Annotated in this window: 59 protein-coding genes and 1 tRNA gene (2 of these 60 running past the window's edge); 42 read left to right on the forward strand and 18 right to left on the reverse strand. The window is 56.1% G+C overall.

Annotation, left to right across the window (positions count from 1 at the left end; all coding sequences use genetic code 11):
* A protein-coding gene (locus tag Q0746_RS00280) for a hypothetical protein (protein ID WP_298256057.1) crosses the window boundary here: on the forward strand, positions 1-65 show its 3' end. Its footprint begins 133 nt before the window's first position; the window shows 65 of its 198 coding nt (coding positions 134-198); the start codon falls outside the window, past its left edge; it ends in the stop codon at positions 63-65.
* A gap of 176 nt (positions 66-241) precedes the next feature.
* On the opposite strand, the gene Q0746_RS00285 is transcribed toward Q0746_RS00280, so the two are convergent.
* The 4 genes from Q0746_RS00285 to Q0746_RS00300 form a co-directional block, all read right to left on the reverse strand.
* Entirely contained in the window at positions 242-1,450 is a 1,209-nt protein-coding gene (locus Q0746_RS00285) for an NADP-dependent isocitrate dehydrogenase (RefSeq protein WP_298256058.1), read from the reverse strand.
* 115 nt (positions 1,451-1,565) lie between these two features.
* A complete protein-coding gene (locus Q0746_RS00290; protein WP_298256059.1) occupies positions 1,566-2,144 on the reverse strand; it encodes an HD domain-containing protein in 579 nt (192 codons plus the stop codon).
* 28 nt (positions 2,145-2,172) lie between these two features.
* Positions 2,173-2,421: a hypothetical protein gene (locus tag Q0746_RS00295; RefSeq protein WP_298256061.1), complete on the reverse strand. Its 249-nt coding sequence runs from the start codon at positions 2,419-2,421 to the stop codon at positions 2,173-2,175.
* On the reverse strand, positions 2,421-3,077 hold the full coding sequence (locus tag Q0746_RS00300; protein ID WP_298256063.1) for an alpha/beta hydrolase: 657 nt from the start codon (positions 3,075-3,077) through the stop codon (positions 2,421-2,423). Before Q0746_RS00300 ends, Q0746_RS00295 begins: the two co-directional genes overlap by 1 nt.
* A 173-nt stretch (positions 3,078-3,250) precedes the next feature.
* Between Q0746_RS00300 and Q0746_RS00305 the strand changes: the two genes are divergently transcribed.
* From Q0746_RS00305 to Q0746_RS00365, 13 genes are all read left to right on the forward strand, one after another.
* Entirely contained in the window at positions 3,251-3,712 is a 462-nt protein-coding gene (locus tag Q0746_RS00305; protein WP_298256065.1) for an Rrf2 family transcriptional regulator, read from the forward strand.
* 3 nt (positions 3,713-3,715) lie between these two features.
* On the forward strand, positions 3,716-4,762 hold the full coding sequence (locus Q0746_RS00310) for a cysteine desulfurase family protein (RefSeq protein WP_298256067.1): 1,047 nt from the start codon (positions 3,716-3,718) through the stop codon (positions 4,760-4,762).
* A gap of 14 nt (positions 4,763-4,776) precedes the next feature.
* Positions 4,777-6,303, forward strand: a complete 1,527-nt coding sequence (gene sufB / locus Q0746_RS00315; protein ID WP_298256069.1) for a Fe-S cluster assembly protein SufB — start codon at positions 4,777-4,779, stop codon at positions 6,301-6,303.
* Complete coding sequence (locus Q0746_RS00320) at positions 6,304-6,657, forward strand: hypothetical protein (protein ID WP_298256071.1); 354 nt, start codon at positions 6,304-6,306, stop codon at positions 6,655-6,657.
* The gene (locus Q0746_RS00325; RefSeq protein ID WP_298256073.1) at positions 6,654-7,001 is read left to right on the forward strand and encodes a hypothetical protein; all 348 of its coding nucleotides are present in this window, start codon (positions 6,654-6,656) and stop codon (positions 6,999-7,001) included. Before Q0746_RS00320 ends, Q0746_RS00325 begins: the two co-directional genes overlap by 4 nt.
* A gap of 90 nt (positions 7,002-7,091) precedes the next feature.
* Entirely contained in the window at positions 7,092-7,688 is a 597-nt protein-coding gene (locus tag Q0746_RS00330; protein ID WP_298256075.1) for a hypothetical protein, read from the forward strand.
* A 79-nt stretch (positions 7,689-7,767) separates the two neighbouring features.
* Entirely contained in the window at positions 7,768-8,523 is a 756-nt protein-coding gene (gene sufC, locus Q0746_RS00335; protein WP_298256077.1) for a Fe-S cluster assembly ATPase SufC, read from the forward strand.
* Position 8,524: 1 nt separating this feature from the next.
* Positions 8,525-9,796, forward strand: a complete 1,272-nt coding sequence (gene sufD, locus Q0746_RS00340; RefSeq protein ID WP_298256079.1) for a Fe-S cluster assembly protein SufD — start codon at positions 8,525-8,527, stop codon at positions 9,794-9,796.
* A gap of 3 nt (positions 9,797-9,799) precedes the next feature.
* Positions 9,800-10,288 (forward strand): YIP1 family protein, encoded by a 489-nt coding sequence (locus tag Q0746_RS00345; protein ID WP_298256081.1) that lies wholly within the window; start codon positions 9,800-9,802, stop codon positions 10,286-10,288.
* The gene (locus Q0746_RS00350; protein WP_298256083.1) at positions 10,288-10,884 is read left to right on the forward strand and encodes a YIP1 family protein; all 597 of its coding nucleotides are present in this window, start codon (positions 10,288-10,290) and stop codon (positions 10,882-10,884) included. The genes Q0746_RS00345 and Q0746_RS00350 overlap by 1 nt, the downstream gene beginning before the upstream one ends.
* Positions 10,877-12,097 carry a cysteine desulfurase gene (locus Q0746_RS00355; RefSeq protein ID WP_298256086.1) on the forward strand — a complete coding sequence of 407 codons (1,221 nt, stop codon included), beginning with the start codon at positions 10,877-10,879 and terminating at the stop codon, positions 12,095-12,097. Before Q0746_RS00350 ends, Q0746_RS00355 begins: the two co-directional genes overlap by 8 nt.
* Positions 12,098-12,152: 55 nt before the next feature.
* Positions 12,153-12,229, forward strand: a tRNA-Arg gene (locus Q0746_RS00360).
* A 375-nt stretch (positions 12,230-12,604) separates the two neighbouring features.
* A complete protein-coding gene (locus Q0746_RS00365; RefSeq protein WP_298256088.1) occupies positions 12,605-13,720 on the forward strand; it encodes a hypothetical protein in 1,116 nt (371 codons plus the stop codon).
* 403 nt (positions 13,721-14,123) lie between these two features.
* Here Q0746_RS00365 and Q0746_RS00370 read toward each other — a convergent pair whose 3' ends face one another.
* A complete protein-coding gene (locus tag Q0746_RS00370) occupies positions 14,124-14,693 on the reverse strand; it encodes a DUF882 domain-containing protein (protein WP_298256090.1) in 570 nt (189 codons plus the stop codon).
* Between the two features lie 324 nt (positions 14,694-15,017).
* Between Q0746_RS00370 and Q0746_RS00375 the strand changes: the two genes are divergently transcribed.
* The 4 genes from Q0746_RS00375 (at position 15,018) to Q0746_RS00390 (ending at position 19,309) form a co-directional block, all read left to right on the forward strand.
* Complete coding sequence (locus tag Q0746_RS00375) at positions 15,018-16,628, forward strand: L,D-transpeptidase family protein (protein WP_298256092.1); 1,611 nt, start codon at positions 15,018-15,020, stop codon at positions 16,626-16,628.
* Between the two features lie 73 nt (positions 16,629-16,701).
* Positions 16,702-17,766, forward strand: a complete 1,065-nt coding sequence (lpxD, locus tag Q0746_RS00380; RefSeq protein WP_298256094.1) for a UDP-3-O-(3-hydroxymyristoyl)glucosamine N-acyltransferase — start codon at positions 16,702-16,704, stop codon at positions 17,764-17,766.
* A 67-nt stretch (positions 17,767-17,833) separates the two neighbouring features.
* Positions 17,834-18,097, forward strand: coding sequence for an acyl carrier protein (locus Q0746_RS00385; RefSeq protein ID WP_298256096.1), 264 nt, complete (start codon positions 17,834-17,836; stop codon positions 18,095-18,097).
* A 3-nt stretch (positions 18,098-18,100) separates the two neighbouring features.
* Positions 18,101-19,309, forward strand: coding sequence for a beta-ketoacyl-[acyl-carrier-protein] synthase family protein (locus tag Q0746_RS00390; protein ID WP_298256098.1), 1,209 nt, complete (start codon positions 18,101-18,103; stop codon positions 19,307-19,309).
* Here the strand turns inward: Q0746_RS00390 and Q0746_RS00395 are convergent.
* Together Q0746_RS00395 and Q0746_RS00400 are read right to left on the reverse strand one after the other, a co-directional pair.
* Positions 19,306-20,037 (reverse strand): hypothetical protein, encoded by a 732-nt coding sequence (locus tag Q0746_RS00395; protein ID WP_298256100.1) that lies wholly within the window; start codon positions 20,035-20,037, stop codon positions 19,306-19,308. The two genes, Q0746_RS00390 and Q0746_RS00395, sit on opposite strands and share 4 nt — an antisense overlap.
* Positions 20,034-20,504, reverse strand: a complete 471-nt coding sequence (locus Q0746_RS00400; RefSeq protein WP_298256102.1) for an RNA polymerase sigma factor — start codon at positions 20,502-20,504, stop codon at positions 20,034-20,036. The genes Q0746_RS00395 and Q0746_RS00400 overlap by 4 nt, the downstream gene beginning before the upstream one ends.
* 135 nt (positions 20,505-20,639) lie before the next feature.
* Between Q0746_RS00400 and Q0746_RS00405 the strand changes: the two genes are divergently transcribed.
* Positions 20,640-21,089, forward strand: coding sequence for a DUF4399 domain-containing protein (locus Q0746_RS00405; protein ID WP_298256104.1), 450 nt, complete (start codon positions 20,640-20,642; stop codon positions 21,087-21,089).
* A gap of 42 nt (positions 21,090-21,131) precedes the next feature.
* Here the strand turns inward: Q0746_RS00405 and Q0746_RS00410 are convergent, their stop codons facing one another.
* On the reverse strand, positions 21,132-22,142 hold the full coding sequence (locus Q0746_RS00410) for a GlxA family transcriptional regulator (RefSeq protein ID WP_298256106.1): 1,011 nt from the start codon (positions 22,140-22,142) through the stop codon (positions 21,132-21,134).
* Positions 22,143-22,313: 171 nt separating this feature from the next.
* Between Q0746_RS00410 and Q0746_RS00415 the strand changes: the two genes are divergently transcribed.
* The gene (locus Q0746_RS00415) at positions 22,314-23,684 is read left to right on the forward strand and encodes a class II 3-deoxy-7-phosphoheptulonate synthase (RefSeq protein ID WP_298256108.1); all 1,371 of its coding nucleotides are present in this window, start codon (positions 22,314-22,316) and stop codon (positions 23,682-23,684) included.
* Positions 23,685-23,735: 51 nt separating this feature from the next.
* On the opposite strand, the gene Q0746_RS00420 is transcribed toward Q0746_RS00415, so the two are convergent.
* Positions 23,736-24,443 (reverse strand): PAS domain-containing protein, encoded by a 708-nt coding sequence (locus Q0746_RS00420; RefSeq protein WP_298256110.1) that lies wholly within the window; start codon positions 24,441-24,443, stop codon positions 23,736-23,738.
* Between the two features lie 190 nt (positions 24,444-24,633).
* On the opposite strand from Q0746_RS00420, the gene Q0746_RS00425 reads away from it, so the two are divergent.
* The 3 genes from Q0746_RS00425 to Q0746_RS00435 are packed head-to-tail and all read left to right on the forward strand — an operon-like array spanning position 24,634 to position 26,686.
* The gene (locus tag Q0746_RS00425; RefSeq protein ID WP_298256112.1) at positions 24,634-25,518 is read left to right on the forward strand and encodes a YicC/YloC family endoribonuclease; all 885 of its coding nucleotides are present in this window, start codon (positions 24,634-24,636) and stop codon (positions 25,516-25,518) included.
* A gap of 2 nt (positions 25,519-25,520) precedes the next feature.
* A complete protein-coding gene (gmk, locus tag Q0746_RS00430) occupies positions 25,521-26,162 on the forward strand; it encodes a guanylate kinase (RefSeq protein WP_298256114.1) in 642 nt (213 codons plus the stop codon).
* A complete protein-coding gene (locus Q0746_RS00435; protein ID WP_298256116.1) occupies positions 26,159-26,686 on the forward strand; it encodes a gamma carbonic anhydrase family protein in 528 nt (175 codons plus the stop codon). Before gmk ends, Q0746_RS00435 begins: the two co-directional genes overlap by 4 nt.
* Here Q0746_RS00435 and Q0746_RS00440 read toward each other — a convergent pair.
* Entirely contained in the window at positions 26,683-27,333 is a 651-nt protein-coding gene (locus Q0746_RS00440) for a histidine phosphotransferase family protein (protein ID WP_298256117.1), read from the reverse strand. The genes Q0746_RS00435 and Q0746_RS00440 overlap by 4 nt on opposite strands.
* A 1-nt stretch (position 27,334) precedes the next feature.
* Between Q0746_RS00440 and Q0746_RS00445 the strand changes: the two genes are divergently transcribed.
* From Q0746_RS00445 to Q0746_RS00455, 3 genes are all read left to right on the forward strand, one after another.
* On the forward strand, positions 27,335-27,517 hold the full coding sequence (locus Q0746_RS00445) for a DUF3553 domain-containing protein (RefSeq protein ID WP_298257995.1): 183 nt from the start codon (positions 27,335-27,337) through the stop codon (positions 27,515-27,517).
* Between the two features lie 69 nt (positions 27,518-27,586).
* Positions 27,587-28,372, forward strand: coding sequence for a GNAT family N-acyltransferase (locus Q0746_RS00450; protein WP_298256119.1), 786 nt, complete (start codon positions 27,587-27,589; stop codon positions 28,370-28,372).
* Positions 28,369-29,223, forward strand: coding sequence for a lysophospholipid acyltransferase family protein (locus tag Q0746_RS00455; RefSeq protein WP_298256121.1), 855 nt, complete (start codon positions 28,369-28,371; stop codon positions 29,221-29,223). Before Q0746_RS00450 ends, Q0746_RS00455 begins: the two co-directional genes overlap by 4 nt.
* Here Q0746_RS00455 and Q0746_RS00460 read toward each other — a convergent pair.
* Positions 29,183-29,824, reverse strand: a complete 642-nt coding sequence (locus Q0746_RS00460; RefSeq protein ID WP_298256123.1) for a thiamine phosphate synthase — start codon at positions 29,822-29,824, stop codon at positions 29,183-29,185. The two genes, Q0746_RS00455 and Q0746_RS00460, sit on opposite strands and share 41 nt — an antisense overlap.
* Positions 29,825-29,941: 117 nt before the next feature.
* Here Q0746_RS00460 and Q0746_RS00465 point away from each other — a divergent pair, with 117 nt between their 5' ends.
* From Q0746_RS00465 to Q0746_RS00475, 3 genes are read left to right on the forward strand one after another with little or no spacing between them, the layout of a single operon-like run.
* Complete coding sequence (locus tag Q0746_RS00465; RefSeq protein ID WP_298256124.1) at positions 29,942-30,715, forward strand: RNA methyltransferase; 774 nt, start codon at positions 29,942-29,944, stop codon at positions 30,713-30,715.
* A 54-nt stretch (positions 30,716-30,769) separates the two neighbouring features.
* Positions 30,770-31,906 (forward strand): heme A synthase, encoded by a 1,137-nt coding sequence (gene ctaA, locus Q0746_RS00470; RefSeq protein ID WP_298256126.1) that lies wholly within the window; start codon positions 30,770-30,772, stop codon positions 31,904-31,906.
* Between the two features lie 5 nt (positions 31,907-31,911).
* Entirely contained in the window at positions 31,912-33,381 is a 1,470-nt protein-coding gene (locus tag Q0746_RS00475) for a carboxypeptidase M32 (RefSeq protein WP_298256128.1), read from the forward strand.
* A gap of 55 nt (positions 33,382-33,436) precedes the next feature.
* On the opposite strand, the gene Q0746_RS00480 is transcribed toward Q0746_RS00475, so the two are convergent.
* The 7 genes from Q0746_RS00480 to miaA all read right to left on the reverse strand — a co-directional run bounded on the left by Q0746_RS00480 (position 33,437) and on the right by miaA (position 42,564).
* Positions 33,437-34,093: an SMI1/KNR4 family protein gene (locus Q0746_RS00480; RefSeq protein WP_298256130.1), complete on the reverse strand. Its 657-nt coding sequence runs from the start codon at positions 34,091-34,093 to the stop codon at positions 33,437-33,439.
* A 33-nt stretch (positions 34,094-34,126) separates the two neighbouring features.
* Positions 34,127-36,220 (reverse strand): ABC transporter ATP-binding protein, encoded by a 2,094-nt coding sequence (locus Q0746_RS00485; protein WP_298257997.1) that lies wholly within the window; start codon positions 36,218-36,220, stop codon positions 34,127-34,129.
* Positions 36,216-37,670 carry an ABC transporter permease gene (locus tag Q0746_RS00490; protein WP_298256132.1) on the reverse strand — a complete coding sequence of 485 codons (1,455 nt, stop codon included), beginning with the start codon at positions 37,668-37,670 and terminating at the stop codon, positions 36,216-36,218. The genes Q0746_RS00485 and Q0746_RS00490 overlap by 5 nt, the downstream gene beginning before the upstream one ends.
* Entirely contained in the window at positions 37,670-38,719 is a 1,050-nt protein-coding gene (locus Q0746_RS00495; RefSeq protein WP_298256134.1) for an ABC transporter permease, read from the reverse strand. The genes Q0746_RS00490 and Q0746_RS00495 overlap by 1 nt, the downstream gene beginning before the upstream one ends.
* A 133-nt stretch (positions 38,720-38,852) precedes the next feature.
* Positions 38,853-40,526: an ABC transporter substrate-binding protein gene (locus Q0746_RS00500; RefSeq protein ID WP_298256136.1), complete on the reverse strand. Its 1,674-nt coding sequence runs from the start codon at positions 40,524-40,526 to the stop codon at positions 38,853-38,855.
* A gap of 272 nt (positions 40,527-40,798) precedes the next feature.
* Complete coding sequence (locus tag Q0746_RS00505) at positions 40,799-41,581, reverse strand: AraC family transcriptional regulator (RefSeq protein ID WP_298256138.1); 783 nt, start codon at positions 41,579-41,581, stop codon at positions 40,799-40,801.
* A gap of 104 nt (positions 41,582-41,685) precedes the next feature.
* Positions 41,686-42,564 (reverse strand): tRNA (adenosine(37)-N6)-dimethylallyltransferase MiaA, encoded by an 879-nt coding sequence (gene miaA, locus Q0746_RS00510; protein ID WP_298256140.1) that lies wholly within the window; start codon positions 42,562-42,564, stop codon positions 41,686-41,688.
* 134 nt (positions 42,565-42,698) lie between these two features.
* On the opposite strand from miaA, the gene pyrH reads away from it, so the two are divergent.
* The 13 genes from pyrH to Q0746_RS00575 all read left to right on the forward strand — a co-directional run.
* On the forward strand, positions 42,699-43,424 hold the full coding sequence (pyrH, locus tag Q0746_RS00515; RefSeq protein ID WP_298256142.1) for a UMP kinase: 726 nt from the start codon (positions 42,699-42,701) through the stop codon (positions 43,422-43,424).
* Between the two features lie 79 nt (positions 43,425-43,503).
* Positions 43,504-44,067, forward strand: coding sequence for a ribosome recycling factor (gene frr, locus Q0746_RS00520; protein ID WP_298256144.1), 564 nt, complete (start codon positions 43,504-43,506; stop codon positions 44,065-44,067).
* Between the two features lie 87 nt (positions 44,068-44,154).
* Positions 44,155-44,880 (forward strand): polyprenyl diphosphate synthase, encoded by a 726-nt coding sequence (uppS, locus tag Q0746_RS00525; RefSeq protein ID WP_298256147.1) that lies wholly within the window; start codon positions 44,155-44,157, stop codon positions 44,878-44,880.
* Between the two features lie 34 nt (positions 44,881-44,914).
* Positions 44,915-45,703 carry a phosphatidate cytidylyltransferase gene (locus tag Q0746_RS00530; RefSeq protein WP_298256149.1) on the forward strand — a complete coding sequence of 263 codons (789 nt, stop codon included), beginning with the start codon at positions 44,915-44,917 and terminating at the stop codon, positions 45,701-45,703.
* Positions 45,703-46,878: a 1-deoxy-D-xylulose-5-phosphate reductoisomerase gene (gene dxr / locus Q0746_RS00535; protein ID WP_298256151.1), complete on the forward strand. Its 1,176-nt coding sequence runs from the start codon at positions 45,703-45,705 to the stop codon at positions 46,876-46,878. Before Q0746_RS00530 ends, dxr begins: the two co-directional genes overlap by 1 nt.
* A gap of 32 nt (positions 46,879-46,910) precedes the next feature.
* Positions 46,911-48,245: an RIP metalloprotease RseP gene (gene rseP, locus Q0746_RS00540; RefSeq protein ID WP_298256152.1), complete on the forward strand. Its 1,335-nt coding sequence runs from the start codon at positions 46,911-46,913 to the stop codon at positions 48,243-48,245.
* A 329-nt stretch (positions 48,246-48,574) separates the two neighbouring features.
* The gene (gene bamA, locus Q0746_RS00545; protein WP_298256154.1) at positions 48,575-50,914 is read left to right on the forward strand and encodes an outer membrane protein assembly factor BamA; all 2,340 of its coding nucleotides are present in this window, start codon (positions 48,575-48,577) and stop codon (positions 50,912-50,914) included.
* A gap of 8 nt (positions 50,915-50,922) precedes the next feature.
* Complete coding sequence (locus tag Q0746_RS00550; protein ID WP_298256156.1) at positions 50,923-51,540, forward strand: OmpH family outer membrane protein; 618 nt, start codon at positions 50,923-50,925, stop codon at positions 51,538-51,540.
* Between the two features lie 67 nt (positions 51,541-51,607).
* Positions 51,608-52,063, forward strand: a complete 456-nt coding sequence (gene fabZ, locus Q0746_RS00555) for a 3-hydroxyacyl-ACP dehydratase FabZ (RefSeq protein ID WP_298256157.1) — start codon at positions 51,608-51,610, stop codon at positions 52,061-52,063.
* Positions 52,060-52,845, forward strand: a complete 786-nt coding sequence (lpxA, locus tag Q0746_RS00560) for an acyl-ACP--UDP-N-acetylglucosamine O-acyltransferase (RefSeq protein WP_298256159.1) — start codon at positions 52,060-52,062, stop codon at positions 52,843-52,845. The genes fabZ and lpxA overlap by 4 nt, the downstream gene beginning before the upstream one ends.
* A complete protein-coding gene (gene lpxI / locus Q0746_RS00565) occupies positions 52,845-53,708 on the forward strand; it encodes a UDP-2,3-diacylglucosamine diphosphatase LpxI (RefSeq protein WP_298256161.1) in 864 nt (287 codons plus the stop codon). Before lpxA ends, lpxI begins: the two co-directional genes overlap by 1 nt.
* Positions 53,705-54,880, forward strand: coding sequence for a lipid-A-disaccharide synthase (gene lpxB, locus Q0746_RS00570; RefSeq protein WP_298256163.1), 1,176 nt, complete (start codon positions 53,705-53,707; stop codon positions 54,878-54,880). Before lpxI ends, lpxB begins: the two co-directional genes overlap by 4 nt.
* 48 nt (positions 54,881-54,928) lie before the next feature.
* Positions 54,929-56,316, forward strand: the 5' portion of a protein-coding gene (locus Q0746_RS00575) for a glutamine-synthetase adenylyltransferase (RefSeq protein ID WP_298256165.1). Its footprint extends 1,387 nt past the window's final position; 1,388 of the gene's 2,775 nt are visible here — the first part of the coding sequence; it begins with the start codon at positions 54,929-54,931; its stop codon lies off the right edge, out of view.

Raw genomic sequence — 56,316 nt, forward strand, 5'->3', positions numbered from 1 at the left:
CGATTCCGGACGATCCGATTGTACCATTGGGATTTGCCGATGAGGTGCGCAATGTTGATCAATAAGCTGCGGGGAAGTGCTGCGACATCATCGACACGCAAAGCGACGCGCAGTACCTGTCTTTGGTACCACGCGACGCCGCTTCTATGTGCAACCTCGAAAGGAACAGTTCCTTGGGCTACATCAAAGGCAAAGCCTTCAAAACCTTGCGATCTGAAGACATGAGCCGTTTGACCTAGCCCTACATTGCTTTGTTCAGGTTCTCGTCGATTTTTTCCAAGAAGCCTTCGGTCGTAAGCCAGCTTTGATCTGGGCCAACCAGCAATGCGAGGTCTTTGGTCATGAAGCCGCTTTCAACGGTATCCACGATGACCTTCTCCAGCGTTTCAGCAAAGCCCATCAATTGTTCGTTGCTGTCCAATTTGGCGCGGTGCTTCAAGCCACCTGTCCACGCATAGATCGACGCGATGGAGTTGGTTGAGGTCGCTTCACCGGCTTGGTGCTGGCGGTAGTGGCGGGTGACGGTACCGTGGGCAGCTTCGGCCTCCACGATCTTGCCGTCTGGTGTCATCAACGCCGATGTCATCAAGCCCAAAGAGCCAAAGCCCTGCGCCACAGTGTCGGACTGCACGTCGCCGTCGTAGTTCTTGCAGGCCCAGACGAATTTGCCAGACCACTTCATCGCAGAGGCCACCATGTCGTCGATCAAGCGGTGCTCATACCACAAGCCTGCTTCTTCGAACTGGGCTTTGAACTCTTTGTCGTAGATCTCTTGGAACAAGTCTTTGAAACGGCCGTCATAGGCCTTCAAGATTGTGTTCTTGGTCGACAGATACACGGGCCAGCCAACGTTCAAACCATAGTTGAATGAGGCGCGGGCAAAGTCGATGATCGACGCGTCGAGGTTGTACATGCCCATCGCGACGCCAGCGGAAGGGGCGTCAAAGACCTCTTTCTCAATGGTTTTACCGTCTTCGCCTACGAATTTCATCGTCAGCTTGCCGGGGCCAGGCATCAAGAAGTCAGTGGCCTTGTATTGATCGCCGAACGCATGGCGGCCAATCACAATGGGATGGGTCCAGCCAGGAACAAGGCGCGGCACGTTTTTGCAAATAATTGGCGCACGGAAGACGACGCCGCCAAGGATGTTGCGGATTGTCCCATTCGGGGAACGCCACATCTGCTTGAGGCCAAACTCCTCAACGCGGCCTTCATCTGGGGTGATCGTCGCACATTTCACGCCAACGCCGTATTTTTTGATCGCTTCGGCAGCGTCGATGGTGATCTGGTCGTTCGTCTCGTCGCGGACCTCCATGCCAAGGTCGTAATACTTCAGATCAACATCCAGATAGGGAAGGATCAGTTTCTTCTTGATGAAATCCCACATGATGCGGGTCATTTCGTCACCGTCCAGCTCGACGACGGGGTTTTCTACCTTGATCTTTGACATGTGAGGCTCCGGTAAATGGGAAAAGTTTTGTTAGGGGTGATAGCTTAATTTGTGGTGTAGGGAAAGTTGGCACACGGTTGCATACCGCTTGTGTGCGGCGGGCTTAGACGGTCCCTCAAAGCGCCTTGAACCAGGCATCAATTTTGACTTTGAGATGCCCCCAAAGGGCGGGTGCACCGCGGATCACTTTGGACCCAACGCGCGTCTCAAGCTGATCTTGCGTGACATTATACGCGCGCCACGACCCGCCGTCGGTCTCAAGATTGCTGATGACCGGTTGCACGCGGTCAATGGATTTGGCGAAAATGGCGTCATCCGTTGCTGCCGCCTCAAACTCCTCCCAAAGGGCGCGAAACTCGGTGGCTTGATCGGTGGGGAGCAGCCCAAAGATACGGTCAGCGGCGGCTTTTTCACTAATTTCTATCGCGACCGGATCATGGTCGCCGTGAATGGGGGTGTCACCGGCATCTATCTCAACGAGATCATGCAAAAGCAGCATCTTGATCACACGATCCAGATTGACCGGTGTTTTGGAGTGCTCCGCCATGACAAGGGCATAGAGGGCGATATGCCAACTATGCTCGCCCGAATTTTCCCGACGCGAGCCATCATTTAGCGTCGTGCCGCGCACGACAGATTTGAGCTTATCCGCCTCGGTAAGAAAGGCGAATTGTTGGGAAAGCCTGTCGTTCATCTGATGCGTTTTCCCAACCTGAGCCGTGTTAGCCTTTGTCGCCGCTGGTGGGCAGCTTCTCGCCCTGTTTCCCTGACAACTTATCCTTGAGGAATTTGATCGCGCGTGCTTCTGCTTTGCGGACGCGCACAGCGGTCAAAAAGGCTTCTTGAGTGGTTTGGGACGACGCGCCGATCAATGTGGCCACATGCGGGATGACACTTTCGTCTTCCAACTCGTTTTCCACAGCGATTGCCTTTTTGGCAAGGCCGTCGGCGATATCTTCTGTGATGCCCATTAGCGGGTGTTCTCTGTCAGGCGTCGCTGAACATAGGTCTCGACCGAACCGGTGAGCGTGTCCATGTGATCATTCTCAAAGAAGTGGCCAGCGCCTTCGACTTCTTGGTGGGTGATTGTGATGCCCTTTTGCTCGTGCAGCTTGTTGACCAAGTTGACGGTGTCTTGTGGCGGGGCGACGCGGTCACCTAGCCCGTTGATCATCAAGCCGGATGCAGGGCAGGGCGCAAGGAACGAGAAGTCATACATATTGGCGGGTGGGGATACGGAAATGAAGCCCGTGATTTCTGGGCGGCGCATCAGCAACTGCATGCCGATCCAAGCGCCGAAACTGAAGCCTGCAACCCAGCAGTGCTTGGCGTTCTGGTTCATCGACTGCAGGTAATCCAGCGCGGATGCCGCGTCGGACAGCTCGCCGATGCCTTGATCGTATTCGCCTTGGCTTCGTCCAACGCCACGGAAGTTAAACCGCAATACGTTGAAGCCCATGTTATGGAACGTGTAGTGCATGTTGTAGACGACGCGGTTGTTCATCGTGCCGCCGAACTGCGGATGCGGATGCAGGATAATCGCGATAGGGGCGTCGCGTTTGCCTTTGTGAGGGTGGTAGCGGCCTTCAAGTCGGCCTTCTGGTCCGGGGAAAATCACTTCGGGCATATGCGTCTTTCCTTGCTTCTGGTTACCAGCGCCACCCTATTGTTGACAGTATCGCTCAGGTAACCTAGAACTATTCTAATTCGCCCAAGCGGATACGCCGAGCAGGTCAATTTGAGTTAAGGTCTGCGCCTTCCATCGTCAACGAAATTCGCCTGAATTTGAGGGATAACGCCATGAAACTTAGTACCAAAGGCCGTTATGCCATGGTTGCGTTGGCCGACTTGGCTCAAAGTGCGGATCAAGGCCTTGTCTCACTGGGTGAAATTTCCAAGCGGCAAGATGTATCCTTACCCTATCTGGAGCAGCTTTTCGTCAAGCTGCGTCGCGCAGAATTGGTGGAATCGGTGCGCGGCCCGGGTGGTGGGTACAGATTGGCGAAATCGCCTGATGCCATCCGCGTCTCCGAGATTTTGGAGGCGGTAGATGAAACCGTCAGCGCCATGCACACAGGGGCGGGCGCGTCTGGGGCGTCTAGCGGCTCTAAGGCGCAAAGCATGACCAACCGCTTGTGGGAAAGCCTGTCGGCGCATGTTTACGTTTTCTTGCATCAAACGCGCCTGTCAGATGTCATTGAGAACGAATTGAAACCCTGTCCGGCGGTTTCTACGATCTTCACCGTGGTGGATGAGGCTTAGGCAATGACCCGCGTCTACCTAGATTACAACGCCACAATGCCGTTGGGGCAGGCGGCGCGCGATGCGATGATTGCGGCCATGGATGTGGTGGGAAACCCCTCTTCGGTCCATGCCGAAGGTCGGGCGGCCAAAGCCATTGTGGAACGCGCCCGTGCGCAGGTGTCTGACGCGTTTGGCGCGTCGGGTGCGGATATCGTGTTCACCTCTTCGGCCACCGAAGCTGCTGCGCTGGCCTGTGCGGGCCGTGATTTGCAAAGCGCTGCGGTGGAGCATGACGCCGTTGGCGCTTGGACCTCCGGGGACATGCCTGTTGATCCGGCGGGCAAGGTGGCGGTGCAGGATCCGGCGAATAGCGTTGTGCAGCTTGCAAATTCTGAAACGGGCGTCATTCAGCAGCTTCCGGAAGGTTTGGCCTTGTCCGACATGACCCAAGCGTTCGGGAAAATTCCCGTGGCGTTTTCGTGGTCAGGGGCGCAGATGGCGTTGATCTCGGCTCATAAGCTCGCAGGGCCCAAAGGGATCGGGGCTTTGGTTCTTCAGCAAGGGCTTGATGTGGCCACGCAAATCAAGGGCGGGGGGCAAGAAATGGGCCGTCGCTCGGGGACAGAGAACGTCATTGGGATCGCTGGATTTGGGGCCGCTGCCGAGATGGCCGCGCGAAATTTGGCCAATGGGGAATGGGATCGGGTTGCAGAGCTTAGAAATATTCTAGAAAAGACCATTGAGACGCGAACAAAGAACACTATTTTCATCGGAAAAGAAGCGCAGAGGTTGCCTAATACCTCCTGCTTCGCGACGCCAGGTTGGAAGGGTGAGACGCAAGTGATGGCCATGGATTTGGCCGGATTTGCTGTATCCGCTGGCTCGGCGTGCTCCAGCGGCAAGGTGAAGGCCAGCCGGACGGTGCAAGCAATGGGATATGACGAGGCCACGGCGACAAGCACTTTGCGTGTTTCAGTAGGTCTCGACACAACCGAAGAACAGATCCTTCGCTTCGCAGATGCGTGGCTGAAGGCGGAACAAAAATTTCGTGCCAAATCGGCGCGATAAGCAGGGAGACAGACATGTCACTTGAGGATGTAGTCGATAACGTCAAAGACGGCGTAGATCAGGACACCGTAGATGCCGTGCGCGAAGTGGGCGGCAAGTATAAATACGGCTGGGAAACCGAGATCGAAATGGACTATGCGCCAAAAGGCCTGTCCGAAGACATCGTGCGCCTGATCTCCGAGAAAAACGACGAACCACGGTGGATGCTGGATTGGCGCCTTGAAGCCTACGCACGTTGGTTAAAGATGGAAGAGCCCGAGTGGGCGATGGTCAATTACCCCAAGATCGACTTCCAAGATCAGTATTACTATGCCTCGCCAAAATCCATGGCTGAGAAGCCAAAGTCCTTGGATGACGTCGACCCCAAGCTTTTGGAAACATACAAGAAGCTTGGCATCCCGCTGAAGGAGCAGATGATCCTCGCGGGTGTTGAAGGTGCCGAGGAGATGACCGACGAGCCGCGCAAAGTGGCCGTCGATGCGGTGTTCGATTCCGTCTCTGTTGGGACCACGTTCCAAGCGGAGCTGAAGAAGGCTGGCGTGATTTTCTGCTCCATCTCGGAGGCGATCAAAGATCACCCAGAGCTGGTGAAGCAATACCTCGGCTCCGTGGTTCCACAAACCGACAACTTTTATGCGACGCTGAACTCGGCCGTCTTCTCGGATGGGTCATTCGTCTACATCCCACCGGGTGTGCGTTGCCCGATGGAGCTGTCGACATATTTCCGCATCAATGCCGAAAACACCGGCCAGTTTGAGCGCACTTTGATCATCGCCGACAAAGAGTCCTACGTGTCCTACCTAGAGGGCTGTACCGCCCCTATGCGCGACACCAACCAGCTGCACGCGGCTGTGGTGGAACTGGTGCTGCTGGACGACGCGGAGATCAAATACTCCACCGTTCAGAACTGGTACCCGGGCGACGAAGAAGGCAAGGGCGGCATCTATAACTTCGTGACCAAACGGGCCGATTGCCGTGGCGATCGCTCCAAGGTGATGTGGACGCAGGTCGAAACCGGCTCTGCGGTGACGTGGAAATACCCGTCTTGCATCCTGCGCGGCAACGACAGCCAAGGCGAATTCTACTCCATCGCCATCGCCAACAATATGCAGCAGGCCGACACCGGCACCAAGATGATCCACCTTGGCAAGCGCACCAAGTCGCGCATTGTCTCTAAGGGGATTTCCGCCGGTAAGGCGCAAAACACCTACCGCGGCTTGGTGTCGATGCACCCCAAAGCCAAGGATTCACGTAACTACACGCAATGCGACAGCTTGCTGATCGGCGACAAATGCGGCGCGCATACGGTTCCCTACATCGAGGTAAAGAACAACTCATCGCGGGTAGAGCACGAGGCGACGACCTCCAAAGTGGACGACGATCAAGTCTTCTACTGCCGCCAGCGTGGCATGGACGAAGAAGAGGCTGTGGCCCTGATCGTCAACGGCTTCGCCAAGGAGGTGTTGCAAGCACTGCCGATGGAGTTCGCCATGGAGGCACAACAGCTGGTCGCGATCTCGCTGGAAGGGTCTGTTGGGTAAATGAGCGAAGACGGCGAGCGCAAAAAACACGTTGGTAAGGCCTTAGCAACCGTCTCGCGACGGCGTGCATTGGGTGGCGAACTGGCTTTTGTGTGTTCAGCAGGGTTCCTTGTTGGAGTTCTGATCGCCGGCTCTAAAGATGAATCTCTATTGTTTTTGACTGCTCCTCTCGTGGTCCCTATGTTGTTTGGCTTTGCCTATTTTCTTTTCTTTCGCTGGGAGAAGAATAGGGAAGCTGAATTGAACTGGGAAAGAGAAACCGAGCTGGATAAAATTCGCCAAGAGAAAACACAAGAAAGAATAGCGCAAGCTAAGGCACGTGGCGAATTCGACAAGTGGAACAAAAAGCCATGAATGATATAGATACACACAGCACGCTAAATGATGCGAAGTATCCGGTGACGGATCATTCGGCGCGTCTTGGTGTGCTGGCTTTTATTGTAGTTTTGATAGGTATTCCTGTATTATCCAACCATAGTGCCTTTTCCAATATTTCAGGGGCAGCAGTTGCGATTGTTGCTGTAGTCATGGCTATCGTAGTGGGATTGGGTCTTGCACGTATTATGAAGTCCTTCGCGCAACGTAGGCAGGCTACCTACGATGCTGAAATTCGTGCAATCGACGCGGAGGAGAAGAAGCGGAAATTATCCGAAGCCCGTAAATCTGGCGACCTAGACCGTTGGAATAAAACCCCATGATGGTCGCGCAAAATATCTCCAGTTTCTCGCCACATTCCGGCCAAACTGCCCGCCTAAATCTGTCCGTGAACACGGACGGAGGGGTTTCCCATGAGCATGGCAGACGCAAGTTTTCAAGCACGGCTGGAGCGGATCAATTCCGGCAAGGGCTTTGTGGCCGAAGGGCTGCTGGGAACGGGCGAGCTGAACCAAATTCGTGCACGCCAAACGAAGGGCAAAACCGCGAGCTTCAATCCGACTTTGGGTGTTCCAGAGGAAAAGAAAAAACTCGAGATCAAGCCAATCATCGTGGCCTTCGTGCTGGGGGTCGTGTCGTTTTTTGGCGGCAGTCTCAGCGTGTTTCACGCGACCCAAGGGCTGGCGACCGATTTCGACAATTTCCGACTGCTGGTCGAGGCCTTGGGCCCGCTTGGCATGTCCGCGCTGATCGCGTTTTTCCTGCTTTATGTATCGGGTCTGCGCTCGATCCTGTTGGTATGCGTTATCATTGCGGGCTTCTACATCACCCATTACGCAGAGCCGCATATGGCGCGCGCAGCACCGGGCATTTGGTCGCAAATCTACTCGCCGGAACACGCGGACGGCTTGAAGTTCCAAGCTATCGCGCAACTGGCAAATCTGGGCTTCGTACCACCTGCGGAATTGGCACCGGAACTCGCTCCGGCAGCCGAGGCTGCAACCGACTAACACATATACCGAATGCACTAACACGCACCTCGCATGGGCAATCCATGCGGGGTTGCTTCTGTTGAAAGAGAGAAAAACTATGTTGGAAATCAAAAACCTGCACGTGCAACTTGAAGACGAGGACAAGCAGATCCTCAAAGGTGTCGACCTGACCGTTGAGGCGGGCAAAGTGCATGCGATCATGGGGCCAAACGGGTCTGGTAAGTCCACGCTCTCTTATGTCCTGTCCGGCAAGGACGGCTATGAGGTCACGGACGGCGAGGCTGCTCTTGACGGTGTTGACCTGCTGGACCTCGACGCCGAAGAGCGCGCCGCGGCTGGCCTGTTTTTGGCGTTCCAATATCCGGTAGAAATTCCGGGGGTCGGCAACATGACTTTCTTGCGCACCGCAGTGAACGCGCAACGCAAAGCGCGCGGCGAAGAAGAGATGTCCGCCGGTGATTTCCTCAAGCTGGTCCGCGCGAAGGCCAAGAGCCTGAAAATTGACGCGGACATGCTGAAACGCCCCGTAAATGTTGGCTTCTCGGGGGGCGAGAAGAAGCGCAACGAGATCCTGCAAATGGCCATGCTAGAGCCAAAGATGTGCATTTTGGACGAGACAGATTCCGGTCTGGACGTCGATGCGATGAAATTGGTGGCCGAAGGCGTGAATGCGCTTCGCTCGGAAGGCCGGTCTTTCCTTGTGATCACGCACTACCAACGCTTGCTGGACCACATCAAGCCTGACGTCGTGCATATCATGGCGAATGGCCGCATCATCAAAACAGGTGGCCCAGAGTTGGCGTTGGAAGTTGAAAACAACGGCTACGCTGACCTGCTGGCAGAGGTGGCCTAAGATGGGCGCCGCTGAAAAACTGACAGTCGCTCCGCGCGCCTTGCCTGAGGGGCAGGGCGTATGGGCACAAACGGCCCGCGAAGACGCGGCCGCCCGCTTGAGCGCCATGGGCATGCCCGTGCGCCGTGACGAGTATTGGAAATACACCAACCCCTTGAGCTTGACCGAAGAGGTCGCACCTGCGGCTGAGGTATTCTCGTCTGACGAGGCGCCAATCTTTGACGATATCGACACGTTGAGCATCGTCTTCGTGGATGGTGTTTTTGACGCTGACGCATCGGATGACTTGGTGTTGGAAGGTCTGGAAATTTCGCGCCTAGCGGATGCGGCTCAGGCGGATATTCACTGGGCGAAGGATTTGTATGGGGTGTTGGAAAACAACGGCCAAAATCCGGTTCACCGCCCTTTGGCTGCTGCGAACACGGCCTTTGCAACTGACGGTGTTTTGATCCGCGCAACTGCCAAGGTCAGCAAGCCCGTACAAGTGACTTATCTTCACAAATCAGATACTTCTGATGCGATCTTGCACCACGTTGTGCGCGTGGATGATGGCGCGGAAATGACCTTGATCGAAAACGGTCCAGCTGCGGCACGCTTCAATCAAGTGCTTGAGGTCGACGTGGCCGATCGGGCAGCGTTCCACCATGTGCGTGCGCAGGGGCGTGATCATGCCCGCCGCGCCGTGACCCATATCTTCACGCGCCTTGGCACTGAAAGCACCTTCAAAAGCTTCACCTTGACTGCAAACGGTGTGCTGACGCGCAACGAATGCATCATGGAGCTGACCGGCGATGACGCCATCGCACATGTGGCCGGTGCTGCTGTTGGCGACGGAGACTTCCACCACGATGATACGGTCTTTATCACCCATGATGCCGAAAACTGCGAAAGCCGTCAGGTTTTCAAAAAGGTTCTGCGGAACGGGGCAACTGGTGTGTTCCAAGGCAAAATTCTGGTGAAAGAAGGCGCTCAGAAAACTGATGGCTACCAGATCAGCCAAGCTTTGCTTCTGGATGGGGACAGTCAGTTTCTGGCTAAGCCGGAGTTGGAAATCTACGCAGATGACGTGGCCTGTTCGCATGGGTCTACGTCGGGCGCGATCGACGAAGATGCGTTGTTCTATCTAAGGTCGCGGGGGGTGCCCGAAGCTCAGGCTCAAAATCTGTTGGTTCTGGCCTTTCTTGGTGAGGCTCTGGAAGAAATCGACAATGATGACCTCGCAGCTGAACTTTTGGGCCGCCTAGAGGCGTGGTTCGAGCGGCGTAGCAGCTAGGCTATGGCAACGGCGCAGATCATCTTTGAAAGCTACCGCGCGCCGCGCAAGGTCGCGCGCCGTTTCCGCGATGCAGGGGCGGATGAGGGCACGGGATTGGGCTGGCTGTTTGCTGCCTGCATCCTGTTTTTCATCGCCCGATTGCCCGGTCTCGCACGGACCTCGCATCTGTCTCAGGGCGAGGTGCCGTTGTTCGGTCTTGCCTTGGGCACCTTCTTTGGGACGCTCCTGCTGGCCCCGATCTTTTTCTATGTGGTGGCCAGCTTGAGCCATTTCGTTGCGAAAGCATTCGGGGCCAATGGAACTGTGACAGATGCACGCCTGGCGATGTTCTGGGGCTTGCTGGCCTCTGGACCCATTGTTTTGTTTCATGGTCTTGTGTCCGCAATGATCGGGCCGGGGTCGCAGTCTTCGATCGTGGCCTTTGTATCTTTCGCTGTTTTTCTATGGGTCTGGATCAACAGTTTGATAGAGTTGGAAAGCAACAGCTGATGTTGGATATTTTTGCACCTTTGGTTCTCCAGACACTTCGCCGTCCTCGCGAGGCCTGCGCAGAGGTCTTGAAGCTGGAGTTTGAGCGCGGCCATTTGTGGCTGATTTTGCTTCTGGTGTCGGTGGTCTCGGTTTTGGCCAGCGAGTTTACCATGCTCTTCGTGCCCTCGGACTTGATTGTGGATCAAGGCCCGCTGCCCAACAGCCCAATGTTCATGGCGGTGGTGATCTTGGCGCTTTTGGCTGCGACGGTATTCGCCACCCATTACATCGGGCGGGCCTTCGATGGGCAAGGGGCCTTTGACGACAGCCTTAAGGCGGTCATTTGGATGCAGTTTGTCATGCTGGCGTTGCAGGCGGTGCAGATCTTGTTCTTTATGATTTCGCCTGTGTTTGGCCTGCTCTTTGGCTGGTTTGGCGCACTCTATATGTTCGGCGTGTTCTTGGTTTTCGTGCAAATTTTGCACGGGTTTAAGTCACTGGGCGGGGTGCTTCTTGGAGCGATCGCAGGGTTTATCGGCATCATGCTGGCCATAGCGGTGCTCATCACCATTATCGCAGCTATTTTCGGGTTGGAGTTTGTCACAAATGTATGATGTCCAAAGCATACGGGCTGATTTTCCAATTCTCAGCCGAACCGTGAATGGCAAGCCGTTGGTGTATCTCGACAATGGGGCTTCCGCGCAAAAGCCGCAGGTGGTGATTGACGCGGTGACGCAAGCCTACGCCCATGAATACGCCAATGTGCACCGCGGGCTGCACTATCTGTCCAACCTCGCCACTGATAAATATGAGGCGGTACGGGGCAAGGTCGCCTCCTTCATCGGGGCCGCGTCAGAAGATGAAATCATCTTCAATTCCGGCACAACCGAAGGCATCAATATGGTCGCCTATGGGTGGGCTGCACCAAGGATGAAAGCCGGCGACGAGATCATCCTCAGCGTGATGGAGCACCATGCCAACATCGTGCCGTGGCATTTCTTGCGCGAACGATTGGGCGTGAAGCTGGTTTGGGTTGATGTCGATACGAATGGCGATCTGGATCCCCAAAAGGTCATCGACGCGATCACCCCTCGGACCAAGCTGATTGCCGTTACGCATATGTCCAATGTGCTGGGCACGGTGGTGGATGTGAAATCCATCTGCTTGGCGGCGCGTGACAAGGGCGTGCCAGTGCTGGTTGACGGCTCTCAGGCCTCGGTTCATATGCCGGTTGATGTGGTCGATCTGGGCTGCGACTTCTACCCGATTACCGGACATAAGCTTTATGGCCCCTCGGGGTCGGGGGCGATCTATGTGCGTGCGGATCGAATGGCTGAGATGCAGCCCTTCATTGGCGGCGGCGACATGATCCGCGACGTTCATAAGGATGAAGTGATCTACAATGATGCGCCGATGAAGTTTGAGGCCGGAACACCAGGCATTGTGCAAATGATCGGTTTGGGAGTGGCTCTGGATTACATGACCTCTGTCGGTATGCAGAATGTTGCGGACCATGAACGAGACCTTCGTGACTATGCTCAGACACGCCTCAATGGGCTAAACTGGCTGAACATTCAGGGGCAATCTGCGGGCAAGGGCGCGATCTTCTCCTTCACGTTGGATGGGGCGGCACATGCGCATGATATCTCCACAGTGCTGGATAAGAAGGGGGTGGCTGTGCGTGCAGGACAGCATTGCACCCAACCTTTGATGGAGCACTTCGGGCTAACGGCCACCTGTCGTGCATCCTTCGGAATGTACAACACAAGGGACGAAGTGGACGCCTTGGTCGACGCATTGGAGCTTTGTCACGAGTTGTTCGCCTGAGACGGGCAAGTTTGGCGTTGCGGCGTCATTGGCCCGCTTGTATAGCGATACTCAGGCACCCGTAGCTCAGCTGGATAGAGCGCTGCCCTCCGAAGGCAGAGGCCATAGGTTCGAATCCTATCGGGTGCACCATTCAAATATAAGAATCTGAAACTAAACAATAAAACTTTATCTAAACCATTTTTGGACAAAATCGGGCAGCATAAGTCATTGAAATATCAGGTTTTGACGAAACACGCCTAAATAGGCGTACTCAGCTGCGGTCCAGTTTGCCACGATCAATGGCCGCTCCCAGCCCAAAGCGGACACTGGGGTTTAACATTTTTGGGTGGGTGGCAATCGCTACCTATACCTTGAATAAACGAATGTAATGCGCGAAAATTTGTCAAAGCGGTGTCAGCAGACTTATCCCCTTCAGAGAGGCAAGTGGTTCAAAAATGCACCAAAAAAGTGGGCTCGTAGAGCTGCGATTGGCGTATAAGCCCAACAAACCGGAAAGGTAGCATCGTGGAAAAACCCACCGGCGACGAACGAATTGATGCCGAGTTGGTCTCTATTCAAGGCATTGATGTCGACGAGATTATCATTCTTACAGATGGGTTGAAGGCACGGTCGCGCGACGATGGGTGCGTTCAGTTTTACCCAATTTGGAGAGATGGAGAGCCCACGTGGGGTGGGGACATACTATGCGAAACATTCCGAAGCTTCATTGAGGATCGATGTATCGAGGTCATAGGAGTAAAGCAGATCACCAGAACCAATGATGGCACTCATTGGCGTTGGGCTCCAGCTAATGCATGCCATAACCCTCCCCACAATAATCCTAGCTACCGATGGTCGTTTATTTCTAGCGGGATACGTCAGTCTATCAAATCGGGAACCCGTCTCAACTTCATCGGCGAAAAATCAAGTGAACCCATTTCAGACGTTGATACAAGAAGGCTCGCCGACTTAGCAAAGCACATTGCAATTGACCTGCACCAGTTGAACCATGCCATCGCTATGATGGCTGAACATCTTCATACCGAACTTGTAAGCCAAGGACCCAGATGCAGCCGCTATTCGCATATCCGCAACCTCGACTTGTCAGCCCATGTGCACGGTTTTTTTCAAGCATTTAGTGCGGCACGAGATCATTACGCCCAGTTTCTCACCATACAAATTGGTCGGAAAAAGGTCAAAGGTCTTCCGATTGATAGTATGTCTAAGCTCCTGAATGCGGTTGAGCCGTCTCAACTTAGGCAACTTAATCTCATCAAACTTCTTGAACAGAGGAACCTTCTTGAGATTGGAGAAGGAGCGCATAACCACGCTGGCGAATGTCGGCTAGTTTATAAGTCAGATACTTGGCTGAAATATACGAACAAATTGCGAAATCGTTTCACTCACGGCTCTCCATACGGAACATCGCCGGATGAGGATATAACCGAAATTTACCAACCGGACTGTGACAGCACCATATATCTGGCAAAATCCTTCCTTGAGAAGGGCGAGGAAGGATTTCCTCTCAACATTCTAAGAACAACAAACCATTCATACCAAGCCATTTGTGGTTTGTTTCTTTTCGCGGCTGAAGCCACGGGATATGAGAGTAGTCCGCCCTTAGTCACAACAAATTTCTAATAGATCAAGCGCCCTCAGGAAGTGTCTGCCCGACTTTGCAAAGTCCGGTTTCTGCGCATAGCAGTCGATGACTTTGACTACAGCTCCCGCTCCCTAGGGCTCTAATAAGATGCTTGAGCGCCTCAGAAATTTTAGAAAATATGCATGCTAAGTTATTGAATGTTTTAAAATCGGGCATCCTCTCAGGTGCGCCAACAAAGCAAGGCGGCGCAAATTTTGACGCAACGCCCGTGATAAGAAACCCTACCTTCTACATCCGCAAGTCCTGCTTTCAGCTACTTTGAAGAACCGCCGGTCTCATAGGCCAGAGAGGGCAGGTTGATCAGAGCACTGGTTTGACACGAAAAAGCCGCCCCAGATCGCGGGCGGCTTAGAAGGAATTTCTGTGGAGTTTAGGACGGTCTTACCGGCCCCATGTGCGTACGGGGCCACAGTCCATATGCACGAAGTTGGAGCTGGAATAGCGACCAACGCCACCAGCCGAGCACGAGCTTGCAGCGCGCGATATTTGACCAACCGAACGGGACGACAAGCGCAAATCAGCAGCCTGACCCTTCATATGTAGCGAATTTTTGGCAACGCCACGTGACCGCGAGCGCAGCATGTTGTTCGTCTTCGGAGAACGATAGCCGGACAGCAGCATATAGGGCTCGGAAATACCCATCAAATTGTGGGAGGCGGACATAATGTCGATGGTCCGTGTGTCCATGTTGATCGAACTGTTCTGACGCCAGTCACGCATGAAGTAGTTGATCTCTTTAAGGGACTCTTTGATGTATTCGCCTTCAATCCAGTAGATCATATCGATCTTCTCGCCGGTGCGGCCCGAATACATCTTCAGGCGGCGAACGTCACCAGCTCCTTTCAGGAAGCCAAAAGCTTTGGAGTAGACTGGAGCTGCAGTCAAAGTTGTCGCTGCAAATGCGCCCAAAAGCGCACGCCGCGAAATCTTAGCGGAAGTCGAATTGCTCATGATCGTGCCTGTCCCGTATTGCCCTAACCGTTGCCACGGCGTCGTCTTTTTGGTCCCCAGATAGGAAACCTATGTCACATCCTTGCCTATTAACCAAGTACAGTCTTAAACAAAGGCGTTAATATGGTGATAATAGGCAAAAATCTGCGCAAACGTCTTTGAGCTAGATCAAGTCACCAAAGTATATCCAGCCGCTATATATGGTGACCAATCAGCAACGTGGCCAAAAAAAGGCGGCGCTTCCTTGGAATTGTGAATGGACTCTTTTGTGCCGGTGAAATGTAGTCCGCCGAAATTGTTCTTATCGTATTGAGGTACACTGCCATGACCCTTTCCCCAACCCGTCGCTCGACACTTAAACTTTTCGCCGCAGGCGCTGTGGGTGTTGTGCTGCCAAGTTTTGGGGCAGGGCGCGCGGAGGCTGCGGTCACCGCTTTGAAGCAATCTATCGCGGAATCTGCGGCACGCGATAAGGCTTTGTCTGCTTTCTACCGCGAGCGGAATTATAAACCGGTATTCGTCGGAAATGGCGATGGCCGCCGCCGAAGTGCACTTTTGAAAGCCTTGGCCTCGGCTGAGGACCACGGCCTTCCGGCTAAGGCTTATGATGTCGCTGGCCTGAAAGCTGCGATGAAAGCCGCCAAAAACCCGAGTGATCGGGGCCGTGTCGAAGTGCAGGCCGCATCCTTGATGCTTGATTACGCCGATCACCTGCGCTCGGGAGTTTTGAATCCGCGCAAAGTGGATAACCTGATCGTTATGGATGTGCCGCGCTACGATCGCGCCTCTACGATTGATGCGTTTGCAAAGTCCAACCCCGCCGCGTTTTTGAAGAAATTGGCCCCACGCAAGCCGGAGTACGTCCGCTTGCAAAAAGAAAAGCTGAAGCTGGAAAAGCTGATCGCCAAAGGCGGGTGGGGCGATAAGGTTCAGGCCAAGTCCCTTAAGCCAGGGGCATCGGGCGGGGCAGTGGTTCAGCTGCGTAACCGTCTGATTCGCATGGGGTATATGCGTAAATCAGCTACGCAAACCTATGACGCAAATATTCAATCAGCAGTGCAGAAATTCCAAGTGAACCACGGCTTGTCCCCTGATGGCGTGGCCGGTGGCTCTACAATTGCGCAGTTGAACAAAGGCGTGCAGGATCGGTTGCAGCAGGTTCTTGTTGCGATGGAGCGCCAGCGCTGGAACAGCCGACCGGTTGAGAAAAACCACGTCTGGGTCAACATTCCGGATTTCCACGTCGACTTGATGAAGAACGGCAAGTCGACCTTCCGGTCACGGGTCGTTGTGGGCAAGAATACATCCGACCGCCGTACGCCCGAGTTTTCGGATGTCATGGAATTCATGGTGATCAATCCTAGCTGGTATGTCCCGCGCTCGATCGTGACCAAAGAGTATCTGCCTTTGTTGAAACGCAACAAAGGGGCCGCCGGTCAGCTCCAGATCATCGGTCGCAACGGCAAACCGGTGAGCCGAAGCTCGATCAACTTCTCCCAGTACAATGAGAAGAACTTTCCCTATTCGATGAAGCAGCCGCCCTCCAAGGGCAACGCATTGGGCTTGGTGAAGTTCATTTTCCCGAACAAACACAACATCTACTTGCATGACACGCCCTCCAAATCCCTGTTTGGGCGCGAGTCACGCGCTTTCAGCCACGGCTGCATCCGTGTGCATAAGCCGTTCGACTTTGCCTATGCTTTGTTGGCCGCGCAGGAAAACGATCCCGAAGGGTTCTTCCAAGGCGTATTGCGGACTAAAAACGAGCGTCGTGTCGACCTGCGGACCCCGTTGCCGGTTCATCTTGTGTATTACACTGCTTGGGTGGATGCGAAGGGCAACGCGCATTACCGCAATGACGTTTACAACCGCGATACACAAATTTTCGCGGCGCTTAGTCGTGCTGGGGTTTCGCTGCGCTCTGTAGCCAGCTAAACATCTGCCTTAGGTCTTTCGGGCGCGCAGCGGGTGACCGCAGCGCGCCTTTCTTTATGCCGGAGCACACGCCATGACGGATTTCACCCTAACCCAAATCGCAACAGCATTGGGTGCCACGCTTGAGGGCAATGGTGCGTTAACGGTTTCCGGCGCCTCCGAGCCTGCCTCAGCAGGGACCGAACATTTGGCCTTGGCGATGGATCCGAAATATGCCGATGGATTGGCGCAAGGATCCGCGCAAGCCGCCATCTTGTGGCAGGGGGCGGATTGGCAGGCGTTGGGCTTACAAGCCGCGATTTTCGTGCCACGCCCGCGATTTGCCATGTCTGGACTGACCAAGCTGATGGACCCTGGGCCTGAGATCGAAGCAGGTATTCACCCGATGGCAGTTGTGCATCCGAGCGCCAAAATCGGTGATGGCGCAGCAATTGCTGCTTTTGTGATGATCGGGCGGGACGTCGAGATTGGCGAGGGCGCTCGGATTGCTTCTCATGTTTCGATCGCCGAAGGATCAACTATTGGCCGTAATACATTGATACTGAACGGTGTTCGCATCGGTGCACGGGTGAATATCGGCGACAGGTTTATTGCGCAGCCAGGATGTGTGATCGGGTCCGACGGGTTTTCCTTTGTGACGCCAGAGAAAAGCGGCGTCGAAAACGTGCGAAAATCATTGGGGGACCAAGGCGAGGCAGGGCCGCAGAGCTGGACGCGCATTCATTCGCTCGGGTCGGTTCGTATTGGCGATGACGTGGAGATCGGGGCGAATAGCGCCATTGATCGCGGCACAATTCGCGATACCTCGATTGGCAATGGCACCAAACTCGATAACCTCGTGCACATTGGACATAACGTTCAAATCGGGGACGATTGCCTGCTGTGCGGGCAGGTGGGGATTGCTGGCTCGTCTCGTATCGGGAACCGCGTGGTTATGGCGGGGCAATGCGGGGTGAACGACAATATTTTCGTAGGCGACGACGTTATCGCAGGCGGCGGAACAAAGATTTTCACCAATGCGCCCGCGGGGCGGGTTTTGCTGGGGTATCCGGCTGTGAAAATGGAGACGCATATCGAGATACAAAAGGCGATGCGCCGATTGCCGCGGTTTATGAAGTCTTTGAAACAAGACAAATAGATTGTAGCAATACCAGCCGCGAACCCTTAAATCTTGCGCAAGGTGAGTTGAAAGCGGGGGACGCTCTATGACCGATAGCGTGAAAGATCAGGTGATCTCCATCATTGCAGAGCAGGCCGTTTTGCAGGTGGAAGACATCAAATTAGAGGCAACGCTAGAAGATCTGGGGATCGACAGCCTCGGGTTGGTTGAAAGCATTTTCGCGATTGAAGAAGCCTTTGACATCTCGGTGCCCTTTAACGCCAATGATCCGGCAGCCAGCGACTTCGATATTTCTAATGTGACAAGCATTATCAAGGCCGTAGAGGGTCTGGTTGCGGAGCAAAAATAAGCAATGCATAGAGTCGTCATCACGGGGCAAGGCACAATTAACGCCCTCGGCGTGAATACCGCCCAAACGTTGGACGCATTTCAAGCGGGGCGTTGTGGCATTGGCGATCTGGATATTCGCGACGTGGACCGCCTGTCGATCAAAATCGGCGGGCAGGTTAAAAACTACGACCCGAACGCGGAGTTTAACCGGCAGCAGATCTCGCTCTATGATCGCTATACGCAGTTTTCCCTGATTGCCGGTCGCGAGGCGATTTCGCAATCCGGCCTGACGTTTTCGGGCGAACTGGCGGCGCAAGCAGGGGTGGTGTTGGGCACTGCGGGCGGGGGCATGAACACCCAAGATGAAAACTACCGTACGGTCTATGAAGAGGGCAAGAACCGCGTCCATCCCTTCGTTGTGCCCAAGTTGATGAACAACGCGGCCGCGGCGCATTTGTCGATGGAATACAACCTTAAGGGGCCGTCCTTCACTGTCGCCACCGCATGCGCGTCCTCCAACCACGCTATGGGACAAGCGTTCCAGTTCATTCGGTCTGGCATGACCAAAGCGATGGTGACCGGCGGGTCCGAATCCATGTTGTGTTTTGGCGGGGTGAAGGCGTGGGAAGGGCTGCGCGTGATGTCCAAAGACGCCTGCCGCCCGTTCTCGGCCAACCGCAACGGGATGGTACAAGGCGAGGGCGCGGCGATTTTCGTCTTTGAGGAATATGAGCACGCCAAAGCGCGGGGGGCGACTATTCTGGCTGAAGTCATCGGCTTCGCCATGTCATCGGATGCCGCGGATATCGTCATGCCGTCCAAACAGGGGGCGGCGCGCGCAATTTCCGGCGCTTTGAAGGATGCAAAGCTGAACCCCTCTGATGTGGGCTACATCAACGCCCATGGCACGGGCACGGCGGCAAACGACAAAACCGAATGCGCGGCGGTGGCAGACGTGTTTGGGGCACATGCGGATAAGCTCATGATGTCCTCGACGAAATCCATGCATGGCCATGTGATTGGCGGAACAGGGGCGATTGAGCTCTTGGCCTGCATCATGGCGCTGCGCGACGGGGTCGTGGCCCCGACGATCGGCTATGAAGAGCCCGATCCTGAATGCGCGCTGGACATTGTTCCCAACACGGCCCGCGACGCGGATGTCGAGGTGGCCATTTCCAACGCATTCGCCTTTGGCGGGATGAACGCGGTGCTGGCGCTTCGGCGGGCTTAAAGGTTGGCTTGCAGGTAGCTGGCGGCGATCTGGGTCTTGGCCGCGTCATCGCCACCAATGAGAAGATAGGCGTATTCCCCGTCGGACCAGCTCGCGGCCTCCATGCCCTCCAGTTGCATCTGGGTCAATGCGTTCGAGGTCGCAGACCGGATGATGCAAAGGGCCATCGGCGCGCCTGTCTCGCTTAGGTAAGCCATTTGAACCAATGCCTTACCGTTAAATCCCAACAGTTGCGCGCGCTTGTAATCTAGGCCGGGCACCGCTGTCGCACCGTTCAAGTCGCGCCCCAAGGTGGAGGCCACGCGCATCAACTGGGCTTGGGTCTCGGCCTCTGTCTGCTCCACCACAGCCAAAGTGTCTTGAACATAGAGGGCTTGGTAGGCGGCAACATAGTCGTGCCACCCACGCGTCACAGGTGCAGGCTTTGTCACGTAGGCGCCAAGCCCCATACCCGCTGCCAAAACGAAGGCCGCAGCGATTGCAGTGGGCCAGCGTCGCGCTGTTGGGGGCGTGGCGGATGGCACAGCCAGCGTGTCGGGCATATCGTCTAGCAATTGATCAAATGCTGGGCGTAACTCAGAGACTGGCGCATCCAATGCCTCTAGCCGCAGGGCCAAGGCGGCATCGCGCTCTATGGCCTCGGCGATTGCCGCGGTGTCGGCGTCGGTCAACTCCCCGTCAAGGAAGGCGGTGAGGTCCTCGTCGCTAAAGGTGCGGTCGTTACTCATGCGGTTTGGCTTTCTGCGCAGGGCAGTTTGATCTTTAGCGTCTTTCGGGCGGCGGCAAGGCGGCTCATCACTGTGCCAATCGGTATCTCAAGTATATCTGCGGCCTCGCGGTAGCTAAACCCCTCAACATAGACAAGCATCACGGCGCTTCTTTGGGCTTCGGGCAGGGCTCTTACTTGGAATAACACCTGACTTACGAAAATATTCGTCTCCGAGGGCAAATCTGCTGAATGAAGGTCTGCGTCATCGATGGGCACCAACCCACCGCCACGTCTGACTGTTTGGGACCGAAGGTCATTGAGCCAAATACGTTGGGCAATTCGAAACACCCAGCGGTCCAAATATGTGCCTTGCTCAAATTGGTCGGACTTTTCCAAGGCGCGCAAACAGGTGGTTTGCGTCAGATCATGTGCCACGTCTCGGTTGCCCGTAAGCGTCACACAGTAGCGCCACAGGCGGGGCAACACCTTTGGCAGCCCCTCGCGTATCTCGTCTTGAGACGTTTTTTTAGAAAAGAGGCGAATAAACTCAGGCTCCCGAGGGTTACTTCACTGCTGGGTCCAAGACGGATGCCCAGATCAATTTCAAAGGGAGTATCCTACATGAAGCAAAATTTTCTAGCCGCCATAGCCTTTGGTGCCGCAATCGTGAGTGGGTCGGCCTTCGCCGGCGACACTGCATCCGTAGAAGGGGCGCATACATATTTCATCAATCTTGCGGATGGGGACAGCGTTACATCCCCCGTGACCGTTCGCTTTGGTATTGCCGGAATGGGCGTGGCCCCAGCGGGCACCGAAAAAGAAGGCACCGGCCACCACCACTTGCTGCTTGATCGCGCGGCACTGGGGAAGGGGGAAGATGGCATGGAGGAATATGACTATGGCCTCGTGGGGTCCGAAAACCTGATCCACTATGGTGGCGGCCAAACCGAAACGACACTGGATCTGGCACCAGGTACACATACTTTACAGTTGGTATTCGGTGACCTGAACCATGTCCCCTTCGAGCCAAGCATCGAGACAGATGTGATCACGATCACGGTCATCGAGTAAAACGCGACGAAATGCTCAAATGCGCAAGGCTTGGGGAGGGGATTAGCTTCCCGCCTCAGGTACGCGCGCCGCCTGTGATCCGCGCTCGCGGTAGGGCGTCGTGTTGTAATGCGCACGATAGCACTTCGAGAAATGCGATGGTGACGCAAAGCCGCAAGCAAGGGCTACGTTGATAACGCTCATGTCTGTTTGCATCAGCAGGTTGCGCGCCTTTTGCAGGCGAATTTCCATGTAATACCGCTTGGGCGAACGGTTCAGGTAGCGGCGAAACAACCGCTCCAGCTGGCGCGTGGACATGCCGACATCCTTGGCCAGCAGGGAAGGGCTAATCGGTTCCTCAACATTGGCTTCCATAATCTGGATGACGCGGCTCAGCTTGGGATGGCGCACGCCGATACGTGTCGGGATCGAAAGCCGTTGCTGATCTTGGTCGGTGCGGATGGACGAATATATCTGCTGATCTGCCACCATATTGGCGACGTCTTCGCCCAAATCTGTAGCAATAATTTTGAGCATCAAGTCAATGGAGGACGTACCACCGGCGGTGGTCATGCGGTTGCCATCGACCACAAAGACAGATTTGGTCAGCTCGACGTCTTCGAACTCTTCTTGGAAGCTGTCTTGGTTTTCCCAATGGATCGTGGCGCGTTTTCCATCAAGCAAACCCGCACGCGCGACGGCGTAGGTTGCGGTGCAAAGTGCCGCGATTGTGATTCCGCGCCGCGCTTCGCGACGTATCCAGCTTAGCAATTTCTTTGTCGTGGCTTCCTGAACAAATGTGCCACCGCAAAGCACGACCGTGTCATCGCGCAGCACTTCCACAAGGTCCATGTCCAACTTGTAGCTGATTCCGGATGAACATGTGACTTCCTGACCGCCTTCGCCCGCCAGCACCCACTCATAGCTGTTCGGCACCATGCGATTGGCAATGCGCAACGCATCAACGGCACCAGCGAAACTCAGCATGGTGAAGTTGTCCATTAAAACAAAGACATAGCGACGCGACTTTGGGTCTGACGTTTTGGCCGAATGCGTGGGTGCGATGTGTGACAAGCAGTGGACCTCCCAATCCGAATGGCCAATTGAGTGAAGGATAGAACCTGCTCGGTGGGAGCAAACCTAAACTCAAGCCTTAGCTGAGTTTTCGACATTGGCAAGCCCTTGAGTGTAAGGTATCCACAGGGTCTAACAGTGATATCGCTATCATATATGGAGTATGAGACAATGGCACAGACTTGGAAGAAGTCGGACTGGCGCAACAAACCACGCGTGCAGATGCCCGACTATTTGGACGCAGACGCCCTAGCGGCAGTCGAAGGCCAACTTTCAAAGTATCCACCATTGGTTTTTGCCGGCGAAGTGCGCAAGCTGAAGTCTTCTTTGGCAGCCGTATCACGCGGCGAGGGCTTCTTGCTTCAAGGTGGTGACTGCGCCGAAAGTTTTTCTGAATTTTCCGCAGATGGCATTCGCGACACGTTCAAAGTGATGCTGCAAATGGCGATGGTTTTGACCTATGGCGCGAAAGTGCCGGTAGTGAAGGTTGGCCGCATGGCGGGCCAATTCGCCAAGCCACGGTCGGCACCGACCGAGGTCAAAGATGGCGTGGAGCTTCCAAGCTACCGCGGCGACATCATCAACGAGCTGGACTTCACCCCCGAGGCCCGCATTCCCAACCCCAACAAGATGTTGCAGGCCTACACGCAGTCGGCGGCCTCGCTGAACTTGCTGCGCGCGTTCTCTACGGGCGGCTATGCCGATGTCCATCAGGTGCACTCTTGGACCTTGGGCTTCACCGAAGGCGAGAAAGCCGCGCAATACCGCGAGTTGGCAAATAACATTTCTGATGCGCTAGACTTCATGAGTGCCGCTGGGGTCACACAGGAAACTGCGCATACATTGCAATCCGTTGATTTCTACGTGTCGCATGAATCGCTGCTGCTAGAGTATGAAGAGGCGCTTTGCCGGATCGACAGCACATCGGGTCTGCCGGTGGCCGGATCGGGTCATATGATCTGGATTGGCGACCGGACACGTCAACCTGACGGCGCCCACGTAGAGTTCGCACGCGGAGTGCAGAACCCGATCGGCTTGAAATGTGGGCCGACCACGACACCGGAAGACCTGAAGGTTCTGATGAACAAGCTGAATCCGGAGAACGAAGCGGGCCGCTTGACCCTGATCGCGCGCTTTGGTGCGGGCAATGTGGGGGAACACCTGCCACGCCTGATCAAAACTGTGAAGGAAGAAGGGGCCAATGTTGTTTGGACCTGTGATCCGATGCATGGCAACACGATCAAATCGTCGTCGGGCTACAAAACACGACCGTTTGAATCGGTGCTGCGCGAAGTTCGGGAGTTCTTCGAAATCCATTCCGCCGAGGACACTATTCCAGGTGGCGTGCATTTCGAGATGACCGGCCAGGATGTGACCGAATGCACCGGCGGTGTCCGTGCAGTCACAGACGAGGACCTGTCGGATAGGTACCACACAGCTTGCGATCCACGCCTGAACGCGTCTCAATCTTTGGAGCTGGCGTTCTTGGTGTCGGAAGAATTGTCAGCGCGCCGCAATGAAAAGAAGCGCGCTGCTGTTTAAACCAAGGTTTAATCTCTTGAAAAGCCGGGCCTCAGGGTCCGGCTTTTTTGATTAATCTGCCGGAGTATCCGTTACAACCAAACGCAACGCAGGGCGGCTTTCAGGGTTGAAACGCTCCTGCAACTCGGCAAATCCGGCGAGTTGTGGGCGTGGCTCTTGTGCGGCGGCGGGTGGCAGTTGCTCTGCGATCTCGCGGGTTTGTTCCCCGTTGCTCAAGCTTGTCACGCGCGTTTCTTTCAGGTGAAACCGCCGCAGGGACAAGCCAACGGTGCCTTCGGACACAAGGCAACCAATTGCACGGTTTACCTCGCCGCTGTCACTTTTGAGCGGCAGAACCAATAACCGCGCTCGAATTTGCCCGCCACTCGGATTGTCAGACCCCAGAATATACTCGTGAATTTCGGGCTGTGTGAAAACACGGTCAAGCATGGCCGAAAAACGGGCGCGGTCATCGGGCGCAATAAAAGAACGCAGTGGCATCCCGCGAACTTCCATCCCCATCAGGTCACTCAAATGCATCCCCGCCAAGCGGAAACGAACCGCACCGGGGCTGAGACGTTCCAGAACAAAGCCATACTCCAAAGCGCTTGATATCTCGCGCGGATCGACCTCCGAGCGCAGTGGGACCATGCGGCCGGAACGCAAACTCTCCCAATAGCTGCGAACTTCGCTCAGCGCGGAGGTGTCGCGTTTGGACTGGTGCTTCCAAAGGGAAACGATTTCGGCGCTTGGCGCATTGGCGCCCGTAGGATGTGTCATCTGTGTACCCCATATGTGGTAGACAGCTTGGCCCCCCGACCATTTACTGCCATTGTCTAATCAATTGCCCAGTGTCAAAAGACGTCGGGCGGGAATGTGCGGTGTGAAACCGTGAATACTTACTGTTGTCTTAATATGGCATGGAAGTTGCCCTAAGTGGGTTTCTAAAGTGTTAATAGGTTAATCTACTATGATCAGATCCATGACTGCCTTCGCCTCGGAAACGGGCCATGCTGAAACCTGTTCTTGGGCGCTAGAGATGCGCGGCGTTAATGCCAAAGGGCTCGATATCCGTTTGCGCCTGCCAGAGCGTTTGATGCCGCATGAACAGGCCATACGCGCCAAGATCAGCAAGGCGTTTTCGCGCGGCAACATCAGCGTGACCTTGCGTTTGGAAGGGGAGAGTGCGGCGGCAGCGATGCAATTGGATGAGGATGTGCTAGAGGCCTATATCCTGAGTGCCATTCGGGTCCGCACCATCGCCAAGAACAAAGGCCTGCGCTTGGCAGAGGCCACAGCACCGGATTATCTGGCATTGCGCGGCGTGATGCGCAGCGATGCCGAAGAGGTCTCGCTGCCAGAAGCGGACATCATGGCCAGCTTTGACGCCGCTATTGCCAGCTTTGGCGAGATGCGCGATTTCGAAGGTGCAGCACTTAACTTGGTGCTGCGGGACCACTTGGCCAAGATCGCGACCTTAACGGCGGAGGCCGCCAAACTGGCAGAGGCGCGCAAAGATCAGGTGGCGAGCCAGCTAAAAGCCAATCTTGCACGGGTCATGGACAATGTGGACGGCGCGGACGCAGACCGTGTTGCACAAGAACTGGCGTTGCTGGCTGTGAAGGCCGATGTGTCGGAAGAGATAGACCGGCTAACCGCCCATGTGGTCGCAACCGAAGTGCTGTTAGAGGCCCAAGGGCCGGTTGGGCGGAAGCTTGATTTCTTGATGCAGGAATTCAACCGTGAGGCAAATACGCTGTGCTCCAAGGCGGGCGCAGCTGACCTGACGCGGGTTGGTCTTGACCTCAAAGCCGTGATCGACCAGATGCGTGAGCAAGTTCAAAACGTGGAGTAACTATGACCGACCGTCGCGGTATATTGATCATTTTGTCGTCCCCATCGGGCGCAGGGAAATCGACCTTGGCCGGGCGGCTGATGAAATGGGACGATACGCTGTCTTTTTCCGTTTCCGCAACCACGCGGGCCCCGCGTGAAGGCGAGCAGGATGGCCGCGAATATTACTTCCGCAGCCACGAGGAATTTCGCCAGATGGTCGCCGAGGACGAAATGTTGGAGCATGCAGAAGTGTTCGACAACCTTTATGGCTCGCCCAAGGGGCCGGTGGAGGACGCAATCAGTGCAGGGCGCGACGTAATTTTCGACATTGACTGGCAAGGCGGGCAGCAGGTTCGAAACTCTGGGTTGGCTGAGGATGTGGTGTCGATTTTCATCCTGCCACCGTCAATTATTGAGTTGGAAAAGCGCCTGCGCTCGCGTGCGCAAGACAGCGATGAGGTGATCTCTGCACGAATGAAGAAAAGCCGCGATGAAATCAGCCATTGGGCCGAGTATGACTATTGCCTGATCAACCATGACATCGATGTCGCCGAGCAAGAGCTGCGTGCCATCTTGACCGCCGAGCGGTTGAAGCGGTCCCGCCAGCCCGGGTTGATGACCTTGGTGCGTGAGCTGAACGACCAATATGAGGCGCGCCAATGACCCTCTATGCCCTTGACGGTGTGACGCCGCAGCTGCCCGAAGGAGATGACTTCTGGATCGCACCTGATGCGAATTTGGTTGGGGACATCTTGATCGAAGATGCGGCATCGGTCTGGTTCGGGTCGACCCTGCGCGGCGATAACGAGCGGATCACGGTCGGACGAGGCTCCAACATTCAGGAAAACTGCGTGTTGCACACTGATATCGGGTTCCCTTTGACCATCGGGGCGAATTGCACGATCGGCCATAAGGCCATGCTACATGGCTGCGTCATCGGCGAAGGGTCTTTGATCGGGATGGGGGCGACGGTGCTCAATGGCGCGATCATCGGCAAAGGATGCCTGATCGGGGCAGGGGCATTGATTACCGAAGGCAAGGTGATTCCAGATGGCAGCCTCGTGATGGGCGCGCCGGGCAAGATCATGCGCGAATTGGATGCGCAGGCGCAGCAAGGGTTGGTTAACTCCGCATTGGGGTATCAAGCCAATATGCGCCGCTTTAAAGCAGGGCTGCGCGCCGTCTAGACGTCGTAGCGCAGGGAGGCTGCGCTGTCTGAATGACCCGCTTGTGCCGCTTTGCCGTTTTTCGCCAATGCATCTCGCAAAAGGGCGAACTGAATATGCGCCGGCTCAAGTTCACTGGCGTCAATCCGGTTGCTGCTCAGAATATCCCACGGGTTCGCATCAAATCTGATCTTGCTGCCATATGCCTGCATTTGCCATTGGCCACGATCGCAACGCACCACAATCTTTCCGCCGGCTGGCAGGGTGATCTCTAGGCACAGGATCGCCAGTAACGCGATTTTGGCTTCAATCCGGCTCAAATCGGAGGAGGGCTCCCAACTGACCTGAATGCGGCCATTGCTAAACCCGTCCCCGACCAAGGAGACGATATCCCCGCGCGCCATTCGTTGACCGGCCGCCGCCGAGCCAAAGGCCAAACGGAACAGCCGCACCCGCGCATTGGCGTTTGCGATGCTTTCCTCAATTAGGCTAAGCTCTGGCGAAGGCTTTAGGCCGGACATGACCAGCAATTCTAATCCGTTGCTGATTGCGCCGATGGGGCTAATCAAGTCGTGGCAAATTCGAGAGGCCAGCAATGAAGCGGTGTCTTTTAGAGGATCTTGCTGCGGTTCAGAATCAACAGCGATGGAGTGGGCTTTGTCGGACAATATGAACTCCTTATTGGAACCCGGAATGCTTGTGCGTAATCCGGCCGCGCCCGAATGGGGCCTTGGACAAGTTCAATCTAACATAAACGGTAAATTAACGGTTAACTTTGAGGATATGGGAAAAATGACTTTGGAAAGTGCCAAAATTGCACTGGTCCAGCATTTCCCGTCAGATCACGGATAACCCGCCGCATTGCTATGTCTCGGCGTGAACGTTATTTGCAGTCTGAATGCGACCAGAAGATAGTGGCCCATGACCAAAATCGCTCCAAAATTCGAGACACGTCTTGCCAAAAATGAGGCAGAGCTTCAGGCGTCACAGCACCTGCGCTACAAGGTGTTTGTCGAAGAGCTTGGTGGCACAGGTCAAGGTGTGGATCACGACGCGCAGCTGGAGCAAGACGCATTCGACGCGATGTTTGATCATCTGATATTGCTGGATCACAACCGACCGCCAGAACAGGGGCAGGTCGTGGGGGTTTACCGCCTGCAACGCAGCGACGCGCTCCCCGAATCCGCTCGCTACTATAGCGAGGCGGAATATGACCTCTCCCCGCTCAAGGCCAGCGGCCGCCGCTTGCTAGAGCTTGGGCGATCTTGCTTGCATCCGGATTACCGCGGCGGCGCGGGGATGTTTCACCTTTGGCAAGGATTGTCGGACTATATTGGGGCCCACAGGATCGAGGTGTTGTTCGGCGTGGCGTCTTTTCACGGAACGGATGTGCAAGCCGTTGCGCAGTCATTGTCCTATCTGCACCAATGTCATCTGGCCCCCGCTGAGTTGCGCCCAAAGGCTTTGCGCTATCAAGAAATGGCGCTGATTGATCCCGAAGAAATCGACCGTATTCAGGCGATGAAAGACACACCTGCGCTGATAAAGGCTTATTTGCGTTTGGGCGGAACCGTCGGGGATGGTGCGTTTATTGACAATGAATTCAACACTATAGATGTGTGTCTTGTGATGGACACTGCGGTCTTGTCGCAAAAGCACCGTGACATCTATGCGCGCCGCCGCATGGCGTCTCCAGAGCTGCCATGAGCACAACTTGGAACAGCAACGACCAACCCAAGCCCGCACCAATGGGGGCGGCAGCTTGGGGGCGTGTGGTCCTTCGGGGCGTGCCACTGGCGATTTTGGTCTTCGGTGGACTGGTTTCCCTGCTGCTGGTGCGCGTGCTTGAGAAGCCGGTTCATGGTCAACATCGCCCGTGGACGCCTCATATCACGCGGTTTGTGTGCCGCGCTGCATTTGTAGTGATGGGACTGCGGTTCCGCGCCATTGGCACGCCGATGAAGGAGCAAGGCGCGGTGGTCGCCAATCATAGCAGCTGGCTGGATATCTTTTCTTTGAACGCGCGTAAGCGGGTGTATTTCGTTTCCAAATCGGAAGTCGCGAATTGGCCTGGCATCGGGTGGCTTGCTCGGGCAACGGGCACGGTCTTTATCGAACGGGACCCCACGCAAGCCCGTGCCCAAAAGCAGGTGTTCGAGGAGCGGCTGTTGTCAGGCCATAAGCTGTTGTTTTTCCCCGAGGGTACCAGCTCAGACGGACTTCGGATTTTGCCTTTTAAGTCAACGCTTTTCGCGGCGTTCTTCACGCCCAAAATGAGGGAGAAGCTGCATGTTCAACCGGTGAGCGTTTCATATGATGCGCCCAAGGACGCCGATCCGAGGCTTTACGGCTGGTGGGGGGATATGGAGTTTGCGCCACATCTGTTGCAGATACTATCCGTGCCCCGACAAGGTCAGGTAACGGTGACATATCACAGCCCGCTCAAAGTGTCCGATTTCGCAAATCGTAAAGACCTTGCGGCGACCTGCGAAACCGTCATTCGTTCGGGTTTGAAGCTTAGCCCAGCGGCGCTAACACTGCTTTCAAAGCAGCACTAGGGTCATCGGTCCCCCAGATTTCCTCGCCAATGGCGAAGAAGTCGGTGAAAGGGGCAAGGCGCGCAATCGCTTCAACCGAGACCGCGCCTTCGGCCACGATCGGCAGCTCGATCATTTGTGACCACCATTCAAACGCCTCGGTCTCGGCCATTTGGCCATCCCCTAAGGTGGTTTCACCCACAGGGCCCAAGGCGACATAGTCTGCGCCATTTTCGCCGGCGCTCATCCCGTCATGGCGCGACGGGCCACAAAAGGCGCCGATGACGGCATCCGGACCAATTTCCTTGCGCACATACCGCACGGACCGCGCGCCATCGAGCAGATGCACCCCGTCAAGGCCCAGCTTTTCAACCAGCAAGAAGTGGCTGTCGATGACCAAAGGAATGTCGCGTGCATGGGCTTCTTCGCGGATCAGATCCGCCGCGCGCGAAATCTTGTCCTCGTCCTTGGTTGCAAGGCTGAGCCGGATACAAGCGACTTCCACGTCATCCAATACCCGCGCCAGTTGAGCAGGGTAGGTCGACAACTCGAACTCTGGTGGGGTGATCAGGTAGACTTGTGGGGTCTCTGGGCCCTCTTGGGCGGTGTCGGTCTGGGCCATGTCGGTCTCCGCATTAGGTTTGGGGTGTCATAGCGGGGGCGGCGGGCGCTCACAAGGGTGTTGCGGGGGGCGGCTTGCGCGCCTAAACCCTGCATCACCCTAAAGGATAGAGGCCATATGTCCGGCACAGATCACCAATCCCAAGCCCCATGGGGCGGCCCACAACCTACGGTTGTGCTGATTGCCCCGCAAATGGGCGAGAACATCGGCTCCGCCGCGCGTGCGATGTGGAATTTCGAATTGCAACGTATGCGCCTTGTCACACCGCGTGACGGCTGGCCCAATCCGGCTGCTGAGGCCACGGCGTCCGGTGCGTCGCGGGTGTTGGATCACGTGCGTGTCTTCGAGAACACCGCCGACGCCTTGGGCGATATGGACTACGTCTTTGCCACCACCGCACGGTCCCGCGACCTGACCAAACCGGTGATGACCCCAGAGCGCGCGATGGCGCACACCCGTGCGATGATCGCCTCGGGCAAACAGGTTGGCATCATGTTCGGGCCAGAACGCGCAGGGTTGGAAAATGTCGACATCGCGCAAGCCAACGCGCTGATCTCCGTGCCAGTGAACCCCGGCTTCGCGTCACTGAATCTGGCGCAATGCGTGTTGCTCGTGGCCTATGAATGGCGCCGCCAAACAGGCGAGGACGCACCCGAAGTCGTGGAAATGGCCGGCACTGAATTTGCCACCCAAGTTGAGGTCGAGAAACTGTATGAGCATTTTGTGCAGCGCTTGGACACGGCGAAATTCTTCTATCCTGATCACAAGGCGGATTCGATGCGCCTGAACTTGCGCAACATGTTGTCGCGCTTGCCGATGACGCAGGCCGACATCCAGACATTCCACGGCATGTTGCGGCAATTTGTGCGTTGGAAAGAACGTGGCGATTGACTTGTCGTGGTGCCGCGCGCGCCTTAGGTTGCAGGCGAACATATGAGGCACGACATGGCAGGCAAACGCAGCATCTTTGAAGAGGTCGAAACGGCCGAGAAACCTACCGCCCAACCCGGTGCAATTGACCGCGCCGCCAACCGAGGCAACCGGCGCGGGGTACGTGCGTGGCTGATGGTGCTTTTCGCGATGGTTGTGGTGATGATTGTCGTTGGTGGATTGACCCGCCTGACCGACAGCGGCTTGTCGATAACCGAGTGGAAGCCCGTAACAGGGGCCTTGCCGCCCATGTCCGAGGCCGCTTGGGAGGCGGAGCTAGATAAATATCGCGAAATTCCCGAATACCAGTTGCAAAACAAAGGCATGAGCCTGTCTGAGTTCAAGAATATCTACTGGTGGGAATGGGGGCACCGTCAGTTGGGCCGCGTGATCGGGTTGGTGTGGGCTGTTGGATTCTTGTGGTTCATGATCCGCAAACAAATCCCTACAGGCTGGACCGGACGCCTGCTTGCCGTCGGCGCATTGGGCGGGCTGCAAGGTGCGATTGGCTGGTGGATGGTGTCCTCTGGGCTCACGGGCGAGATGCTGGATGTGGCCTCCTACCGCCTTGCGATTCATCTTGGCTTGGCCTTTGTGATTTTGGGGCTTCTGGCTTGGTATGTGTTCACATTGGCCCGCAGCGAGGCGGATTTGCTGCAGGCGCGCCGTTTGGGCGTTCCGTCCCTGACCACTTTAACAAGCATTCTGATTCCAGTGGCCTACCTACAAATCATTGTCGGGGCATTGGTCGCAGGCATTGACGCGGGGCGCACATATACCGACTGGCCACTGATGGCGGGGGAGTTCTTTCCTGCATTGGCCTTCGAATACAGCCCCGCTTGGCGCAACTTTTTCGAGAGCGAAGCCTTGGTGCAATTCAACCACCGCATCTTGGGCTATGCCTTGTTTGCCCTTGGGATGTTCGTCTGGTGGCGCTCTCGCGGGGCGGCGAACCGTGCGGTGAAGCAGGCCTTTGATTGGGTTGCCGTGATGATGTTCGGCCAAATGGTGCTGGGGATCGGCACGGTGCTTTACGCGGCCCCTTGGCATCTGGCGATCATTCACCAATTGGGGGCGGTCATTTTGATCTGCCTGATCCTGCGCGCTCGTTTCATCAGCATTTACCCACCTGCACAATCTGTAAGGACCTGAACCCTATGTCAGCATATGAAGACCTGATGGCTTATGATCGCACCACGCAAGCTTTGGCCTCGGTGGCGGGGCGCACGGGGTGGGACCAAGAAACGGTGATGCCTGAGGGGGCGGCTGAGCTGCGCTCTGAGGAGATGGCGGCGCTTGAGGCCGTTTTGCATGCGCGCCGCACGGACGGGCGCATTGGGGATTGGCTGGCAAAGGCGGAAGCGCCGGACGAGAAGGGGGCCGCGATCCTGCGCGAGTTGACGCGGTCCTATGAGCGCAACACCAAGGTGCCGGAGAAGCTGGCGACGGACATGGCGCGACATACTTCCGCAGGGCAGGGTATCTGGGCCAAAGCCCGCGCCGAGGATGATTTTGCCAGTTTCGCGCCGACCTTGACCAAAATGATTGACCTGAAGCGCGAAGAAGCTGCCTGCCTTGCATCAGGGGGGGATCTGTATGATGCGCTGTTGAACGACTACGAGCCGGGGATGGCCGGAGCCGAGTTGCAGGGCCTGTTCGACCGCATGCGCCCGCGTCTTGTTGATCTGCGCGCCCGTGTTCTAGCCGCAGATGCACCCGCTAGGCTGGATCGCGAGTTTGATGAGGCTGGGCAAATGGCCCTGACCGCAAAACTGGCGGAAACCTTCGGATATGACCTGACGCGGGGCCGCATCGATAAGGCGGTTCACCCGTTCTCCAGCGGCTCTGGCACCGATGTGCGGATCACCACACGCACCAGCCCGCGCGATCCGTTCAACTGCTTCTATTCCACCATCCATGAGGTCGGCCATGCCTGCTACGAGCAGGGCGTGCGCGCGGATTACGCGCTAACGCCACTTGGCGCGGGCGTGTCAATGGGGGTGCATGAAAGCCAGTCGCGGATTTATGAGAACCAACTTGGTCGCTCTCGGGCCTTCACCGGCTGGCTGTATGGCCAGATGCGCGATCAGTTTGGCGACTTCGGCGTGGCGGATGAGGACGCCTTTTACGGGGTCGTGAACCGTGTGGGCTCTGGCTTCATACGGACAGAGGCGGATGAAGTGCACTACAACCTGCATGTCATGCTGCGGTTTGATCTAGAACGTCAGTTGATTTCCGGTGAGTTGGAAGTGGCCGATTTGGAAGACGCGTGGAATGCGCGGTTCGAAGCGGATTTCGGGGTGGCGGTCGACAAGCCCTCCAATGGCGTTTTGCAAGATGTGCATTGGTCATTTGGCCTGTTCGGCTACTTCCCGACCTATTCATTGGGGAATGTCTACGCGGGGTGCTTGTATCAATCGCTGCGTGAGGCTGTTCCGGCATTGGAGAGCGATCTGGCGCGCGGGGATACGGCTGCGGCCACCACATGGTTGCGCGACAACCTGCAACAGTTCGGGGGGCTGCGCACGCCGCGCGACACAATCATCCATGCCTGCGGATTTGCCCCGTCTGAGGAGCCGTTGCTGGCGTATTTGGACCAAAAATTCGGATCACTTTACGGCGTCTGACGGACCCTCCGGGGGAGGTATTTTTGAAGCAATGATGTTGAAGGCATCGCCAAGTTTACTTGCGGGGCTGGAGTTCCTTTAAGGCGTCGACGATGTAGGTGTCTGAAAGGGAAAATCCGCGCGTTTCAGAGGCGTGCGTATTCGGGTGAGTGAGCAGGCTCTGCATTAAGGTCAAGAACTCTGGGTAACTGTCAGCGATTTTCAACTTCTCGATTTCGTCCGCTCCAAAGGAGATGATTTGGCCAGACCTGCCATTCGGTCCCGGATCAAAGTCGATGCCAATGTTGTTGCCCGCGCCATCGGCGCCAAAAGGGACCCAAGCGCTATTGGCATACATCGGTTTAATCGTGTCATGTGGTGCAGATGTATAGGCATCGGCATAGTCTTGTGGGTCTTCGCGCGAGATGAGGACCCAATTCTGATAGTCGCGAATGATTCCATCAACGCCGAGCATTTGTGAGCCAAAGAAAATAGTATTGTCGCCGTGACGCCCCGCACCTCCATTGTTTAACTTTAATGCGGCAATGAGCTCAGGTGGGAGCTGGTGGGGGATTACCGCCTGCAGCCGGTCGATTTGAGCATCTGTAGCTCCTCTGGCCAATGTGCCCTTTTGGGATGGGAAGGCCTTATATACAGCTTCAGTGTATTGCGACCATGCGGAGGTCTGATCGGAGGGCCTTAAACCCCAAATAGCTGCGATGGCCAAAAGCATGACCACCGCAAGTAGGACGTAAATTGAATTCATTTATTCTGCCGCGATTTTGATAACTGGTTCCATGCGCGCCAACACATCGTCGGCAAGGTGGCACTTAACCTGATGCCCTTCTGCCATGTCGCGCACCGGTGGTACTTCTTTCTCACACAGACCACCCAGAACTTGATCCTTCCAACGGCAGCGCGTCTGGAACGGGCAGCCAGAGGGCGGGTTCATGGCGGATGGGATGTCACCCTCAAGGACGATGTGCTGCTTTTCGATGGAGGTGTCCGCGATGGGAACCGCAGACAACAGCGCCTCTGTATAGGGGTGGTATGGGGGCTGGAATACCTGATCGGTCGTGCCCAGTTCCACTACATGGCCAAGGTACATTACCATAACGCGATCAGATAGATAGCGAACGATGCTAAGGTCATGTGAAATGAACAGCAACGTGGTTTTGTTTTCGCGTTGAATTTCCATCAAAAGATCGGTCACGGCAGCTTGGACAGAGACATCAAGCGCTGACACAGGTTCGTCAGCCACCACAATTCGAGCGTCCCCGGCAAAGGCGCGGGCGATGCCAACGCGTTGCTTTTGCCCCCCCGACAATTGGCGGGGCATGCGTGTGGCAAACTCTCGGGGCAGTTTGACCAGATCCAGCAGCTCCAGCATACGTTGGTGGCGCGCGGCTTCATCTTCTCCGATGCCGAAGATTTCCAAGGCACGAATGATCTGGCGTCCGACTGTCATTGACGGGTTCAGCGTATCAAACGGATTCTGAAACACCATTTGAACATCCGAGACCGTTTTCGTGTCGCGGTCCTCAATTGGGGTGTCTTGGATGTCCTTGCCGTGGAGCGCGATCTTGCCCTCGGTCGCGGTCTCCAAGCCCATAAGCACCTTGGCGAAGGTGGATTTTCCGCAGCCGGATTCCCCCACGATGGCAAGGGTTTCGGATTCTCGGGCCTCGAAGGTTAGCGTTTCATTCGCCTTCACCACCTTCTTGTTCGCCCCGCCAAACAGGGCCGAAGCGGCGACCTCGTAGTATTTCTTGAGGTTGTCCATTCGCAGAACCACGTCACCGGGTTCGGGTTTTTCCGTTTGGGCGCCAACCTCAATCGGGGCCTGCCAATCGATCTCCTCGATCCGACGGCAGCGCGATCCGTGGCGGTCATTGCCTTTGATCGGCTGCATGCGGACGCTGCCTTGGTTGCACAGCCCGTCTTGAAAGTAGTCACAACGCGGCCCGAAATTGCACCCGTCGGGGCGCTCATGGGGCAGGGGGAAGTTCCCCGGGATCGCTACGAGCGGGCGAGCGTTCTTATCCGCCCCGGGAAGTGGGATGGAGCGGAACAACGCCTGTGTATAGGGGTGCTGCATGTCGTCGAATACATCCGCAATGGAGCCGGTTTCCACAGCTTCACCTGAATACATAACGCAGATGCGGTCGCAGGTTTCCAACACCAACCCGAGGTTGTGCGAGATGAACAGCATTGACGTGCCGTATTTCTTGCCCAAGTCTTTGACCAGTTTCACCACGGCCGCCTCTACCGTCACATCAAGCGCGGTGGTTGGTTCATCCAAGATCAACAAGGATGGTTTCGACATCAACGCCATAGCGATGACGATCCGTTGCTGTTGCCCGCCCGATAGCTGGTGCGGAAAGGAGTTCAAGATACGTTCGGGGTCGGGAAGCTTCACATCTGTGACCACCTCCAACGCGCGGCTGTAGGCTTCGGCCTTGGACGTGCCGAAGTGGATCATCGGGACTTCCATGAGCTGCTTGCCGATGCGCATGGCAGGGTTCAGCGACGCCATGGGTTCTTGATAGATCATCGCGATCTGGGAGCCGCGAATGTCGCGCAGCTCTTCTGGGCTCATCTGGCCAAGGTCTTGACCTTTGAATTTGATCGATCCACCCACCACACGTCCGTTCACGCCAAGATCTTGCATGACCCCAAGGGCCACGGTGGATTTGCCGCAGCCGGATTCGCCCACAAGGCCCATGGCCTCGCCGGGTTGCACGGTGCACGAAAAATCCATCACCGCCGGAATTTCCCGCAAACGCGTGAAGAAGGAGATGGAGAGCTGATCGATCTCTAGGATCGGGCCGGAATATGTATCATCAGACATGGGCTTAATCCTTCAGGCTTTCTTCGCGCAAACCATCCGCAAGAAGATTGAGACCGAGCACGAGGCTCATCAAGGCGATGGCAGGGACAATGGCAGGATGCGGGAAAACGCTTAGCAATCGCCGGCCCGAATTGATCGTGGTGCCCCAGTCAGGGCTTTCCGATGACAGCCCGAGGCCAAAGAAGCCCAAAGTGCCCAGAAGGATCGTTGTGTAGCCAATGCGCAGGCAGAAATCGACGATCAGCGGGCCACGCGCATTGGGCAGGATTTCCCAAAGCATGATGTACCAAGGGCCCTCGCCACGGGTTTGCCCCGCAGCCACATAATCGCGGGTCTTGATGTCCAGCACGAGGCCACGCACGATCCGAAACACGGTAGGCGAGTTCACGAAAACCACGGATACGAACACGATTAGTACGCCGCCATCAATCGAGATGATGCCAAAGGGATCCGCATCCCACGCCATACCAAGGTAGATGTAGCCGCCGATTAACACCGTTAGACCGACATAGAGGTTCCGTTTTGCAGGCTCGGTGAAATAGCGCGAGTCGAACAGCACGACAAAGAACACCAAGGGGAACAAAAACAGGATCGACGCCAAAATTGTCGGCACACGCCAGATATAGTCCGTACCCGGTATCTGGATGCCAGCGGCACGAATTTCAGGCGTTACCAATAAGAAAAACAGCAAGATCACGGGGAAGGCCAAAACCAAATTCGCCATAAAGCTGATTACAGTGTCCAGCTTGCCGCCAAAGTAGCCAGCGGGCAGGCCAAGCGTGATACCAACCATGAAGGCAAACAGCGTGGCCGCTGGGGCGATGATCAAAACGACTTGGCTGCCCTTGACCACCCGCGAGAACACGTCGCGGGCTAGATTGTCACCCCCCAAGAGGTAGTGCGCATAATCCCCGTCCTCAGCCCCGCGCAATGGCGTGCCGGGCAGCTTGTTTTTCATGCCGGACACTTGAGCCAAAGGATCATGGGTTAGGATCAGGTTCATTTCGACGAAAATTGCGGTGAACACCCAGAACATCACAATCATAAAGCCGATCATACCGATCGGACTATCGAACAGCTTGCCGTAGAGACCGAGCCTGCGTTTATAGGTGATCGACAGGTAGAAGGTTGCTGCAAGGGCGATCCAGACCGGAAGCATGCGAACACCCAATTCTCCAACGATACCAGCAGCCCCATAGGGCAACACAATGCCCGCCAAAAGGTAAATGGCGGTTAGCAGCAAAGTGAGCACCACCAAGGGAAGTATCGTGGTTAAAAGCACGGCAGAGTTCTGCATCTGTTGCGGCGGGGACGTTGGGCCCCCGAATGCCAATTGAGCATTCTCAATGAAGTTCAACACAAGATATCCGACAACAGCTAAGGCCAAAGACAATAGCGTCACCGTGAAGATCGGATTCAAAAAGGTGCCTAGCGCACCTGTCCAAGTGAGCGGCTCCATTATGAAATCCTAATGCGAGGGTTGAGGAACACGTAGCCGATGTCCGAGATCAGCTGCGTAAGCAAAACGACGACCACAGCCACAACCGAGCCACCAAGCAACAGGTCGATGTCGTTGTTCGAGGCTGCCTGCACCAGCATCCAGCCGAAGCCTTTGTAATTGAACAAGGTCTCGGTGATCACAACGCCAGTTAGCAGGTAAGGGAATTGCAGCATGATCACTGTAAACGGCGCGATCAATGCGTTGCGCAGCGCGTGTTTGATGACAATATTGCCGAAGCTGACCCCCTTTAGACGCGCGGTGCGGATGTATTGCGCGGTCATCACCTCAGCCATGGAGGCACGGGTCATCCGCGCGACATAGCCCACCCCGTAGAGGGCGATGGTGGCGATGGGCAGGGTGATATTGGCCCAAGTGAAGTCCTCCATCGCGGAGGTGGCGGAGCCTTTAAACCACTTCAACCCGAAGGACGATGAGGCAAAGACCGCGATAAAGATCACGCCTGACACATATTCAGGTGTCGCGGATGAGGCGATGGAGAAGGTCGATAGCGTCCGGTCCATCCGGCTGCCTTCGCGCATACCTGCAAGGACGCCGATAATCAGGGCAACAGGGATCATCACGGCGAATGCGCCCAATGCCAGCCAGCCAGTTAGGCCCAGTCTTTTGAAAATAATCTCGCCCGCGTCCCCTTTGAAGACGGTCGAATATCCCCACTCCAGTTGCAAAACGCCGCAGTATTTTGGCGCCGTCTCGGCTGTGTTGACCCCTTCGCGAATACATTTCCCCGTGGTTTTGCCATCTTCATCCGTGTAGACGTGATTGGGCACCACCCCCAGCCAACGCCCGTATTTGACGCTTAACGGGGCCGTATAGCCTTCGCGGGTCAGGTAGCTGACCACCGCCTCATCGGACATGCGAAAATTGCCCTGTGTTTTGGCAAGCTTCTCAAGATTGGGGTAAAGGTTCGTCATGAAGAACACGATGAACGTCAAGCAAAGCGCCGTCAGCAGCATCACGCCTACACGTCGTAGGATGAACATTCCCATGAAATTGGGGTCCCTGTGTGTTGGCCGCGGGGGTGCACCCTTATGGGCGTCTGATGCCAAGGCAGTCTTGGCAGCGCGGAGTGGTTAAAGAAAGGGCCGCTCCTTGAAGGAAGCGGCCCAGACTTGATGTGCTTTAGGCAGAGAAGCCGTACTTATAAATCTGCGGAAGATAGGCGATGTGCATATCTGCCCCCACAATGCCCGGCTTCATATGGCGGTAGAGAGAGCGCCAATACGGCTGGATTGTCACGCCTTCGTCCCGCATGATTGTCTGCAACTTCACCATAACTTCGCGACGCTTGTCCGCATCGGCAATGGAGTTGGCTTCAGCCAAGGCCGCATCAAACTCCGCATTGGAGAAGGCCGCTTCATTCCATGCTTCACCAGAGCGGTACGCAAGGCCCAAAATCTGGACGCCCAATGGACGGTGGTTCCAGTTGGTGGACGAGAAGCCGTATTTCGTCCAATCGTTCCAGAAGGTCGTGCCCGGAATGATCGTCCGCTTGATGTTGAAGCCAGCGTCACGCAGCTGCGCGCCAACGGCATCGGTGGTGTTCTTGCGCCAGTCATCGTCGATGGAGATCAGCTCGAACTCGTAATCACCCATACCGGCTTCGTCCAACAGCGCCTTGGCACCTGCGGGGTCATGCTCAAAACCTGGAACATCCGCATATTCTGGATGCATAGGCCCCACATGGGTGTTGTCGGCGATTTGGCCCTGACCGGCATACCCCAACTCGAGACACACGCCACGATCAACGGCCATGGCGATGGCTTTGCGAACCCGCACGTCGGCGTAGGGTTTCTTGCCATCCGCGTCTTCCGCGGCTTGGTTTGGACGGATCACGATTGTAGCGGCAGATGGCACTTCGGATTGCTCCCAGCCAAGGCCAGCCATGACGTCGACGAATTCGCCAACGGTTTCATAAAGGATATCCACCTCGTCAGACTCAGCGGCTGCGACCCATGCAGCAGGGTCGGTGCCATAGTCGATGAATTCGATCCGGTCGAGATATGCGCCTTTGCCAGCCGCATAGCCCCACCACTCAAACCCTTCGTTGCGAACAACCACGCCCTTTACCTGAACCTCTAGGGATTCCGGCGTGTAAGGACCTGTGCCGATAGGGTTGGCCAACATGTCCTCTGCGGTGCCCGTCGCCGAGCTGTGCACAACCGCAGCAGGATAATCCGACATGCCAGCAATCAATGTGATGTCAGGGGCAGGGAGGTTCAGTTTGACCGTGTGGCTGTCCACCACGGTCACGCCGCCTTCAATCGCGGTGTTGGTGTTCGCGTCAACAAGGACTGCGAAACGACCGGCCATGGAGTTGCCTTCGACGTTCTTGTCACACCAAGCCGTGATCATACGGGCCACATCATCGGCGTTGAAGTCGTCGCCGTTGTTCCATTTCACGCCTTTGCGGACATTCAATGTGTACTCGGTGGCGTCATCACTGATTTCCCAAGACTCGAGAAGCATCGGCTCAAAAGACCCATCAGAGTTGTACTCAACGAGGTACTCCAGCCAACCGGCGGTGAAATACGCCATTTGTGTCCAGTCATATGTTCGTGGATCTTTCAGCGCGCGTACTTCCATCTGCATGCGCATAGTGCCGCCCTGCTTGGGCTTCTCCATCGCAGCAGCGGGGCTCGCGCCAATCAGGCCGTAGGCAGCCGTTACAGTGACGCCGAGCATGGTGGCACGGGACATGAACTCGCGGCGATCCATTTCGCCTGCTTTGTGCTCATCAACGTACATTTCCACTGCTGGGTGCACTGGGCCGCCGTTAAAGGTTTGCTTGGTCATTTGTGTCTCCCTGAAGACTTGTAAGTTTATTGGTGAGCAGTCCCCGAAGTTCCCCAGATTGACTGACTTTAAAGCTTTCGTTCGTTCGCCTTAACGTTTCCCCTCAACGCACCAAATGTCATTGCGCATCAATTTTGGAGAGGCGTCAACGGTTGGAACCGTCAAGGTGGCGCACAAAAACGACAATCGCAACGGGGAAAACCGACATTGCCTAAAACAATGCAGAATTTTTTATAAATATTTTTGAATTAGTTAAGTTGACGTTAGGAGAACTATCGGATTTTCCGAAAAGCCGATGGGCTCTTTCCTGTATGTACTTGAAAAGCCCTCGTAAAATACGCGGGGCTGGAAAATCCCAATTTTTCAGCGATGTCCTGAACTGGGCGATCAGTATGAATCAAAGCTTCGCAAGCGGCTTGAATTACGCGTTCCTGAAGCAAGGCAGAAGCAGGTTTTCCCACTGCATTTTGTGTCAATCGCGTCAGATGGGTTGGGGTCACCTTTAGATCAGCGGCAAACTCCCCAAGAGATTTCCCATCACGATGCCCAATGCTGACGACATGACTGAACTTTTGCAAAACGCGGTCGGATTTTCCCAGCTCGCCCTGAGGTTGATCCGTCACCGCACGATCAAGCCAAACCCCCAGCATCATCGCATAGGCCATCACCGCACGACGTTGCCCCGTGCGCAATTCGCCCAACTCGCGTGACAAGGCGTCGATCAAGCCAGTGATTTCGGCCTGCGCCTGCACCGTGGAGACCTTCAACAATGCCGGTCGCCGCGGAAAGCCGACGGTCTCATCGCGGGGCAGGGAGACAACCATCCCCTGCGGGCTAGCAAACATTTCATAGCTGAACAAAGTATGTGGTGGGATGAAGATCGCCGTGTTCGGGCCAATGCCACGCATCCTGCAATCGACCATCACACGCCCCTGACCACGCGTGATCCAGAACAATATCGGGTGGTCCCGCGATTGCGCCGCATCTGCACGCCACGCTTCCGAGCGCTGGTGATTTGCCAGTGTTTCGACGTAAGGGAGCGTTGGGCGGGTCATGAATATCCTGCATTAACAGATGTGCTGAAGTCTTAGCTTAGACGATCAACGTAGTATGTGGGGCATACTCAAACTGTCAAAGACGCAATTTAGGTCATTCTGTGTCAGTTCGACAACGCGTCGGCGGATACCTGCGTCCAATCCTTCATTCGCGCCCGAAACCATGTCCTTTGGCGCTTGGCATATTGACGCGAAGCGATAATCGACCGCTCTCGGGCCTGTGCAAGCGAGAGTTCGCCGTTTAAGTGCGCCATAAGCTCAGGTCCGCCGATGGCTTTTGAGCTTGGCCGTTGAATGTCCCAATCATTCTGCAGCGCCCGCACTTCCTCCAACGCACCTTTTTCAAGCATCTGATCAAATCGGCGAATGATCCGGTCATCCAGCCAAGGTACAGGCGCGTTCATAACAATCGCCATGCAGGTGTCGCGGCGTAGGGTCGGAGGCGGTGTTTCATCCTGCCATGTGGAAATGGGGCGTCCGGTGGCCGTCATGACCTCCCATGCGCGCTGAACCCGTGCGCGGTTTAATGTGTCGATGCGGTCGGTGGTGACGGGGTCCAACGCCGCTAGCATATCGTCGCGTGAAAGTTGTTCGGCCTGCGCGCGCACCTCAGGCGGGATGGGCGGAATGTCGGCAAGCCCCTGAGTTAATGCGGTAAAGTTCAATCCAGTGCCGCCAACAATGATCGGGCGGGCCGGCTTTTTCAGCTGGGCGCTCACGTCACGAAGCCAGTGGCCGGTGGAGTAGCCTTCGCGGTAGGGCACATGGCCATATAGGGCGTGCTCGGCTTGCGCTAATTCGTCCGCGTCGGGGCGTGCGGATAATTGTTGCCAGCAATCGAAAACCTGAAGCGCGTCTGCATTGACGATTACACCCCCCAATTGCGTCGCGATTTTCAGGGCCAGTGACGACTTGCCCGAGGCGGTCGGGCCAGCAATGAGAACTGGTTGTTCGGACCCTATTTGTTCAAGCAATTGCTGCATCCTACGGCCCGTTTCCAATAATTATCGGTTTGTTCACGCCGCACCCTCGCTTGGCCGTTGAAACTTGTGCGGTTTTCCGACATTTTGCCACCACTTTGCAACTGCTCAAGTAGCACCTAGAAAGGCCGCCCCTTATGACCGAAGCCTCGAAAAGCACTTACAATCGCGTAATGTTGAAAATCTCTGGTGAGGCGCTGATGGGGGATCAGGGATTCGGATTGCACCCGCCCACAGTGGAGCGGATCGCGCGTGAGGTGCAAACTGTCCATGAAATGGGCGTTGAGATCTGCATGGTGATCGGCGGAGGCAACATTTTTCGCGGACTTCAAGGATCTGCGCAGGGGATGGAGCGCACGACGGCCGACTACATGGGGATGCTGGCGACGGTGATGAACGCATTGGCCATGCAGGGGGCGTTGGAAAGCCTTGGTATCCACACGCGGGTCATCTCGGCGATTACGATGAATGAAGTGGCGGAACCCTATATTCGCCGCCGCGCCGTTCGCCACCTTGAGAAAAAGCGGGTCTGCATATTTGCCGCGGGCACGGGCAACCCGTATTTCACGACGGATACAGCCGCGACCCTGCGCGCCAACGAGATGTCTTGCGAGGCGATCTTCAAGGGCACCAAAGTTGATGGCGTTTACGACAAGGACCCCGCCAAGCACGATGACGCCGTGCGCTACGACAAAGTCAGCTTTGACGATGTGTTGCAAAAGCGACTTGGCGTCATGGATGCCTCGGCCATTGCGCTGGCGCGAGACAACAATCTGCCGATCATCGTGTTTTCCTTGGATGAACCCGGCGGCTTCAAGGGCATCCTTGCGGGGCAGGGAACCTACACAATCGTTGAGGATTAGCGCACCACTAGCCAGCGCATCGCGCTTGCTTTAGATAAATGCGTAACAGGCAATACAATAAACAAGATGGGACCCAAGCATGTCCGAAGACTTCATTCTAGACACTGACGATATCCAGCGCCGCATGGACGGTGCGATGGCCTCTCTGAGAACCGAATTCGGCTCTTTGCGCACGGGCCGTGCCTCTGGTTCCATGTTGGAGCCGGTGATGGTCGATGCTTACGGCTCTATGACGCCGATCAACCAAGTTGGGACGGTCAACGTGCCGGAGCCACGAATGGTTACCATCAATGTGTGGGATAAAGGTCTGGTTGGCAAAGTGGAAAAAGCCATTCGTGAGAGTGGCTTGGGGATCAATCCTCAACTAAATGGCACGATCATTATGTTGCCCATTCCTGAGCTGAACGAAGAACGTCGCCGTGAATTGACCAAAGTGGCGGGCCAATATGCCGAGAATGCTCGGGTGTCGGTGCGCAACATTCGCCGCGATGCGATGGATCAAATCAAGAAGGCTAAGGCTGACGGGCTTGGCGAAGACGATCAAAAACTTTGGGAAACCGAGGTGCAAGACATGATCAATGCGCAGATCAAATTGGTAGATCAAGCGCTGGAGAGCAAACAAGAAGAGATTATGCAGGTTTAACTGCGTCTTTCCCCGCAAAGCCCGCCTGACTTTGGCGGGCTTTGACGATACTACTATATAAAACAAACAATAATTTGAGGTATCGATATGAGCGCTAAGGATGTGAACCCGAACGGTCCCAAACATGTCGCTATCATTATGGATGGCAACGGCCGCTGGGCAACACAGCGCAATCGTCCTCGTTTGTTTGGCCACCAAGCGGGGGCAAAACGCGTCCGCCAAGCTGTGGAAACCTGCCCAAGCTTGGGTGTTAAGTATCTGACAATGTTTGCCTTCTCGACCGAAAACTGGAAGCGCACTCAGTCCGAAGTCTCTGGGTTGATGGCCTTGTTTCGCCGCTATATCCAACGTGAAGCCAATTACCTTCACCGTCTTGGCACGCGCGTTCGCTTCATTGGGGATCGCGAAAAGCTGGACAAGAAGTTGCAGGCTTTGATGGATTACCTCGAAAAGCTGACCGAGAACAACGATGTGACACATCTCACGATCGCGCTGAATTACGGGGCCCGTGACGAGGTTACACGGGCGACACAGCGTTTGGCGGTGGAAATCGCGGAAAAGCGCTTGCGGCCCGAGCAGGTCAATTCGGAAGTGCTGGCCTCCTTCCTTGATACCTATGTGCTGCCCGATCCCGATCTGGTGATCCGCACCTCCGGCGAGGCCCGCATTTCCAATTTTCTGCTTTGGCAATCCGCCTATGCCGAGTATGAGTTCATCGACACGCATTGGCCCGATTTCACGCCAGAGGTTTTTGCCAGCGTAGTGGCCCGTTTTGGCGGCCGCGATCGTCGTTTTGGCGCAGTGAAGGCCTGACAGGCCCGCCCGCCTGCAACACTATGGAGGCGACATGAGCGCATCACCCGATAAGTTTTCCGATCTGACGGCGCGCATGAGTTCTGCGGCGGTTATGGCCGTCGTCGGTATTGGCGCGATTTGGGCAGGGGGGCTGTGGTTCACGGCCCTTGTTTGTGTGATCTGCGCCGCACTGGTTTGGGAACTCGCGCGGATGCTTGGCGTGGGGCAAAATGTAGCCTTGGCGCTTGGCGGTGTTGCGGTTGCCTCCCTATTGGGGGGCTGGATGCAGCAATCGACGGCGGGGCTGTTGTTCTTGGCCATCCCCCCGATTGCCTGCAGTGTCGCCGTTTCCCAGCACCGAGCATTGCACAGCGCCTTTTCGGTGCTGATCATGGTGGCCTGTTTGGCGCTGCTGGTGTTGCGCATTGACGGCGTGGTTTGGATGCTGTGGCTGGCTTTGGTCGTGGTGGCGACAGATGTATTGGGCTACTTCGCGGGGCGCATCATCGGCGGGCCAAAATTCTGGCCGAAAGTGTCTCCAAAGAAGACATGGTCCGGCACGGCTGCGGGATGGGTGGCTGCGGCCATCGTGGGAATTTTCTTCATCGGCGTCAGTGGCGTAGGCTTTGAAGTAGTGGTGTTTTCAGTATTAATTTCAATGGCCTCACAGGCCGGAGACGTAGCGGAAAGCGCATTGAAAAGACGAATGGGTGTCAAAGACTCCTCGAACCTAATTCCGGGGCATGGCGGGTTCTTTGATCGCTTTGACGGCATGTTAGGGGCAGCCGTCATCTTGTTGCCAATCATGCTGCTGGTGGGATTTCCACCGATCCTTAACTAATGCGGAAGGTCACGATTTTCGGATCGACTGGATCTATTGGCGAAAACACCGTCGATCTGATCGCACGCGCGCCAGCGGATTATGATGTGGTCGCCCTGACGGGCGGGCGGAATGTCGCGCGTTTGGCGCAGCAGGCGATTTCGCTGAAGGCCGACCTTGCGGTCACCGCCTATGACGACTGCTATGAAGACCTGAAGGCCGCTCTGTCTGGCACAGGTGTCGAGGTGGCCTCTGGCACCGCTGCGATTGCCGAGGCGGCGGACCGTCGGGCCGATCTGTTTATGTCGGCGATTGTCGGGGCTGCAGGGCTGGTGCCAGGAGTGCGGGCATTGAAGCACGGCACAACGCTGGCCTTGGCCAATAAGGAATCACTGGTCACCGCGGGTCCGCATCTTATGGGGGAAGCTGCCCGCAACGGGGCGACGATCCTCCCTGTCGACAGCGAGCACTCCGCCGTTTTCCAGGCCTTGGTCGGTGAAGATATCTCTGCGGTAGAGCGCGTGATTATCACAGCCTCCGGAGGGGCCTTTCGGGATTGGCCGTTGGAAGATCTGGCGTCAGCCACGATTGAGCAGGCGTCCTCTCACCCGAATTGGGATATGGGGCAACGGATCACAATCGACAGCGCATCCATGTTTAACAAGGCCATGGAGCTAATTGAAACAAAAGAGTTCTTCGGGTTTTCGCCATCTCAGATAGAGACCATAGTTCACCCTGAAAGTTTGATCCACGCTTTGGTGGGCTTCAATGACGGGGCGTTGATGGCCCATATCGGGCCGCATGACATGCGCCATGCCATCGGTTACGCGTTGAATTGGCCGAACCGCAGTCATCTGCCTGTGGAACGTCTTGATCTGGCCAAAATATCCAGCCTGAACTTCATTGCCGCTGACGAGGCGCGATACCCTGCGCTGCGTATTGCAAAGGACGTAATGGATACGGGCGGCTTGTCCGGTGCGGCCTTCAACGCGGCGAAAGAGGCGGCACTTGATGCGTTTATCGCAGGCGAGGTGGGCTTTCTTGACATGGCGTCTTTGGTTGAAGATGTATTGAGCCGACTTCACGGTGAATTTGGCCTTGGTTGCGACACAGTTACCCTTGATAAGGTGCTGGAAACGGATCATGTCGCACGTCAGTATACGCGCGAGTTGGTTCAACAGACAGCAGCGCGCTAGACGCCGAGACAACAGACGCGAAAGGTCGGTCTATGGATATTTTGGGAATGCTCCCCATGTTTGGTGGTTTTTTTGGAGCCATCATTGCCTTTGTTGTCGCGCTCAGCGTGATCGTCGCTATCCATGAATACGGTCACTATATCGTTGGCCGCTGGTGCGGCATCCATGCAGAGGTCTTTTCATTGGGCTTTGGGCCGGTGATCTATTCGCGGGTCGACAAACATGGGACGCGTTGGCAGCTCGCGGCACTTCCTTTTGGTGGCTATGTCAAATTCATGGGCGATTCCGATGCGGCCTCCGGAAAGGACGGCGAAGCCATGACCGGCCTCAGCGACACAGAGCGAAAGCGCACCATGCATGGTGCGGATTTGTGGCGCAGGGCGGCGACTGTTGCGGCGGGCCCCGTATTTAATTTCATCCTGTCGATCTTTGTTTTTGCAGGAATTTTTCTGTTCTCAGGCACGACGACCGAAGATGCGGTGATTGGCAAGCTCAAGCCGCTTCCTGGATCTGTTGACATGTTCCAAGAAGGGGACCGCATCTTGCGTGTCGGGGATACCGATGTTGCGAACCTGAGCGAATTCTACACGGTGGCCCAAGCTCAGGACGCGGCATCGATTGTGTCCTATGAAGTAGAGCGCGATGGCCAAACCATAAGCTTTGACAGCGTCTACCCTTTCCCGCCGGTGATCGACCAGTTGCAGCCCAAATCGGCGGCCATGGATGGTGGCTTAGAGGTAGGCGACGTTATTCAATCGGTCAATGGAACGGCAGTCTATGCGCTCAGCGAAGTACAGGCCGCCGCTCAGGCTGGTAAAGACAAACCCATGGCGCTGACGGTTTGGCGCAATGGAGATACCGTCGAGAAAACCTTGATCCCGCGTCGGCGCGATCTACCGTCTGATGGCGGCTTTGAGTCCCGTTGGTTGATCGGTTTCTCCGGAGGTGCATTTTTTGAGCCACCGCGCGTCAAGCTTGGGGTAGGGGATGCATTCGTCGGCGGGGCCACTCAGACGTGGTTTATTGCGCAATCCAGCCTGTCTGGCATGTGGCATATGATTACCGGCGCTATCAGTTCGTGCAATATCCAAGGCCCCATTGGTATCGCGCAGACGTCGGGGGACATGGCCTCGCAAGGGGTTAAGGAATTCATTTGGTTTATCGCTGTTTTGTCGACAGCGGTCGGGTTGCTAAACTTGTTCCCTATTCCGGTATTGGACGGCGGACACCTTGTTTTCCATGCTTATGAGGCCGTCGTAGGGCGCCCTCCGTCAGATAAAGCTTTGAACATGTTTATGACGGGTGGGTTGGTTTTGCTGCTGTCCCTTATGCTGTTTGCGTTAACCAATGACTTCTTTTGTACTTAAGTCTGCCCAATTTGCGCCATATTTGAACGGCATATTGGTCCTGTCTTAACGAGGGATTGGACCGATGCAGCATATTCAAAGCAGCTACAATGGGCTTAGCCTTTTGCTTCGTCTCAATTGGGACAGGCTGATCTGGCCTGTGGCGATCGTTTGCTCCCTTTGCACTGCAGGGCTTCTTGCAGGGCTTTGAGCCGCTGAAATACATGTAACATTTCGCGATTTAGGGCCTCCGTTTTTCGGGGGTCTTTTTGGGCGTTCGTTTTGACAATAGGTGAGACTCGCGATAGACCGAGCACACAACATAGAGTGTCAGAGCGGGACCCAAACACATGAAGATCGCAAAAGCGACGCATAGCGCACGCCAATTCTTTAAGATTCAATGTGTTAGGGCGGCATTGTCTGGTCTGGCCATTACAGCCGTCGGCGGGGCCGTGTCCTTGGCTCCCGCATATGCGCAAAGTTTCCCTGTTTCATCGGTCCAGATTGAAGGTAATCAGCGGATCGAGGACGCAACGGTCCTGAGCTTCCTTCAATTGCCAAAAGGGCAGAATGTTACCGCGGGCCAGCTCAATGATGCGGTGCAACGTCTTCAACGCTCCGGCTTGTTTGAAACGGTAGATGTCGTACCGGTTGGCAATCGTCTTGTTGTGACCGTAAAGGAATTCCCAACGATCAACCGCGTCAACATCGAGGGCAACAAACGCCTGAAAGACGCTGACCTGCTGCCGTTGTTGAACTCGAAGACCCGCAGAGTCTACAGCCCCGCCACAGCAGAGGCCGACGCCGCATTGCTGGCCGAGGGATATAGTCAAGCAGGCCGGATTGCGGCCACCGTCACGCCACGGGTAATCGCGCGGTCGAACAACCGCGTCGATCTGGTTTTTGAAGTCTCCGAAGGCGATGTCGTCGAAGTAGAACGCATCAGCTTCATTGGGAACCGTGCCTATTCGGACCGCCGCCTGCGCCGCGTCATCGAATCCAAGCAGGCGGGACTTCTCAGATCCGTCATTCAATCGGATACCTTTGTCGCTGATCGCATCGCCTTTGACCGCCAGTTGCTACGTGATTTCTATTTGTCCCGCGGCTATGTCGACTTTCAGGTTCTGTCATCCACCCCACAACTGTCGCGCGAACGGGACGGCTACTTCGTCAGCTTCAAGGTGCGCGAAGGTCAGCAGTTCAATGTCGGGCAGGTGACAACATATTCAGAGCTGCCCGAGATCGACGCAGATGAATACCACAAAGTTGCGCGCCTGAAGGACGGGGAGGTTTATTCCCCCGCCAAGATCGAGAACACCATCACACGGATGGAACGTCTGGCCCTGAAACAAGGGTTGAACTTCGTCCGGGTTGAGCCACGCATTACCCGCAACGACGCGGATGTAACTTTGGATGTGGAATTCGCCATTGTGCGCGGCCCACGTGTCTTCGTGGAGCGGATCGATATTGAAGGCAACGCCACGACCCTTGATCGGGTTGTGCGCCGACAGTTTAACACCGTCGAGGGTGACCCCTTCAACCCGCGCGAGATCCGAGACGCAGCAGAACGCATTCGCGCCTTGGGGTATTTCTCCACTGCGGATGTGAACACCCGCGAAGGAAGCGGCCCTGAAAGTGTCGTCGTTGATGTCGATGTCGAAGAGACAACCACCGGATCGTTGGGGTTCGGGGTCAGCTTTGGTGCGGACGCAGGGGCCTCTCTGAACGTCAGCTTCCGCGAGCGCAACTTCCTTGGGCGCGGGCAGACGGTTGCCTTTAGCTTCGACACGGGTTCGGACAATCAAAACACCTCTATTAGCTTCTTGGAGCCTGCGTTCCTTGGTCGTGATCTGTCCTTAGGGATCAACACCTATTACCGGACCACCAACAGCCAGTTTGCATCCTTCGACACCCAAGCGGTCGGGATCGAGCCCAGCATCGAGTTTCCGGTGTCCGAGAATGGCCGGCTTCGCCTGAACTACCGCTTGTCGAAAGATTCCATCAAGAATGTCTCCGCCTCTACCTCGGCGATCATTCAACGCGACGAAGGCTCGGCGTGGACATCTGCCTTGGGGTATTTGTATTCCTATGACACGCGTCGCACGGGCTTGAACCCGAACGGCGGCGTCCTGCTGCAATTCGGGCAACAGATCGCAGGTGTCGGGGGCGGGCTTCAATATGTCCAAACCACGGGTTTGATTTCGGCGGAAACGAAAGTGGCACGCGAAGAGGTCACCCTGCGCGCACAGTTCGAATTCGGGGCAAACACACGGCTGACCGGCAACAGCCGCATCACCGAGCGCTTCTTCCTCGGCTCCAGCAAATTGCGCGGGTTTGAAGGGGCCGGTGTTGGTCCTCGTGATCTGGCATCCGCCGACCGAGACGCGCTTGGCGGGAATTACTTCGCGGTTGCGCGCCTAGAAGCCGACTTCCCCTTGGGCTTGCCTGAGGAATACGGCATTCGCGGTGGGGCGTTCTTTGACGTAGGCTCCCTTTGGGGGTTGGATGATACCAACAACGGAACAGCCACGCCGGTAGATGACGGCTTCAAGCTACGGTCTGTTGTCGGGGTTTCCTTACTGTGGGACACACAGCTAGGCCCCTTGCGTTTCAACTTCACCAAAGCCCTTGTGAAGGAAGACTTTGACCAAGAACGGTCGTTTGACCTGACCGTATCCACGCAGTTTTAGACGTGAGTATGTGTCGTGCAGCATGCGCGGTGGTGGCGGCCTTGATGGTTGCCACACCGACCATGGCGCAGACGGTTCAGCCCAGCCCAGTTTTGACGTTGGACCAAGACCGTATGTATACCGCCTCTGCCTTCGGCAAACGTGTGCAGGCAGATTTGCAGCAAAGTTCGCGGCTGCTTTCTGATGAAAACCGAAAGATCGAAAGCGCGCTTGAGGAAGAAGAAAGCCGTCTGACCCTAGAACGCGCCGATATGGATCCGGCGGAGTTTCGCAAGCTTGCCACAGATTTCGACGAACGTGTCACCGGTATTCGCCGCGCTCAGGCCGCGAAAAGCGACAACATTCGCAAGCAGGCCGAAGCCGAGCGGGCGCGGTTTTTCGAGCTGGCGTTCCCGATCCTTTTAGAGCTGGTAGAAGAGACCGGAGCAGTGGCCGTCTTGAACAATGCGGCGGTGATATTCTCTATCCGCCAGATTGATATCACCGATGTGGTGATTGAGCGTATTGATGCATCTGTAGGGGCCGCCCCTCCGCCGGTAGATACAGGCCCGTTGCCGGTTCCTCGTCCCAATGTTGAGGATCAAATTGACGAGACCCCCTCTGAAGATGCCCCATCCGACAACTGACGAGCGCAACTTGTGCCAAGGGTAGGCAACTGCTACCCAAATACTCTAAAGGCCAAAGGAATACACCATGACGCAAACCACCGCTGACATCGACCTGATCCAACGGATTATCCCCCACCGCTATCCGTTTCTTTTGGTCGATAAGGTCGAAGATATCAAAGCGGGTGAATCTGCGCGTGGCATCAAGAATGTCACCTTTAACGAGCCGCATTTTCAAGGCCATTTTCCAGGGGCGCCGATCATGCCCGGGGTGACCATCATCGAGGCGATGGCGCAAACTGCTGCCGTGATGGTCGGTGTGACCATGGACATGGCCGACAAGGATTTGCTGGTGTATTTCATGGCGATCGACGGCTGCAAGTTCCGCCGTAAAGTCGTCCCCGGGGATGTGTTGCATCTTGATGTGCAGGTCACGCGCGGCAAAGCGGGTGCGAAAGTATGGAAGTTCAAAGGCGTGGCCTCCGTTGAAGGTGAGATGGCCGCCGAAGCCGAGTTCACAGCGATGATGGATTTACCGAAGTGAGCGCTGCTATCCACCCCTCGGCCTATGTAGAAGACGGGGCCACACTCGCTGACGGCGTCAAGATTGGCCCGTTTTGTACCGTTGGGGCCAATGTGACCCTTGCGGCTGGGGTGGAGCTAAAGAGCCATGTCGTGGTCACCGGTAAAACCTCTATCGGCGAGAACACGGTGATCTTTCCCTTCGCGGTCATCGGCGAAATCCCGCAAGACCTGAAGTTCGACGGCGAAGAAACCCGTCTGGAGATCGGCGCCCGCAACCGTATTCGCGAAGGTGTGACCATGAACACCGGCACCTCTGGAGGGGGCGGGTTGACCAAGGTCGGCGATGACGGGCTGTTCATGACAGGGGCGCATGTCGGCCATGACGCGATTGTTGGCAACAATGTCATTATGGCCAATCAGGCCGCCTTGGCTGGGCATTGCATCATTGAGGATAAGGTCATCATTGGTGGCCTTGCCGGCATACACCAGTTCGTGCGCATCGGGCGTGGGGCAATTATCGGCGCGGTCACCATGGTGACCAATGACGTCATTCCTTACGGTTTGGTGCAAGCCCCGCGCGGCGAGCTGGACGGGTTGAATTACGTCGGCCTTAAACGTGCGGGCGTTGCGCGTGCGGATATCACTGCTTTGCGCGCGGCCTATCAGATGCTGCGACAGGGAGACGGGGCGTTTCAAGACCGCGCGCGCCGCCTGTCAGAAGAAACCGACAGCGAATATGTCAGCGAGGTTGTTGACTTCATTTTGGGCGACAGTGGCCGGTCGTACCTGACGCCGCGCTGATGCTGGCGCTGGTCATCGGGGATGGCGATCTGCCCGAGCTTCTTATGGAGCATTTGGCGGATACCAAGACACCTTATCAATTGTGCCAGATGGAATGGCAGGGCAGTGATGCGCGTGGCGACCAGCCCGTTCACAAATTCCGGATTGAAACCTTGGGCAGCTTTATCGCGTGGCTCACTGAGAAAGGTGTTGATCGCATTTGCTTCGCAGGGGCTGTGGATCGCCCTCCGCTTGATCCGACCAAAATCGACGCGCTGACAATGCCACTTGTGCCGCGAATGTTGCAGGCCTTGCAGCTTGGCGATGATGCGGCACTGCGCCTTGTGCTGGGATTCTTTCAAGAAGCAGGGATTGAGCCGGTCGGTGCCCATGAGGTTTACCCCGAAATTCTGCCACCTGCGGGGCTCATCGGAAGTGTGGAGCCAACCGAAGACCAAAAGCGCGACGCAGATCGCGGCATTGAGGTTATCGCGGCCATGGGCGCCGCCGATGTCGGGCAAGCTTGCATTATCCATAAAGGCCAGCCGCTGGTGATCGAGGCACAACCCGGCACTGATTTCATGATGCAAAGCCTGCTTCACGAGCGGCATGACTTGCCGTGGGGCAGCAATCTTCTGGGCGTATCACGAGCCCAGCGGGCCAGGGGTTTGCCCAAGTCGGGCGGGGTCATGGTCAAAGCTGCAAAGCCCGGTCAAGAGCTGCGGATCGATATGCCAACCATCGGCCCCGACACGCTCTTGCGGGCGGTGCAGGTCGGTTTGGACGGCATCGTGATTGAGGCGGAGCGCGTGATTTTGCTGCAACCCGATCTGTGCAAACGACTTGTCGAAAAGCACAAGCTGTTCTTATGGGTGCGCGCGTGAAGGTGTACCTCATCGCGGGCGAACCTTCCGGCGACAAGTTGGGGGGGGCGTTGATGGAAGGCCTCCGGCAGCTTGACCCAGATGTAACTTTCCAAGGGGTCGGTGGCCCGTTGATGCAAGCCCAAGGCATGACGTCGTTGTTTTCGATGGACGAGCTGTCGGTCATGGGGCTGGCCGAAGTTCTGCCCAAACTGCGCGGCTTGTTCAAACGCCGAGACGAAACCGTGGAAGACATTATCGGCTCAGGTGCGGATGTGGTCGTCACGATTGACAGTCCGGACTTCTGTCTACGGGTTTTGCGCAAACTGCGCGGGTTCACGCAGGTGCCCACTGTCCACTATGTCGCCCCATCTGTTTGGGCATGGCGCACCAAGCGCACTGACCGCATGCAAGGGATCGTGGACCATGTTTTGGCTTTGCTCCCGTTTGAGCCGCAATACATGGAGCGCGCGGGGCTGGCCTGCGACTTCGTTGGCCACCCCGTGGTGGCAGAGCCATTGGCGACCGGCGCCGCGGCATCTGATTTCCGGCACATCCACAATATAGGCGATGCGCCATTGGTTTTGGCGCTGCCGGGGTCTCGCAGGGGGGAAGTGAGCCGCTTGTCGGATGTCTTCGGCCAAAGCCTGCAAAAGCTCGCGATGACGCGGCCAGAGATGCGCGTGGTCATCCCCGCCGCCGCACCGGTGGCGGCCATGGTGCAGCAGCAAACCCAAGGGTGGCCGGGCGATCCGATCGTGCTTGATCCCCGTGGCCTGTCACAAGAGGTGGCCATAGCAGAAAAACGCGCGGCATTTGCGGCGGCAGATGTAGCTTTGGCCGCGTCAGGGACAGTGTCGCTGGAATTGGCCGCAAACACGGTGCCTATGGTCATCGCCTACGATATGAATTGGCTGTCGCGAAAGCTGATCGCCGCGATGTTGCAGGTGGATACCGTCACATTGGTTAATCTGGTGTCAGACACCCGCACGGTGCCAGAATTTCTGGGCGATGCGTGCAAGCCTGATGATATCGCGCGCGCTTTGGATGTGGCCCTCAAACCAGGGCCTGAGCGTGCGGCCCAAGCGGCGGCTGCGGAAATCACCATGGAGCTTTTGGGCCGTGGAGACGAGGCACCGGGCCTGCGCGCAGCAAGGGTCGTGACGCGGGTAGCGACAGGTTCACCAGTATAGAGGCGGCAGGCGGTTGACCTTCCTTGCGCAGCCTTTCATCCTGCCTTTATGACATTTTCCGACCAAATCACGCGCCAGCCCCTCCGTCACAATGCCGAACGCGCTGCGGAGGCGCGGCACGCGCTTGGTGATCTGCCAAAACCACTGTTGGACCTGCTGGAAAGCACCGCCAGTTGCAGCTCCTATCTCGCAGGTTTGATGGTGAAAGAAGCGGATTGGATATCGCAGCTACAAACCACCAGTGCCGAAGATCTGCGAGACCGCGTTTGGCGCGATGTTGCGCAGGTGGATGGGGATCTGAAAGGGCTTTTTCGGCAGGCCAAACGACGTATCGCACTTCTGGCCGCCGTCGCAGATGTTGGGGGCGTTTGGCCGCTGGAGGATGTCACCAAGGCGTTAACTGATTTGGCCGACAAATGCCTGCAGCGCGGGTTGACTGATCTGACAGCGGCACAAATCGCCCGTGGAAAGCTGCCAGGGCAATGCGCCGAGGACGCCAGCCTTGGGGCCGGAATGTGCATCTTGGCGATGGGCAAGATGGGGGCCTATGAGCTGAATTACTCCTCGGATATTGATATGATATGTCTGTTCGACGAGACGCGCTTCAACCCGGATGATTACCTTGAGGCCCGCACGACTTTCGTCAAGATCACCCGCGCTCTGATGGGGTTGATGTCAGATGTGACGGGCGACGGGTATGTGTTTCGAACGGATCTAAGGTTGCGCCCCGATGCCTCTGTGACGCCGGTCTGCATCGCGATGGAGGCCGCAGAGCGTTACTACGAAAGCGTTGGGCGAACATGGGAACGGGCGGCCTTTATCAAAGCGCGCCCCTGCGCAGGAGATATTGAGGCAGGCAACAGGTTCCTCAAACGGCTCAGCCCGTTTATCTGGCGCAAACACCTTGATTTCGCGGCGATTGAGGATGCCCATGACATGCGTCTCAAAATTCGCAGTCATAAGGGCTTGGGCGGCAGCATGCAGCTGGATGGTCACAATATGAAGCTTGGCGCAGGGGGTATTCGCGAAATCGAGTTTTTCACCCAAACGCGCCAGTTGATTGCAGGGGGGCGTGACCCAAATCTGCGCGTGCGCGGCACCTGCGAAGGTTTGGATAGATTGGTGGCGGCCAATTGGGTTCCCAAAGCAGCGGCCGAGACGCTGAAAACGGCCTATCGCGCCCACCGCGAGGTTGAACATCGGCTACAAATGATCGGTGATGCGCAAACCCATGATTTGCCCAAGGGGGAGGACGGCTTTTTGCGCCTGTCTCGCTTCATGGGAGACGCCGACGTGGATGCCTTTCGCGCCAGTTTGCTGTCGCGTCTGGAAGAGGTTGCAGATGTCACCGACAGTTTCTTTGCGCCCGATGACGTAGAGGAGGCGCCGCAAACCGAAGGGCTCTTTGATCTCTCTACCTATCTGGAGCAGTGGCG

It is taken from the genome of uncultured Litoreibacter sp., from assembly GCF_947487515.1.
Taxonomy (GTDB): Bacteria; Pseudomonadota; Alphaproteobacteria; order Rhodobacterales; family Rhodobacteraceae; genus Litoreibacter.

Excerpts from the sequence above, each read along its gene's own strand:
- Q0746_RS00450 (WP_298256119.1), top strand. The coding sequence starts at position 27,587 with ATGACCAAAATCGCTCCAAAATTCGAGACACGTCTTGCCAAAAATGAG.
- Q0746_RS00530 (WP_298256149.1), top strand. The coding sequence starts at position 44,915 with ATGAGCGCATCACCCGATAAGTTTTCCGATCTGACGGCGCGCATGAGT.
- dxr (WP_298256151.1), top strand. The coding sequence starts at position 45,703 with ATGCGGAAGGTCACGATTTTCGGATCGACTGGATCTATTGGCGAAAAC.
- Q0746_RS00290 (WP_298256059.1), bottom strand. The coding sequence starts at position 2,144 with ATGAACGACAGGCTTTCCCAACAATTCGCCTTTCTTACCGAGGCGGAT.
- Q0746_RS00320 (WP_298256071.1), top strand. The coding sequence starts at position 6,304 with ATGAGCGAAGACGGCGAGCGCAAAAAACACGTTGGTAAGGCCTTAGCA.
- Q0746_RS00330 (WP_298256075.1), top strand. The coding sequence starts at position 7,092 with ATGAGCATGGCAGACGCAAGTTTTCAAGCACGGCTGGAGCGGATCAAT.
- Q0746_RS00405 (WP_298256104.1), top strand. The coding sequence starts at position 20,640 with ATGAAGCAAAATTTTCTAGCCGCCATAGCCTTTGGTGCCGCAATCGTG.
- Q0746_RS00395 (WP_298256100.1), bottom strand. The coding sequence starts at position 20,037 with ATGAGTAACGACCGCACCTTTAGCGACGAGGACCTCACCGCCTTCCTT.
- Q0746_RS00350 (WP_298256083.1), top strand. The coding sequence starts at position 10,288 with ATGTTGGATATTTTTGCACCTTTGGTTCTCCAGACACTTCGCCGTCCT.
- Q0746_RS00480 (WP_298256130.1), bottom strand. The coding sequence starts at position 34,093 with ATGCTTTTGGCCATCGCAGCTATTTGGGGTTTAAGGCCCTCCGATCAG.
- ctaA (WP_298256126.1), top strand. The coding sequence starts at position 30,770 with ATGGCAGGCAAACGCAGCATCTTTGAAGAGGTCGAAACGGCCGAGAAA.
- Q0746_RS00550 (WP_298256156.1), top strand. The coding sequence starts at position 50,923 with ATGTGTCGTGCAGCATGCGCGGTGGTGGCGGCCTTGATGGTTGCCACA.
- sufC (WP_298256077.1), top strand. The coding sequence starts at position 7,768 with ATGTTGGAAATCAAAAACCTGCACGTGCAACTTGAAGACGAGGACAAG.
- sufB (WP_298256069.1), top strand. The coding sequence starts at position 4,777 with ATGTCACTTGAGGATGTAGTCGATAACGTCAAAGACGGCGTAGATCAG.
- sufD (WP_298256079.1), top strand. The coding sequence starts at position 8,525 with ATGGGCGCCGCTGAAAAACTGACAGTCGCTCCGCGCGCCTTGCCTGAG.
- Q0746_RS00325 (WP_298256073.1), top strand. The coding sequence starts at position 6,654 with ATGAATGATATAGATACACACAGCACGCTAAATGATGCGAAGTATCCG.
- pyrH (WP_298256142.1), top strand. The coding sequence starts at position 42,699 with ATGACCGAAGCCTCGAAAAGCACTTACAATCGCGTAATGTTGAAAATC.
- Q0746_RS00295 (WP_298256061.1), bottom strand. The coding sequence starts at position 2,421 with ATGGGCATCACAGAAGATATCGCCGACGGCCTTGCCAAAAAGGCAATC.
- Q0746_RS00490 (WP_298256132.1), bottom strand. The coding sequence starts at position 37,670 with ATGGAGCCGCTCACTTGGACAGGTGCGCTAGGCACCTTTTTGAATCCG.
- Q0746_RS00455 (WP_298256121.1), top strand. The coding sequence starts at position 28,369 with ATGAGCACAACTTGGAACAGCAACGACCAACCCAAGCCCGCACCAATG.
- Q0746_RS00390 (WP_298256098.1), top strand. The coding sequence starts at position 18,101 with ATGCATAGAGTCGTCATCACGGGGCAAGGCACAATTAACGCCCTCGGC.
- lpxI (WP_298256161.1), top strand. The coding sequence starts at position 52,845 with ATGCTGGCGCTGGTCATCGGGGATGGCGATCTGCCCGAGCTTCTTATG.
- bamA (WP_298256154.1), top strand. The coding sequence starts at position 48,575 with ATGAAGATCGCAAAAGCGACGCATAGCGCACGCCAATTCTTTAAGATT.
- Q0746_RS00475 (WP_298256128.1), top strand. The coding sequence starts at position 31,912 with ATGTCAGCATATGAAGACCTGATGGCTTATGATCGCACCACGCAAGCT.
- Q0746_RS00500 (WP_298256136.1), bottom strand. The coding sequence starts at position 40,526 with ATGACCAAGCAAACCTTTAACGGCGGCCCAGTGCACCCAGCAGTGGAA.
- fabZ (WP_298256157.1), top strand. The coding sequence starts at position 51,608 with ATGACGCAAACCACCGCTGACATCGACCTGATCCAACGGATTATCCCC.
- Q0746_RS00300 (WP_298256063.1), bottom strand. The coding sequence starts at position 3,077 with ATGCCCGAAGTGATTTTCCCCGGACCAGAAGGCCGACTTGAAGGCCGC.
- Q0746_RS00495 (WP_298256134.1), bottom strand. The coding sequence starts at position 38,719 with ATGGGAATGTTCATCCTACGACGTGTAGGCGTGATGCTGCTGACGGCG.
- Q0746_RS00355 (WP_298256086.1), top strand. The coding sequence starts at position 10,877 with ATGTATGATGTCCAAAGCATACGGGCTGATTTTCCAATTCTCAGCCGA.
- Q0746_RS00310 (WP_298256067.1), top strand. The coding sequence starts at position 3,716 with ATGACCCGCGTCTACCTAGATTACAACGCCACAATGCCGTTGGGGCAG.
- gmk (WP_298256114.1), top strand. The coding sequence starts at position 25,521 with ATGACCGACCGTCGCGGTATATTGATCATTTTGTCGTCCCCATCGGGC.
- Q0746_RS00285 (WP_298256058.1), bottom strand. The coding sequence starts at position 1,450 with ATGTCAAAGATCAAGGTAGAAAACCCCGTCGTCGAGCTGGACGGTGAC.
- frr (WP_298256144.1), top strand. The coding sequence starts at position 43,504 with ATGTCCGAAGACTTCATTCTAGACACTGACGATATCCAGCGCCGCATG.
- Q0746_RS00305 (WP_298256065.1), top strand. The coding sequence starts at position 3,251 with ATGAAACTTAGTACCAAAGGCCGTTATGCCATGGTTGCGTTGGCCGAC.
- Q0746_RS00375 (WP_298256092.1), top strand. The coding sequence starts at position 15,018 with ATGACCCTTTCCCCAACCCGTCGCTCGACACTTAAACTTTTCGCCGCA.
- Q0746_RS00415 (WP_298256108.1), top strand. The coding sequence starts at position 22,314 with ATGGCACAGACTTGGAAGAAGTCGGACTGGCGCAACAAACCACGCGTG.
- Q0746_RS00420 (WP_298256110.1), bottom strand. The coding sequence starts at position 24,443 with ATGACACATCCTACGGGCGCCAATGCGCCAAGCGCCGAAATCGTTTCC.
- Q0746_RS00435 (WP_298256116.1), top strand. The coding sequence starts at position 26,159 with ATGACCCTCTATGCCCTTGACGGTGTGACGCCGCAGCTGCCCGAAGGA.
- Q0746_RS00465 (WP_298256124.1), top strand. The coding sequence starts at position 29,942 with ATGTCCGGCACAGATCACCAATCCCAAGCCCCATGGGGCGGCCCACAA.
- Q0746_RS00345 (WP_298256081.1), top strand. The coding sequence starts at position 9,800 with ATGGCAACGGCGCAGATCATCTTTGAAAGCTACCGCGCGCCGCGCAAG.
- Q0746_RS00425 (WP_298256112.1), top strand. The coding sequence starts at position 24,634 with ATGATCAGATCCATGACTGCCTTCGCCTCGGAAACGGGCCATGCTGAA.
- Q0746_RS00505 (WP_298256138.1), bottom strand. The coding sequence starts at position 41,581 with ATGACCCGCCCAACGCTCCCTTACGTCGAAACACTGGCAAATCACCAG.
- rseP (WP_298256152.1), top strand. The coding sequence starts at position 46,911 with ATGGATATTTTGGGAATGCTCCCCATGTTTGGTGGTTTTTTTGGAGCC.
- Q0746_RS00460 (WP_298256123.1), bottom strand. The coding sequence starts at position 29,824 with ATGGCCCAGACCGACACCGCCCAAGAGGGCCCAGAGACCCCACAAGTC.
- Q0746_RS00370 (WP_298256090.1), bottom strand. The coding sequence starts at position 14,693 with ATGAGCAATTCGACTTCCGCTAAGATTTCGCGGCGTGCGCTTTTGGGC.
- lpxD (WP_298256094.1), top strand. The coding sequence starts at position 16,702 with ATGACGGATTTCACCCTAACCCAAATCGCAACAGCATTGGGTGCCACG.
- Q0746_RS00385 (WP_298256096.1), top strand. The coding sequence starts at position 17,834 with ATGACCGATAGCGTGAAAGATCAGGTGATCTCCATCATTGCAGAGCAG.
- uppS (WP_298256147.1), top strand. The coding sequence starts at position 44,155 with ATGAGCGCTAAGGATGTGAACCCGAACGGTCCCAAACATGTCGCTATC.
- Q0746_RS00445 (WP_298257995.1), top strand. The coding sequence starts at position 27,335 with ATGAACTCCTTATTGGAACCCGGAATGCTTGTGCGTAATCCGGCCGCG.
- miaA (WP_298256140.1), bottom strand. The coding sequence starts at position 42,564 with ATGCAGCAATTGCTTGAACAAATAGGGTCCGAACAACCAGTTCTCATT.